Source organism: Nodosilinea sp. FACHB-131 (genome assembly GCF_014695395.1).
Lineage (GTDB): Bacteria > Cyanobacteriota > Cyanobacteriia > Phormidesmidales > Phormidesmidaceae > Nodosilinea.
Window position 1 is genome coordinate 56,542 of the sequence record NZ_JACJOF010000017.1, and the last position, 57,671, is coordinate 114,212.

General features: G+C 56.5%; 51 protein-coding genes and 1 tRNA gene (1 of these 52 running past the window's edge). 22 read left to right on the forward strand and 30 right to left on the reverse strand.

The features are described from left to right. Nucleotides 1–272: the 5' portion of an HNH endonuclease gene (locus H6F75_RS11785; protein ID WP_073606362.1), read on the reverse strand. The gene continues 229 nt to the left of window position 1, outside the view; 272 of the gene's 501 nt are visible here — the first part of the coding sequence; it begins with the start codon at nucleotides 270–272; its stop codon lies beyond the left edge, outside the window. Nucleotides 273–454: 182 nt separating this feature from the next. Here H6F75_RS11785 and alr point away from each other — a divergent pair, with 182 nt between their 5' ends. Beyond that, a complete protein-coding gene (alr, locus tag H6F75_RS11790) occupies nucleotides 455–1,651 on the forward strand; it encodes an alanine racemase (protein WP_190752408.1) in 1,197 nt (398 codons plus the stop codon). Here alr and H6F75_RS11795 read toward each other — a convergent pair whose 3' ends face one another. The 7 genes from H6F75_RS11795 to rnhA all read right to left on the reverse strand — a co-directional run bounded on the left by H6F75_RS11795 (nucleotide 1,652) and on the right by rnhA (nucleotide 8,865). Next, nucleotides 1,652–2,188, reverse strand: coding sequence for a peroxiredoxin family protein (locus tag H6F75_RS11795; protein ID WP_190752410.1), 537 nt, complete (start codon nucleotides 2,186–2,188; stop codon nucleotides 1,652–1,654). A 125-nt stretch (nucleotides 2,189–2,313) separates the two neighbouring features. Continuing rightward, complete coding sequence (locus H6F75_RS11800; RefSeq protein WP_190752580.1) at nucleotides 2,314–2,910, reverse strand: peroxiredoxin; 597 nt, start codon at nucleotides 2,908–2,910, stop codon at nucleotides 2,314–2,316. A 216-nt stretch (nucleotides 2,911–3,126) separates the two neighbouring features. Beyond that, nucleotides 3,127–3,198 (reverse strand) — tRNA-Met (locus tag H6F75_RS11805). Between the two features lie 178 nt (nucleotides 3,199–3,376). After that, complete coding sequence (locus H6F75_RS11810) at nucleotides 3,377–5,548, reverse strand: peptidoglycan DD-metalloendopeptidase family protein (RefSeq protein WP_190752412.1); 2,172 nt, start codon at nucleotides 5,546–5,548, stop codon at nucleotides 3,377–3,379. Between the two features lie 798 nt (nucleotides 5,549–6,346). Then, a complete protein-coding gene (locus tag H6F75_RS11815) occupies nucleotides 6,347–6,850 on the reverse strand; it encodes a tRNA (cytidine(34)-2'-O)-methyltransferase (protein ID WP_190752414.1) in 504 nt (167 codons plus the stop codon). A gap of 239 nt (nucleotides 6,851–7,089) precedes the next feature. After that, nucleotides 7,090–8,241: a glutamate--cysteine ligase gene (gshA, locus tag H6F75_RS11820; RefSeq protein WP_190752416.1), complete on the reverse strand. Its 1,152-nt coding sequence runs from the start codon at nucleotides 8,239–8,241 to the stop codon at nucleotides 7,090–7,092. Nucleotides 8,242–8,370: 129 nt separating this feature from the next. Further along, nucleotides 8,371–8,865 (reverse strand): ribonuclease HI, encoded by a 495-nt coding sequence (gene rnhA, locus H6F75_RS11825; RefSeq protein WP_190752418.1) that lies wholly within the window; start codon nucleotides 8,863–8,865, stop codon nucleotides 8,371–8,373. A 168-nt stretch (nucleotides 8,866–9,033) separates the two neighbouring features. Between rnhA and H6F75_RS11830 the strand changes: the two genes are divergently transcribed. Beyond that, on the forward strand, nucleotides 9,034–9,465 hold the full coding sequence (locus H6F75_RS11830) for a hypothetical protein (protein WP_190752420.1): 432 nt from the start codon (nucleotides 9,034–9,036) through the stop codon (nucleotides 9,463–9,465). Nucleotides 9,466–9,536: 71 nt separating this feature from the next. Continuing rightward, nucleotides 9,537–12,806, forward strand: coding sequence for a DNA polymerase III subunit gamma/tau (dnaX, locus tag H6F75_RS27895; protein WP_206754679.1), 3,270 nt, complete (start codon nucleotides 9,537–9,539; stop codon nucleotides 12,804–12,806). Nucleotides 12,807–12,874: 68 nt separating this feature from the next. On the opposite strand, the gene H6F75_RS11840 is transcribed toward dnaX, so the two are convergent. From H6F75_RS11840 to H6F75_RS11865, 6 genes are all read right to left on the reverse strand, one after another. Next, nucleotides 12,875–13,228 carry a phenylpyruvate tautomerase MIF-related protein gene (locus tag H6F75_RS11840; RefSeq protein ID WP_190752421.1) on the reverse strand — a complete coding sequence of 118 codons (354 nt, stop codon included), beginning with the start codon at nucleotides 13,226–13,228 and terminating at the stop codon, nucleotides 12,875–12,877. Between the two features lie 128 nt (nucleotides 13,229–13,356). Further along, the gene (locus tag H6F75_RS11845; RefSeq protein WP_190752423.1) at nucleotides 13,357–13,839 is read right to left on the reverse strand and encodes a flavin reductase; all 483 of its coding nucleotides are present in this window, start codon (nucleotides 13,837–13,839) and stop codon (nucleotides 13,357–13,359) included. A gap of 122 nt (nucleotides 13,840–13,961) precedes the next feature. Next, entirely contained in the window at nucleotides 13,962–14,597 is a 636-nt protein-coding gene (locus H6F75_RS11850; RefSeq protein WP_190752425.1) for a peroxiredoxin, read from the reverse strand. Between the two features lie 253 nt (nucleotides 14,598–14,850). Next, entirely contained in the window at nucleotides 14,851–15,168 is a 318-nt protein-coding gene (locus H6F75_RS11855) for a DUF6464 family protein (protein ID WP_190752427.1), read from the reverse strand. Nucleotides 15,169–15,831: 663 nt separating this feature from the next. After that, nucleotides 15,832–16,374, reverse strand: coding sequence for a DUF3122 domain-containing protein (locus tag H6F75_RS11860; RefSeq protein WP_190752429.1), 543 nt, complete (start codon nucleotides 16,372–16,374; stop codon nucleotides 15,832–15,834). A 124-nt stretch (nucleotides 16,375–16,498) separates the two neighbouring features. Next, complete coding sequence (locus H6F75_RS11865; protein ID WP_190752431.1) at nucleotides 16,499–17,983, reverse strand: tetratricopeptide repeat protein; 1,485 nt, start codon at nucleotides 17,981–17,983, stop codon at nucleotides 16,499–16,501. Nucleotides 17,984–18,196: 213 nt separating this feature from the next. Between H6F75_RS11865 and H6F75_RS11870 the strand changes: the two genes are divergently transcribed. The 5 genes from H6F75_RS11870 to H6F75_RS11890 all read left to right on the forward strand — a co-directional run bounded on the left by H6F75_RS11870 (nucleotide 18,197) and on the right by H6F75_RS11890 (nucleotide 23,175). After that, nucleotides 18,197–18,535: a hypothetical protein gene (locus tag H6F75_RS11870; protein WP_190752433.1), complete on the forward strand. Its 339-nt coding sequence runs from the start codon at nucleotides 18,197–18,199 to the stop codon at nucleotides 18,533–18,535. A 548-nt stretch (nucleotides 18,536–19,083) separates the two neighbouring features. Next, nucleotides 19,084–19,314: a hypothetical protein gene (locus H6F75_RS11875; RefSeq protein ID WP_190752435.1), complete on the forward strand. Its 231-nt coding sequence runs from the start codon at nucleotides 19,084–19,086 to the stop codon at nucleotides 19,312–19,314. A 710-nt stretch (nucleotides 19,315–20,024) separates the two neighbouring features. Continuing rightward, nucleotides 20,025–20,612: a 3-isopropylmalate dehydratase small subunit gene (leuD, locus tag H6F75_RS11880; protein ID WP_190752437.1), complete on the forward strand. Its 588-nt coding sequence runs from the start codon at nucleotides 20,025–20,027 to the stop codon at nucleotides 20,610–20,612. Nucleotides 20,613–20,721: 109 nt separating this feature from the next. Beyond that, entirely contained in the window at nucleotides 20,722–22,326 is a 1,605-nt protein-coding gene (locus H6F75_RS11885) for a hypothetical protein (RefSeq protein WP_190752439.1), read from the forward strand. A 141-nt stretch (nucleotides 22,327–22,467) separates the two neighbouring features. Next, a complete protein-coding gene (locus H6F75_RS11890; RefSeq protein ID WP_190752441.1) occupies nucleotides 22,468–23,175 on the forward strand; it encodes a GvpL/GvpF family gas vesicle protein in 708 nt (235 codons plus the stop codon). A gap of 39 nt (nucleotides 23,176–23,214) precedes the next feature. Here H6F75_RS11890 and H6F75_RS11895 read toward each other — a convergent pair whose 3' ends face one another. The 3 genes from H6F75_RS11895 to aspS all read right to left on the reverse strand — a co-directional run bounded on the left by H6F75_RS11895 (nucleotide 23,215) and on the right by aspS (nucleotide 27,428). Then, nucleotides 23,215–24,660 (reverse strand): ammonium transporter, encoded by a 1,446-nt coding sequence (locus H6F75_RS11895; protein WP_190752443.1) that lies wholly within the window; start codon nucleotides 24,658–24,660, stop codon nucleotides 23,215–23,217. Nucleotides 24,661–24,992: 332 nt separating this feature from the next. Next, entirely contained in the window at nucleotides 24,993–25,439 is a 447-nt protein-coding gene (locus tag H6F75_RS11900) for a Uma2 family endonuclease (protein WP_347710643.1), read from the reverse strand. A gap of 195 nt (nucleotides 25,440–25,634) precedes the next feature. Then, a complete protein-coding gene (gene aspS / locus H6F75_RS11905) occupies nucleotides 25,635–27,428 on the reverse strand; it encodes an aspartate--tRNA ligase (protein WP_190752446.1) in 1,794 nt (597 codons plus the stop codon). 182 nt (nucleotides 27,429–27,610) lie between these two features. On the opposite strand from aspS, the gene H6F75_RS11910 reads away from it, so the two are divergent. Continuing rightward, nucleotides 27,611–28,369: an HAD family hydrolase gene (locus H6F75_RS11910; RefSeq protein ID WP_190752447.1), complete on the forward strand. Its 759-nt coding sequence runs from the start codon at nucleotides 27,611–27,613 to the stop codon at nucleotides 28,367–28,369. 26 nt (nucleotides 28,370–28,395) lie between these two features. Further along, on the forward strand, nucleotides 28,396–28,968 hold the full coding sequence (locus H6F75_RS11915; RefSeq protein ID WP_190752449.1) for a DUF1802 family protein: 573 nt from the start codon (nucleotides 28,396–28,398) through the stop codon (nucleotides 28,966–28,968). 177 nt (nucleotides 28,969–29,145) lie between these two features. On the opposite strand, the gene H6F75_RS27760 is transcribed toward H6F75_RS11915, so the two are convergent. Genes H6F75_RS27760 through H6F75_RS11930 form a run of 3 tightly spaced genes read right to left on the reverse strand, consistent with a single transcriptional unit; the run spans nucleotide 29,146 to nucleotide 33,442 of the window. Further along, a complete protein-coding gene (locus tag H6F75_RS27760) occupies nucleotides 29,146–30,666 on the reverse strand; it encodes a tetratricopeptide repeat protein (RefSeq protein ID WP_199303895.1) in 1,521 nt (506 codons plus the stop codon). 53 nt (nucleotides 30,667–30,719) lie between these two features. Further along, nucleotides 30,720–32,000, reverse strand: a complete 1,281-nt coding sequence (locus tag H6F75_RS11925; RefSeq protein ID WP_190752451.1) for an AAA family ATPase — start codon at nucleotides 31,998–32,000, stop codon at nucleotides 30,720–30,722. A gap of 29 nt (nucleotides 32,001–32,029) precedes the next feature. Further along, nucleotides 32,030–33,442 carry a 1-acyl-sn-glycerol-3-phosphate acyltransferase gene (locus tag H6F75_RS11930; RefSeq protein WP_347710644.1) on the reverse strand — a complete coding sequence of 471 codons (1,413 nt, stop codon included), beginning with the start codon at nucleotides 33,440–33,442 and terminating at the stop codon, nucleotides 32,030–32,032. A gap of 411 nt (nucleotides 33,443–33,853) precedes the next feature. Here H6F75_RS11930 and H6F75_RS11935 point away from each other — a divergent pair, with 411 nt between their 5' ends. Beyond that, the gene (locus H6F75_RS11935; protein WP_190752455.1) at nucleotides 33,854–34,432 is read left to right on the forward strand and encodes an FHA domain-containing protein; all 579 of its coding nucleotides are present in this window, start codon (nucleotides 33,854–33,856) and stop codon (nucleotides 34,430–34,432) included. Here the strand turns inward: H6F75_RS11935 and dprA are convergent. From dprA to H6F75_RS11960, 5 genes are all read right to left on the reverse strand, one after another. Further along, nucleotides 34,429–35,568, reverse strand: coding sequence for a DNA-processing protein DprA (gene dprA, locus H6F75_RS11940; RefSeq protein ID WP_190752457.1), 1,140 nt, complete (start codon nucleotides 35,566–35,568; stop codon nucleotides 34,429–34,431). The genes H6F75_RS11935 and dprA overlap by 4 nt on opposite strands. A 53-nt stretch (nucleotides 35,569–35,621) precedes the next feature. Further along, nucleotides 35,622–35,900: a hypothetical protein gene (locus H6F75_RS11945; RefSeq protein ID WP_190752459.1), complete on the reverse strand. Its 279-nt coding sequence runs from the start codon at nucleotides 35,898–35,900 to the stop codon at nucleotides 35,622–35,624. Between the two features lie 42 nt (nucleotides 35,901–35,942). After that, entirely contained in the window at nucleotides 35,943–37,478 is a 1,536-nt protein-coding gene (locus H6F75_RS11950) for a bifunctional aminoglycoside phosphotransferase/ATP-binding protein (protein ID WP_190752461.1), read from the reverse strand. Between the two features lie 90 nt (nucleotides 37,479–37,568). After that, a complete protein-coding gene (locus H6F75_RS11955; RefSeq protein WP_190752463.1) occupies nucleotides 37,569–38,165 on the reverse strand; it encodes a 50S ribosomal protein L25/general stress protein Ctc in 597 nt (198 codons plus the stop codon). 48 nt (nucleotides 38,166–38,213) lie between these two features. Beyond that, entirely contained in the window at nucleotides 38,214–39,548 is a 1,335-nt protein-coding gene (locus H6F75_RS11960) for an adenylosuccinate synthase (RefSeq protein ID WP_190752465.1), read from the reverse strand. Between the two features lie 332 nt (nucleotides 39,549–39,880). On the opposite strand from H6F75_RS11960, the gene H6F75_RS11965 reads away from it, so the two are divergent. The 3 genes from H6F75_RS11965 to H6F75_RS11975 all read left to right on the forward strand — a co-directional run bounded on the left by H6F75_RS11965 (nucleotide 39,881) and on the right by H6F75_RS11975 (nucleotide 43,268). Continuing rightward, nucleotides 39,881–40,948, forward strand: a complete 1,068-nt coding sequence (locus tag H6F75_RS11965; protein ID WP_190752467.1) for an adenosine deaminase — start codon at nucleotides 39,881–39,883, stop codon at nucleotides 40,946–40,948. Nucleotides 40,949–41,086: 138 nt separating this feature from the next. Next, complete coding sequence (locus H6F75_RS29015) at nucleotides 41,087–41,950, forward strand: AraC family transcriptional regulator (RefSeq protein ID WP_190752469.1); 864 nt, start codon at nucleotides 41,087–41,089, stop codon at nucleotides 41,948–41,950. A gap of 133 nt (nucleotides 41,951–42,083) precedes the next feature. Then, complete coding sequence (locus H6F75_RS11975; RefSeq protein WP_190752471.1) at nucleotides 42,084–43,268, forward strand: NAD(P)H-quinone oxidoreductase subunit H; 1,185 nt, start codon at nucleotides 42,084–42,086, stop codon at nucleotides 43,266–43,268. 171 nt (nucleotides 43,269–43,439) lie between these two features. Here the strand turns inward: H6F75_RS11975 and H6F75_RS11980 are convergent, their stop codons facing one another. Next, entirely contained in the window at nucleotides 43,440–43,769 is a 330-nt protein-coding gene (locus H6F75_RS11980; protein ID WP_073606395.1) for an RNA-binding protein, read from the reverse strand. A gap of 400 nt (nucleotides 43,770–44,169) precedes the next feature. Here H6F75_RS11980 and trxA point away from each other — a divergent pair, with 400 nt between their 5' ends. Further along, nucleotides 44,170–44,493 (forward strand): thioredoxin, encoded by a 324-nt coding sequence (gene trxA / locus H6F75_RS11985; protein ID WP_190752473.1) that lies wholly within the window; start codon nucleotides 44,170–44,172, stop codon nucleotides 44,491–44,493. 11 nt (nucleotides 44,494–44,504) lie between these two features. Here trxA and H6F75_RS11990 read toward each other — a convergent pair whose 3' ends face one another. Further along, nucleotides 44,505–45,080, reverse strand: coding sequence for a Uma2 family endonuclease (locus tag H6F75_RS11990; RefSeq protein ID WP_190752584.1), 576 nt, complete (start codon nucleotides 45,078–45,080; stop codon nucleotides 44,505–44,507). A gap of 119 nt (nucleotides 45,081–45,199) precedes the next feature. On the opposite strand from H6F75_RS11990, the gene glgA reads away from it, so the two are divergent. The 5 genes from glgA to H6F75_RS12015 all read left to right on the forward strand — a co-directional run bounded on the left by glgA (nucleotide 45,200) and on the right by H6F75_RS12015 (nucleotide 53,680). Continuing rightward, nucleotides 45,200–46,681, forward strand: a complete 1,482-nt coding sequence (gene glgA / locus H6F75_RS11995) for a glycogen synthase GlgA (protein WP_190752475.1) — start codon at nucleotides 45,200–45,202, stop codon at nucleotides 46,679–46,681. A 105-nt stretch (nucleotides 46,682–46,786) separates the two neighbouring features. Continuing rightward, entirely contained in the window at nucleotides 46,787–48,097 is a 1,311-nt protein-coding gene (locus H6F75_RS12000) for a GTP cyclohydrolase II (RefSeq protein WP_206754680.1), read from the forward strand. Nucleotides 48,098–48,099: 2 nt separating this feature from the next. Then, a complete protein-coding gene (locus H6F75_RS12005; RefSeq protein WP_190752477.1) occupies nucleotides 48,100–49,368 on the forward strand; it encodes a URC4/urg3 family protein in 1,269 nt (422 codons plus the stop codon). 118 nt (nucleotides 49,369–49,486) lie between these two features. Next, nucleotides 49,487–50,119, forward strand: coding sequence for a uracil phosphoribosyltransferase (upp, locus tag H6F75_RS12010; protein ID WP_190752479.1), 633 nt, complete (start codon nucleotides 49,487–49,489; stop codon nucleotides 50,117–50,119). Nucleotides 50,120–51,148: 1,029 nt separating this feature from the next. Further along, a complete protein-coding gene (locus tag H6F75_RS12015) occupies nucleotides 51,149–53,680 on the forward strand; it encodes a glycogen/starch/alpha-glucan phosphorylase (protein WP_190752481.1) in 2,532 nt (843 codons plus the stop codon). A gap of 84 nt (nucleotides 53,681–53,764) precedes the next feature. On the opposite strand, the gene lspA is transcribed toward H6F75_RS12015, so the two are convergent. From lspA to arfB, 3 genes are all read right to left on the reverse strand, one after another. After that, on the reverse strand, nucleotides 53,765–54,244 hold the full coding sequence (gene lspA / locus H6F75_RS12020) for a signal peptidase II (RefSeq protein ID WP_190518671.1): 480 nt from the start codon (nucleotides 54,242–54,244) through the stop codon (nucleotides 53,765–53,767). A gap of 4 nt (nucleotides 54,245–54,248) precedes the next feature. Next, nucleotides 54,249–54,848: a biotin transporter BioY gene (locus H6F75_RS12025; RefSeq protein ID WP_190752484.1), complete on the reverse strand. Its 600-nt coding sequence runs from the start codon at nucleotides 54,846–54,848 to the stop codon at nucleotides 54,249–54,251. A gap of 119 nt (nucleotides 54,849–54,967) precedes the next feature. Then, the gene (gene arfB / locus H6F75_RS12030; protein ID WP_190752486.1) at nucleotides 54,968–55,381 is read right to left on the reverse strand and encodes an alternative ribosome rescue aminoacyl-tRNA hydrolase ArfB; all 414 of its coding nucleotides are present in this window, start codon (nucleotides 55,379–55,381) and stop codon (nucleotides 54,968–54,970) included. A 318-nt stretch (nucleotides 55,382–55,699) separates the two neighbouring features. On the opposite strand from arfB, the gene H6F75_RS12035 reads away from it, so the two are divergent. Together H6F75_RS12035 and H6F75_RS12040 are read left to right on the forward strand one after the other, a co-directional pair. Next, on the forward strand, nucleotides 55,700–56,152 hold the full coding sequence (locus tag H6F75_RS12035; protein ID WP_190519001.1) for a DUF4383 domain-containing protein: 453 nt from the start codon (nucleotides 55,700–55,702) through the stop codon (nucleotides 56,150–56,152). A gap of 706 nt (nucleotides 56,153–56,858) precedes the next feature. Then, nucleotides 56,859–57,416, forward strand: coding sequence for a hypothetical protein (locus H6F75_RS12040; RefSeq protein WP_190752488.1), 558 nt, complete (start codon nucleotides 56,859–56,861; stop codon nucleotides 57,414–57,416). Nucleotides 57,417–57,671: the final 255 nt, after the last annotated feature.

A 57,671-nucleotide genomic window follows, 5' to 3' on the forward strand; every position in this document is an offset into this window, starting at 1 on the left:
AGGGTAAGCCCATCGCCGCTGTAGGCGCAGTACTGGCAGGTGTGGTTGTCGCGCTGGAGTAAGTTGCGCCGAGTGAGTGGTATATCTTTATAGGGCACCCGCACGTAATGGCGCAGCCGTATTACCGTCGGCAGCGGAAAATCGGCGTAGACAAACTTGCCGTTATGCTCAACCCGCTCCGCCTTACCTTTGATAATAAGGACGACAGCCCGACGCCAGCTCGTAATGTTGAGCGGTTCATAGGAGGCGTTAAGCACCAGAACCTTACCCATTCGAATGCGTGGATAATTGGCTAAAGAATATTTGGATTGATGTTAGCACAGAAGCTAAATTGAGGTTTTTGACCTTTGATAGACTGGCCTGGAATCAGCGTCTTGGCGTAGCGTTGGCACATCTGGTGGCCAATTCTGGCGCTATGATGAGGCGCTAGCCCCGGTGGTGAAGGAGGAACACAATGCTGAATTGGGATCACACTCCAAGCCTGGAACCCATGCGCTGCTGTCGTGCCTGGGTTGAGATCAACCTGGCGGCGCTGCGCCACAATGTGCGCCAGTTTAAGGGGCTGCTGCCTGCCACCACCCAGCTCATGGCCGTGGTGAAGGCCGATGCCTACGGCCACGGCGCTGTCGCCGTTGCCCAAACGGCACTGCAAGCGGGAGCCGCCTGGCTGGGCGTGGCCACCGTCCCCGAGGGAATTGAGCTGCGGGCCGCAGGCATTCAGGCCCCAGTTTTGGTCATGGGAGCGGTCAACAGCACCGAAGAAATGCAGGCGATCGCCCACTGGCGGCTTCAGCCCACCCTAGTAAACCCCAAGCAAGCCCTTGTCTTCTCCGACACGCTCTCCGGGCAAGCTGCGTCTCGTCCAGTAGGCGTTCACCTCAAGATCGACACTGGCATGACCCGCCTAGGGTTTCCCTGGGCTGAGGCTGTGGACTTTGCCCGGTTTGTGCGGCAGTTGCCCCACCTCAAAATTGACAGCCTCTACTCTCACTTGGCCACCGCCGATAGCCCCGACCCCACCATTATGCAGCAGCAGCAGCAGCGGTTTAGGGCGGCGCTGGGGCACCTTCAACAGCAGCAGTTGCTCCCTCCCCGGCTGCACTTGGCCAACACCGCCGCCACCCTGGCTGACCCCGCCCTACACTACGACCTGGTGCGAGTTGGTCTCGGGCTCTATGGCCTCTACCCAGCTCCTCATTTGCGATCGCGGCTCGACCTACAGCCGGTTATGCAGGTCAAAGCCCGGATCACCCATCTCAAGGACGTGCCCGCCGGCACTGGCGTCAGCTATGGCCATCAATACGTGTGCGATCGCCCCCTCCGCCTAGCGGTGGTCGGCATTGGCTACGCTGACGGGGTGCCGCGGGTGCTCTCCAACCGGCTACAGGTGATGGTCAAAGGCCGCCTCGCTCAACAAATTGGCGCCATCACCATGGATCAGCTCATGCTGGATGTCAGCGACATCCCCAGCCTGCAAGAGGGCGATGTCGTTACCCTCCTCGGCCATGACGGGCACCACATCGTTGGCCCCGACGATTGGGCTGCTATGGCCAACACCATCAGCTGGGAAATTCTCTGTGGCTTTAAGCACCGTCTGCCCCGCATCGCCGTAGAGCAGCCCCTAGCAGCCTCTACAGCTATTCAGAGCTAGCTAAAGCCTACTTAAGGCAGCTAGCAGTGTTTCTGGCGATGTAGTGGGGTGCAGCAGCGAAAATAGGTGGCAGTAACGCAGTCTTCCCTGAGCGTCTAGCACAAACTGCGCCGGCAGGGGTGCTCCCAGCGCTTGCCCAGTGTGGTAAGCGCGAAAGCTTGCTCCCGTAGGGTCACACAGCAGCGGCAATCTTAAGCTCAGATCGTCTACCGCCGCCTGAGCTTGACGCTGGGGCTGATGGCCGATCGCCAACACTTCGGCCCCAGCGTTGCGAAACTGGTCGTAGGCCTGACTGAATGCCACCAGCGAGGCGTACCGCTGAGGGCTGTAGGCTATCTCCGCCAGGAGGCGGGAAAAGAGCAAGACCACTGGCTGTTTACCGCGCCAGTTAGCCAGACGCACGGTGCGCTGGTAGGTGACATCCCACAGGGCAAAGTCGGGGCATATCTGGCCGAGGGGCAGACCTAAGTGAGGGGGCAACGGCAGCCAATAGCGCCAGGGAGTAGCCTGGTCTGGCAGTGGCGCGATCGGAGTCATCAGGCCAAAAAATGACAATACAACAGCGGCATAGCAGGGTCGATTCGCGGAGCGTAAAGCCTATGGCATCCAGAAACGGGAACCGACTTGAAACAAGTATCCGTGCCGGAATCGCTATGGGGTCGCTAGACCCCAGCAAAAAATTCCCGTGCCTTGATGGGGTCAGGGATCATGGTTTTATTCCCAGGTTGCCAGTCAACCGGGCAAACTTCATCGGGGTTAGCCTGCACATGCTGGATAGCCTGTAAGACTCGCAGGGTTTCATCGACTTTACGGCCAAAGGCCAGGTTGTTGATGGTGGCGTGCTGGAGTACCCCATCGCGATCGATGATGAACAATCCCCGCAGCGCTACCCCACTATCGGGGTCCAGCACGTTGTAGGCAGCGCTAATGTCTTTTTTGATGTCGGATACCAGAGGGTAATTGAGGTCCCCTACTCCGCCTAACTTACGCTCAGTCTGGATCCATGCTAAGTGGGCAAATTCGCTGTCTACGGAGATGCCTAAAATCTCGGTGTTAAGAGCCTTAAACTCACCGTAGCGATCGCTAAAGGCAGCAATCTCTGTGGGGCAAACAAAAGTAAAGTCAAGGGGGTAAAAAAATAGGACCACATATCGGCCCCGGTAGTCGGATAGCTTAACAATCTTGAAGTTCTGATCGACTACGGCGGTGGCACTGAAGTCAGGCGCCATTTGGCCAACCCGCAAACAGTCATCTCTCATCTCAGGCATGGACTCATTTCCTCAAGGTCTTACCGCCGTTGCGCAGTACTATCATAGTACTTTGGCCAGAGAAACCCCCCCTAGCGTCCTTGTCCGCTCTCGGCTTTACCTTACCTACAGAGTGCTAGAGCCTTTCGACGCGTCACTCCAAACGAACCTTAACTAGAAAGAGGCTAGACCAAGCGCTTGCCGAACAGATTGTTGAACCGTTAAGAATGGCTCAGGCGGGATTTGAACCTGCGACCAAGGGCTTATGAGTCCCCTGCTCTACCACTGAGCTACTGAGCCGTAGCATCGATTTTCCTTACCTAGGGCATAGCCCTATCAGTCAACCAACAGTTAATGAATCTATCACAGAACTAGTCAACACACCAAGCATATCCAGCATTTTTTTGATAGAAAATATTCTACAAAAAGCGGGCCAGCAGCAATGCCGGCCCGCTTTAATAAACTGTAGCTAAACCGTCTAGCGCTCGGGTAGGTAGGCCATAGGGTTAACGGCACCGTTGCTAGGCAAGTGCACCTCAAAGTGAAGGTGGGGGCCAGTGCTGTAGCCTGTGCTACCCATCTCAGCGATCTGCTGCCCTTGGCTCACTTGCTGACCCTCACGCACCAGCAAACGGCTGTTGTGGGCGTAGCGGGTCAAACTGCCGTCAGAGTGACGGATATCCACCAGATTGCCATAGCCGCCGGAATTCCAACCCGATCGCGCGACAACTCCTGGCGCTGCCGCCACAATCGGAGTCCCGACGGGACCAGCGATGTCGACACCGCGGTGCATGCGGCCCCAACGCCAGCCGTAGCCAGAAGTGAGGGTGCCACGGGTAGGCCAAATGTAGCCGTTGGAAAGACGAGGCGCCTCGGGTAAAAACTCGTTGGCACCTGGCATCATCGGCATGCTGGGAGATACAGTTTGCCCGACTGGCATGCTCGGTGAAACCCGATAAGCATCAGCACTTAGGGGAGCAGCCGCTAGCAACTGACTAGGGGGAGCAGCATCGACCTGCTCAGGCTCATCAACCACAGCCTCATCTGCTGGGCCCAAGGCTGCGATCGGCTGAACCTGATCTTTGGCGGCATCGGTAACTGTCCAATCAGAATCAGCAGCAGGCGATGCAAGGGTTTGGGCACCCTCCCTAGCGGCTAGAGCTGTCGCGTTGGCAGGTTCAGGTCCACCTACTGCGGTGGAAGCCACAGCCGCCGGCTCAGGGCTGTGATACTCCAAAGCCGCAGCTGTAGATGTATTGGTAGCACGGCTGCGCTCAAGCTCTTCGCGAGCCTCGCGAATTCGCGCATTGAGTTCATTGCGATCAACTTGACTGCTATTGGACTCACGGATGCGGGCTAAGTGATCGCGAATAGCCTGCTCACGGGTTCTAGGAGCAGCTGCTAAATCGCTGGAAGGTGAGCTAACCGCTGCTTCCGTCGCGGAGGCTAGGGGAATGCTCAGGCTATCGCCGACTGATAGCGCTTCAGGCTGGTTAACAACGTTGTTGTGGCTGAGCAGCTCGTCTAGGGTGATGCCGTTGCGAGAGGCAATTGACCACAGAGTGTCGCCCGGCTTAACCTGGTAGGACCGTACGGTACCAACCTCAGCGGTTGAAGTGGTCGGCGCTGTTCTTGGGGGCAGTGCCGCTACGGTGAGATCTTTCTTGACCTCTCGGGCCGAAGTGCTGGCAATTTCTGCAGGAGCTGGCGTGCTGGTAGCTGCAGCAGGCTGTAGCGATTGGGCGGCAGCAACAGGACGCTCGCCTTCTCCCTGGTGGAGCGGCAAGCTAGCAAAGGACTCAACTGGCTCAGCCGTTGCACTGGCTTCTTGCCTGGTTGCCTCGTCCACCTTAGCTATTGGCTCGATGGCGACTGGCTGAACGTCAGCGATTGGCTCTGCTGCGGATTCCTGGATCGCCTCTTGCTCGAGAGTGGGAAGCGCAGCTAGGGGAAGCGAGTTAGACGTGCTGTCTTCAGCGCTAGTTTCGAGCTCTTCTTCAGACAGCTTGTCTAAGTTAGCCGCAGCGAGCTCTTCTTCGGACAGCTCATCTTCAGTCTTGAGAGCCAGAGCATCCTCTAGCTGCCAAGCTTTCTCCAGCTCACCTACTGTGGGTATATCGCTGGCAGGTAATAGGCTGCTAGCAGTCGCTAAATCACCACCCACGCCTCCAGTAGCACTGGCTTTGAGCGCCAAACGAGAGACGTCAGCGCTAGCCGTCAAACTGGCCATTCCTACGGCAGGAACGCGAATGACCTGCCCAACCCGTAGTACATCGTTACCAGCAATGCCGTTGGCCACCTTGATGGCCTTAACATCGGCCTCATGCTGGGCAGCAATTTGCCAAAGGCTTTCCCCTGCTTCAACGGTGTGGTAAGACGAGGCCGAGATTGTCTCGGCAGGCACCAACTTGAGCGTCTCGGGTTGACCCCGATTGGCCGCAGGTAAAACCGTCAGGTTTGTGCCGTCGGCAGCTAGAGCCAATTCTGGCTCAGTGAAGAACGGAGCAGAAGCTCCGAAAGATAGGGCTATGCCCAGCATGGCTGCCGAGGTTTGCACTCGACGATAACCTCCTGAAGACTCAGATTGAGCGCTGCTCAAACTAGAGGGCAGGCAATCAGCTTCAGACTCTTGGGGAACTACGCGTTTCAAGGAACGACCTCCTGTAAACCAGCGCTTAACAACCTATGAAAGCCTCACTATCCATCTGATGGAGGCACTGCCAGTCGGCAGAAACTCTATCGTTAGGGGAGCAACAAGGCAAGGTGTTAGCAGAAGAACAACAACGGATCGACAGATTAACGCCTCGGCTAGGTAACATTACCCTGCTTTCGGCAACCTAGGCAAGTTTACATGACTTAACACGAAAATCAATACCCAGGGGTTCTCTGTCATTTCCCTGAACACTAGGCTCGTGACCGGGAACTTGATGAGCACAACATAAACGTTTAACCCCAAAAAAAAGTATTTGGCAAGCGTATTGTTTGGGCTTGACCGAGCCGACTAACTGTAGCGTCTGCCTGGTTTCTAGGGGCATAAACTACTGTGGCTAAAACCTCAAACCTTTACCCACTGGGCTGATCACCTACAGAGCAAAACATACAATTAGACCTCTATAACCAATGGCAGATGTCGAGCCAGAAACCATCAAAGTAGGTTATATGAATTTCTTATCTCGACTACCTCAATTTTGTATCCTCGGAAACCGCTTATTTTTATGGCTGGCTTTTTAACGCAATTTTGCTCTGAAAAACGCCTGCATCAGGGGTTTCACCCCTTTATGCCTACGGAGTGGAGGCACTAAAGACTCGATAACTCAGCTCAGTGATGCTATAGACATGACATTACTCGATAGCTATCAACCATTGACCATTCCTGCCCTCGGCCCTCGATGTGTCCTTTAGCGAATATCAAATTCTGGTTAGCTAGGGCAGACCCTAGCGCTCGAGACTAAGCTAGGTCTTCGTTACTGGCAATGGCTGGTGTGTGGCGTGGGTGAAAGAGGTGAAGCTGGCGCAGGGTCTCATAAAGGGCTATGGCGGCGCTTACGGAGAGGTTGAGACTGCGCACAACGGTACGATCCATAGGAATGTAGGCAGTTTCGTCACAGGTAGCCAGGACTGTCTTCGGAAGTCCTTCGGTTTCGCTACCAAATAGGAGCCAGTCATCGGGGCGATAGGTCAACTCCGTATAACTACATCGCCCAGAGGTACTAAAGCCAATGGTTCGCCCTCCCTGCTGGCGCTGCTGAACAGAGAAAGCATCCCAGTCGGTGTGCAGGGTGAGGTTGACTTGGGGCCAGTAGTCGAGCCCGGCTCGTTTGAGGGCGCGATCGCTGAGGTCAAACCCGAGGGGGCCAACGAGGTGTAGGGGAGTGGTCGTAGCGGCGCAGGTGCGGGCGATATTCCCTGTGTTTGGAGGAATCTGGGGCGTGACTAAAACAATGGTTGGCATAGATAGGAGAACCAAAATACGGGAGAGAGCCGCGAGTAAGAGATGAATTTAGGACAGCGGTGGAAATGTCCAGGGGATATAGATTTTATTAATACTTCCCTCAGTAGTTTTACTCTGTTCGCAAACTGAGCGAAAAAGCGGGGATCGGGTTCCACTGAAGAAAGTTTTCCTTATTGTGCCTATAAGTAAATTTTTACTTAGGCGGCCGCGATCGCGGCCCTAACCCTAAGAAACTTCCCCTAGGCGGCACAGGGTTCGCACAGATCGCGAGCCAACATCCCCTCACTGGCTGCTACCTCAGCGATCGCATTTTGTATCACCTGCTGCACTGACTGCCCTGCTTCGTGCTGCTGCAGCCACCGCTGGGCCTCGTTACCTTCCCGCAGAATTTTCTTCACCGGGCTGAGGAAGCAGCTAAGCCCGTTGGTCTTGGCAATCGGCCACACCTCATCATAGAGTTGCTGGATCCAGTCACGGGCCAAAATTGGGCGGCCGTCTTGCCAGTGGCGCAGTTCGGCCTCCAGGCTCTGGCTGGCGGCGGCCATCTCGTTGGCATCGGTGAGGGCAACCAGGTCATCGTTGCGGCTGGCGACCGGCAGCTCACTCAGGATCAGCGGGTCTAACTCTGGATCTTGGATTAGCTGAATTAGGCGCGCTTCGAGCAGGGCTGCCACCGCCAGTAGCGCCACGGGGTCACTGATCAGGTCACAAATGCGCAGCTCTAAGCGGTTGAGGTTGTAGGGGCGGCGATCGCCATTGGGCCGCACCGAGGACCACAGGTGACGCACGTTTTGCATGGTGCCTGCCGCTAGCTCGGCTTCCATCCACTGAATATGGTGAGCGTGGCTAGTAAATAGAGGGACCTGGGCCGGAGTTTTGGGAAACACCTGCCAGCGGCTGGAGTGGGATCCGGTTGCCCGCCCGCCCAAGAATGGCGATGAGGCGGTGAGGGCTAGGTACAGGGGGGCTTCGACCCGCACCAGGCGACAGGCCCGCATCAAAATTTCTGGATCCGAGATGCCGATGTTGATATGAACGCTGGCGGTGACCACGGTGGTGCCGTAGGTTTGCTCAATGTAGGCGTGATAGGGGTTGCTGGGGTCAGAGCGGTAGAAGCGATCGGTATCTCCTAAGGCAAGGGTGCTGCCAGGCACGAGGGTGTAGTTGCCCAACCCCCTGAGGTAATGGCGCAGCTCGTGGCGAGGGCGCACTAGCTCACACAGTAGTTTTTCGTACTGGCACAGCGGTGGGGTGGTGTACTCAACGTTGCGGCTGTCGGGCTCACGCACGAAACCATTGAGATCCGCCACAATCCGATCGGAGAGACCGACCACATCCCCGGTGGGGGTGCCGGTATACATCTCAATTTCAAACCCTTTAGACAGCAGCACGGCATTCCTCGCTGAAGACGGCACTCTATATATATTCAGTCAGTTGATCGTTGTTCTCATCCTATCGGCAACCCGGTTCCCCGTTCAGGTGCCGGGGAGGGAGGGTCGCAGACCCCTAAAGGAGGGTCGCTAGGAGAATGCTGCCGTTGTCAGGGCGATCGCGCGTTTAGCAGCATAGGCGCGAGCGATGGTGTCGCAGCGCTCGTTGCCGGGGTCCCCGGAGTGGCCGCGCACGTAGATCCACTGCAAGGGGCGATCGAGGGTCTGGTTCACCTCGGTGGTGACGCTGTCCAAGGCCTCCCACAGATCGCGGTTAAGCACGGGCTTTTTGGCTGAGTTAACCCAGCCGCGCCGCTTCCAGCCGGCGATCCACTGGGTGATGCCCTTGAGAACGTATTCGCTGTCGGTGTGAATGGTGACGGTCTCGGTTTGGCCGCTGTCGCGCAGCAGGGTCAAACCGGCGATCGCCGCCTGCATCTCCATGCGGTTATTGGTGGTTTGGGCTTCGCCTCCCCCCAACTCATGGATGCCGCCGTCGGCTAGGTAGAGCACCGTGCCCCAGCCGCCGGGGCCAGGATTGCCAGAACAGGCACCGTCGGTATAGATTCGCTGAATGATGGCCATTGGTTCGATAGAATCCTCAAAAGTCGTTGGTTCAGCCGTGAAAGTTTAGGTTCCCAGGGGGCATGTTAAAGGTAAGACCGGATGTCCTCCCCGGACACCATACATTCAGGTCATGGGCAGGGTGCACCTACTATCGTCACGGTTTATCCCAACGGTGAAGTTAACCCCATGATGCTACGAGAACTAAAAGCTTTTGAGGCTTGCTGGCTAGATCTTAAGGATGTTTATCCGACCAGCGGCCAAGACAACATGTTGATTGCCCACGCTATGGGTCAGATGGTGGATTGCCTAGCTAAGCCCAATCAGATCGAGCAAGACCTGCCCAACCATTTACAGGGGCTCTTTCGGCGGCTGGCGCTGGCCTACTTTCAGGGATACTCCCCCGCTGAAGGGCCGTTTGAGGCAGCTGTAGTTGCTTTGCCCATTCCCCAGCCCTGTCCCCACAGCGATCGCCAGCGGCGGCAAGATATCTCAGCGGCGGTCGAACGCGTCAAAGCCCTGGCCCAACAGACCCAGTCCCGCATGTGTACCTCTCGGGGACAGGCGGCCCAGTGCGCCACCTCAGAGATGGAGACCCTGATTATTGAATTTTCAGATTGACTGGCCCCAAACTGCTCAGGAGAGTTAGGTTAACCCCCCAGAGATAGGGGCCGGCACGGTATCTTAGTGCTATGGCCTACGAACCGCTGCACCACAAGTATCGCCCCCAGACCTTTGGCGCTCTGGTGGGGCAAGATGCGATCGCGACTACCCTCACCAGCGCTCTCAACCAGCAGCGCATTGCCCCTGCCTACCTATTTTGCGGCCCCCGGGGCACGGGCAAAACTTCCAGTGCCCGCATCTTGGCCAAATCACTCAACTGCATTGCCCAAAATCACCCTACCCCAAACCCCTGCGGCATCTGCGAAACCTGTCGCTCGATCGCCAACGGCTCGGCCCTCGACTTCATTGAAATCGACGCCGCCAGCAACACCGGGGTCGACAACATTCGTGAACTGATCGAGCGCGCTCAATTCGCCCCAGTGCAGTGTCGCTACAAGGTCTATGTGATTGACGAGTGCCTGACAGGCGACTCCTTAGTCCTCACCCAAGACGGCCTAGTCAGGATTGACGATCCTTCAATCGAAGGCAAGCAGGTGCTTAGCTACAACGACCAAACAGCCTCTTGGGAGTTTAAGCGAGCTTTACGTTGGTTAGACCAAGGCACCCGAGACATTTTGGAAATTCAGACGACTCATCGTAAGATCAGATGTACTGGAAATCATTTAATTAGAACTGATCAGGGATGGGTAGCCGCAAGGGACATCAAATCGGGGAGCAAGATCTTGTCCCCTGCGCCTGTGGCTGCGGCACCCTCATCAACAGAGTTGGCTCTGACCGACGACTTCGCCGTTTCGTTGGAGGGCACCAGTTTAAGGGCAACACCTACGGCCAAAAGCCCTACAGCCTGGAGCTTATCCTTAAGCAAGCTAAGTTCCTGCGGCCAAGTTGCAAATGCGGCTGTGGCGAAAAGCTGGGTATCCCAAAATTTCTACAGCAAAAAGGAAAAGGACTCAAAAGCATCCAAAGTTACTGGGAGAAACACCCTTATAGAAAGGGGCATGGGCTTTGGGATCTCAGAACCGAGCACCTCAACGAACAGCTCGAACCACTCTCTGCCGAAACCCTTGGGCTTATCTACGGCACGTTGCTGGGGGATGGATCTATCATTTATCCCAATAAATACAGCAGATTTCCCCGCCTGGCCTGGACTCATGGAGAACAGCAACGGGCATGGATGGAATACAAAGCATCCCGTCTTTCTAAGTTGCAGCCGAGCCTATACAGCACAGCCAATGCCGGCTACGGTGCAACCTCTATCTGTTGTCGAACCGTTTGCCACCCTGAACTTGTCCAGGTCCTCGACCTCGTTAGAAGCGGCGGTGGACGGAAAGTCGTTTCCTGTGACTGGTTATCCCAGATTTCTCCAGAAGGACTTGCCTGGTGGTACATGGATGATGGCTCCCTCAGCCTCAGCCCCCAAGGCAGCCCCCAACTTCAGTTCCATACCGAAGGCTATTCCAACGCAGAAAATCAGCTCATTGCTGAATGGCTCACCGACTTGGGTTACTCAGCAAAAGTCAGATCCTACACAAAAGCCTTCAGCGGCAAGCGATACGACTACATCGCAATGGGGGCAAAGGCGGCTCGAAGCTGGCTGGTCGATCTGCAAAAGTTTTCCATTCCTGAAATGGACTACAAATTTGGAGACGGTCGTATCTGTCTGCCCCGCTGGAGTTGAACCGGTCTATGACATCGAGGTTGAAGACAACCACAACTTCGTTGCCAATGGGCTGTTGGTTCACAACTGTCACATGTTGAGTACAGCGGCGTTCAATGCCTTGCTCAAAACCCTGGAAGAACCGCCTAGCAATGTAGTGTTTATCCTCGCAACCACTGACCCCCAGCGGGTACTGCCGACGATTATCTCTCGCTGCCAGCGGTTCGACTACCGGCGCATTCCCCTAGAGCCGATGATCGCTCACCTGCGAAAAATTGCTGACCAGGAGGCGATCGCTATTAGTGACGAAGCCCTGCGGCTGGTGGCCCAGGTTTCCCAGGGGGGCCTGCGCGATGCCCAGAGTCTGCTCGATCAGCTCAGTCTGCTAGCGCCTCCTGTAGAAGCCGATGCGGTGTGGGACCTGGTAGGAGCCGTACCCGAGCGCGATCTGCTGGCCCTGGTGCAGGCCATCCTCAGTGACGACGGCACCACCGTGCTCGACGGTGCCCGCAAGCTCATGGATCGCGGCCGGGAGCCGCTGATTGTGCTGCAAAACCTGGCCGGGTTCTACCGCGACCTGCTGATTGCTAAGACGGCAGGCGATCGCCACGACCTAGTCGCCATAACTCCTCCCACCTGGGCTGACATGCAAAGCCTGGTGCAACCTCTCGACCCAACGGTGCTGCTGCTGGGGCAACAGCACCTGCGCAGCGCTGAGGGGCAGGTCAAAAATACCACCCAACCTCGGCTGTGGCTGGAAGTGACGCTGCTAGGACTGTTGCCCTCAACACTGGCAGGGCAAGCCGGTGGAACTATGAGTGCAGGGCGGCCGTTGGGTGCGATCGCCCCTCCAGACCGTCCGATCGCATCAAGCCCCCCGACTCAGGTAGCACCGCCAAGCGTCAGTCCACCGTCATCAGTGCCACCGCCTACCTCGCCAGACCTGGCGGTACCGCCGGGAACTGCCAATGGGACAGCACCAACGCCGGCCCCCGTGCCTGCCGCCGCATCAAATTCTCCCCCCAACAATGGCCAGAACGCCCCGCCCGCCGCTGAAGCCATCCCATCTCCTAACCTGGGGCAGCTGTGGCTTCAGGTGATAGCCGTGCTAGAGCCCCTGGGCACCCGCGCCCTAATGCAGCAGCAGGGCAGCTTGCTCTTTTTCGACGGTGTGGTGGCCCGAGTAGGCATTAGCTCTCGGCCATTGTTTAAGATGGCGCAGGGTCGAGTCGAGAATGTGGAAGCAGCCTTTCAGCAGGTGCTCAACCACAAAGTGCAGGTTTCCCTAGAGGTGCTGCCTGACCCAAAGCCTGAGGCCCCAGCCCCCAATATTTCTCAGGCGCCGGGGCAGAAAAACATCACCCCGCCCGCCCCAGTTGTTCTCAGTCCTCCTCCCCCGCCGGTCGTTTCAGCATCCCCCGCAGAATCGCTAGCAGAACCGGCTGCAACTCCTGAACCTGCTCCTGCGGCAGACCCCAGCCCCGCTGCTCCTGCGCCAACATCCCTACCTGCCATCGCCAGCGACTTTGACCGAGCCGTAAAAAACTTTGCCCATTTCTTTAATGGGCAAGTGGTCGACTTAGACGAAGATCTGAGCCCAGGGCTCGACCCAACCCTGCTGAAGCCCTCAGAGGCGGCAGCTAAGCAACCTTCCCACGCCGACAAAGACGTGCCGTTTTAGGGCGATCGAGTGCTACGTCTGAAATCTCAACTCGAAGTTAAACAGGATCCGGTATCAGCTGGTCTCGTTTACCCGAAGGTGCCGCCATTCCAACCCCACATAGCACCGGGGGCATCGGCGAACTCGATATAGGTACGATTTTTGGGCACTCCCAGGGCGGTCTCTAGCTGGGTGCAAAACTCCTGGCTCATAGCGTGGGTTTTGGCACCGCCCATGGTGCCCACGCTCTTGATCTCGACGTAGCACACGGGCTCCGTCGTGCCGCCAAACGTCATGGGTATGTTGGCCTCAAAAGCTGTCATCACGTAGGATTCTGGCTTGCCCAGGTGGCTGGCTAAACTGGCGGAAAGCTCCTTCAGCAGCCCTTCAACCTTGGCCTGCTCGGGGGAGGAGACAGATGTTTGAACTTTGATCAGAGGCATGGGCGGGGATTAGGGGTGAGGAAGACGGGGAGGGCGGGGGAAATGGGGAGTTTTGAATTTTGAGTGTTGAGTTTGAACCTCAGTGGTACAACTTAAAACTCAAAACTGAGAACTTAAAACTCATCCATCTACCCGCCGTAGTTCCAGCCGGTGCTTTCGAGCAGCAGGGGGTCGCCTTCGCGGTGAATAGCGGCACTGACCACTTCGCCCACAAACACCGTGTGGTCGCCGTGCTCTACAGCGCCCACTACCCGGCATTCCACATAGCCCAGGGTGTCTTTAATGATGGGACAGCCAGTCTCAGGGCCAGGATAAAACTCGATGTCTTCAAACTTGTTGCCCACCCGGCGCAGAGGTTTGAAGAAGTTTTGGGCCAGATCTTTCTGGCCGGCTTCTAAAAAGCTGAGGGCAAACACGCCGCTGGATTTCACCATGGCGTGAGAGGTAGAGTCGTTTTTGACGCAGTTGACTACCAGGGGGGGCTGAAAGGAGGCCTGCATCACCCAGCTTGCCGTGAAGCCGTTGAGGTCATCTCCATCTTTGACGCCACAGATGTATAGCCCGTGGGGAATCTTGCGCAAAAGGGTTTTCTTGGCTTGCTCGTCTAGCACAGGACACCTACAGAATGCAGCTTTAGGGGCAGTGTAATACAGCTGTTGCCTCCGACTCTACCCAATTGGTCATAAAAAAGGCGCACCGCAGTGCGCCTAGTGTGGTGTGTGATGCCCTGACCCTACTTGTTGGGTTGGGGAGTCATGCGCAGGTAGGGCTTGATTTCAGTTACGCCCTTGGGGAAGCGCTGCTTAGCTTCTTCGGTGGGGATGGTGGGGGACACTACAACGTCCTCACCATCTTTCCAGTCGACGGGGGTAGCCACGCTGTAGTTATCGGTCAGCTGTAGCGAGTCAATTACCCGCAAAATTTCAGCAAAGTTGCGTCCGGTGCTCGGCGGATAGGTAATGGTCAGCCGCAGCTTTTTGCTGGGGTCGATGACGAACACGCTGCGCACGGTCACCTTAGCGTTGGCGTTGGGGTGAATCATGCCGTAGAGGTCAGCGACCTTTTTGTCGTCGTCGGCAATAATGGGGTAGTTGACGGTTACGCCCTGGGTTTCGTTGATGTCACCAATCCAGCCCTGGTGGGAGTCAGCGTTGTCTACGCTGAGGGCAATGACTTTGGCGTTGCGCTTGTCAAACTCGGGCTTGAGCCTGGCCACGCTGCCCAACTCAGTGGTGCACACGGGGGTGTAGTCAGCGGGGTGCGAAAACAGCACTACCCAGCTATCACCAGCCCAGCTATAAAAGTCAATCTCACCCTCGCTGGTTTGCTGGGTGAAGTTAGGTACCTGATCGCCAAGTTGAAGCGCCATCTCAAATCTCCGTTTAATCTCGACAGGGTGCAAATAAAGTTGCTCAGCGTTCACGTTCGCTATTCTCCCACAAACCCCGGTATTCCGGTCGGGGTTTAGAGGATTATCTTAAGGATTGTATCGCAGGCGTTGGGTCTAGGTGCGATCGCCCAATTGCCCATAACGGAAACACCTAGGGACATGCCCTAGGTGCCTTAGAAATCGTTGCTCAACTCATAGCTGAGAAATACTGTAGGGAACTCCCATTGTGCGCCTAAAACTGGCGGTCAAAGACCTTGGGTGCATAGGCACTACACCCATCGCAAGGACCCATAGGATTCATAGCGCAGCGCAGGTAGGGCGATCGCGCGTTCAAGTCACAGGTGATGTCGCCGATCATATAGCCCATGCCGTCGACATAGTGCATATCGGTATTGCCATCGAGCAGCTTGAGCATGCTCTGGCCCAGGGCCGTCGGCATAGCTGAAGTGTCGCTGCCGCACTTTTCATTTCGGTCAGCCCGCACGCTTAGGTATGCCGACACCAGGGCTGGAGTAAGACCGACAACGAAAATTAAAACAATGACGAGCATGAACCTGTAGGACGAAACTTGCAAAGTCATCCTAACCCAATGAATTGGCAGACCAGCCCAATGCCGCCAGGGATTGGTACGTACCGTTGCGTTACTTAGCCTTTCGCAACATAAACCAACAAAGGCCGCTCCTCTCTCTTACGCTAAATCAAGGGCAAAATCAGCACCAGTCGCGGCTCCATATGTCTGTAGCCAGAGGCGACGCCTCTACGCCCAGAAAGTTCCCAACTATAGATATGATTCGATGAATTTATAGTTAGACTTTGAGAAAGAACGATTTTTGGCCCAGTTCTCCCTCAAAATCACCTTGTTTTCCTATCACCTGAACAAGATCCTGAACTTTTCAGAACTTTCATGTATTGGCGGATCTTGGCTTATAGCCGACTATAAAAACATCCTGTAGACTCGCGTGTGCTCCAAAGCTAAGACCGGGTAGGGCCACAGGACATTGTGGAGGTTCGCTCCTCAGTGATAGCGCCTTACCCGGCTTTTTACTTTTAAAGCCTGAATATGAAATCCCAGCTCTGCCGGGCTAACTGCCCTTAAGGAGTGTTGTCTTCGCCTGTCCTGACCGAAGGGGCAATGGCGATGGTTGGCTGATGGGCTCGGCGATCGCAGTGGTTTTGCTCAACCCTTTCGCCAAGCTGTCAATTACACAGCACTTTACTTTTGGCTAACTGCCGTACTGGCAGCTTCAACCATGGCGTAGAGTTGCAGCCATTCTTCCACCACATAGGGAGCCGCAACCAGTCGAGCGGTGCCTCCACCCCGCAGCGGCACTTTCAGCGTCAACGGAATCGGGCGCTGAAGCTCGGCCAGCACGGCATCCACACCGTATTGGGCAACGCCATCGGGCAGCGATTGGGTTTGAGGATCAAGCTGGCACGGCGCTTGCCACTGGGCGCTAGTGCCGGTTTCAATAGCCAGGTCACGGTTGGGATCTGTGACTCCCTGCCCCGGAAACCCTACCAAACGCAGGTAGGTACCTTGAAAAACACCCTCGGTGTAACGTTTGAACACTGTAGCTTGCCAAGCTAGATCGCTCTGGTCACGCAGGCTCTGGCGGGAACGGTAGGTCGTTTGCCCAGGCTGCTCATGGTAGGTGTGAATAGAGGCTAGGGCCGGCTCGGCCAGCAGCAGCAGCAGCAAACAGCCTAGCAGGAGGGCCAGAATTGTCAGCCGCAGGGCATGCCAGAGGTGATGCATGGAGAGATGAGGGAGATAGGGAAGGTGAGGAGATGGAAAAGGGCAGCCACGCTTCAGCGACTGTGTCCATTATCTCCCCATCATCCTCACCTTCCTCATCTCCTCACCATCGTCTCCTGACCTTTTACAACTGGCTCATCTGGGTTAGCGTTTGTCGGTAACCCGCAGCTTCCCCCTGCTGTAAAAAGAGCTGGGCGGCTTGCTCAAAGTCGCGGCGCGCCCCGGCATCATCCCCCAAACGGGCGCGCACCACCCCTCGGTTGTAAAACAGCCTTGGGTCGGCGCTATTGGAGGCGCTGACGATGGCCTGGGTGAGATCTTGGTAGGCATCTTGGGGCTGGTTCACCTGAAGGTAAGCCGAGCCGCGAGCCGAGTAGGCCTCTAGATAGCTGGGTTGCGCTGCAAGGGCCTGGCTGTAGTCGTCGATCGCACCAAACACATCCCCTGTAGACAGGCGGGCGTCGCCCCGGGCCTTGAAAGCTTCTGCATAGGCAGGATCGAGGAACAGCGCTTCGGTGTAGTCTGCGATCGCGGCGGTGGCATCCCCCGCTTGCAGTAGCGCATCGCCCTTTTGTTTATAGGCCATAGCCGAGTCGGGGTTAAGCTGTAGCACCTGGGCAAAGTCTTGCTGGGCTCCGCCTAGGTTGCCCTGGCTGGCCCGCACAGTGCCTCGGCTCATGTAGGCTTCAGCTAGCTCGGGGTTGAGCGCAAGGGCGCGGTCTAAATCTTCTAAAGCCCGGCTGGGTCTTCCCTGGCGGAAGTAGACGTGGCTGCGGTTGAGGTAAGCCCGAGCCAGTTCAGGGTCGCGGTTGACGGCCTCGTTGAGGTCGCTTAGGGCCGCGTCAAACAACCCTAGGTGGTAATAGGACACCCCGCGCCCCATGTAGGCTCGTGGCAGGTCGCCATTCAGCTCAATGGCTTTGCTAAAGTCAGCAACGGCTGCGGTGTAGTTGTTCTCTCGCTCTAGGGCAAAACCTCGCAGCACATAGGCTGTCGGATTGTCGGGAGTTAGCTCAATGGCGGTGGAAAAATCTTCGATGGCGAGATCGTTGCGGCCCTGCTCGCTATCGATCAGGCCGCGGTAGAGATAAGCTTCTACAGCATCTGGATTGAGCTCTAGAGCGGCGTTGAAATCGGTCTGGGCCTGGCTAGACTCCCCTTGGCGATAGTAAACGCTGCCTCGGGCGAAGAGGGCGTTGGCGTTGCCAGGGTCGAGGCTGAGGGCCTGGTTGAGGTCGATGAGGGCGCGATCGTAGTCGCCCTGCTCAGAGTAGATTAGGCCTCGGTAGAGGTAGGCGTTGGCCAGGCTAGAATCCTTTTCGATCGCCAGGTCGAAGGCTTCGAGGGCGGCGGTATAATCACCGCTGTTGTAGCGTTCAACTCCCAAGTTGTAGGCACCAATAGCCGATAGGCCGGGCTCAGCCGCTTCTGGTTCGGACGTTTCAGGCTCAGCTGGGGCAGGCTCAAGGCCTTCAAGATCCGTCTCCTCGGGGCCAGCCGCCTCGGGTTCCATGACCTCAGCAGCGGGAGTTTGGGCATAGCCTCTCCCAGGAGTGGCCCCAATCATTAGGCCCAAACCCAATAGCAAAATGGCGTAACGCAGTTTCATGGCTTCCCCTCCACCGACGGTGTTTGCAGATTCAGTAGGCTGGTGCTGCCCCTGAGCAGATGATTTTTTCAGCATACCCACCCACGCCCCTGGCGCTAATGATAGGTCAGCTTATTTAGGTTGAGAGACGGGTTTAAAGAGTTTTTTCTAGAATTGTAAGGACCCGCTGTCAGCCCGATCTATTCATAGCAGCGGCGGTGGCAAGGAGATGGTATGGCGATCGCACGTTGGTTCATTGGTCTGCTGCTGGGGGTCTTGCTGTGGCTGGAGCTAGGGCACTATGCCCAAGCCCAGAGCGAAGCCCGCATAGACTTGCGGTTAAGCAGTTTGGAGTCTGAACTCGGTCGACTGAGATCCCAGGTCAGACAGATAGAATCTCGGCTTTCTATTCCCAACCGTCCGGCCCCTAGCCTGCCCACAATTACCTCACCTGGGGTCGAGCCTTCCCTTGACGAGCAGTTCGACAACCTGGCCACGTTAGCGATCGAACTTAAACAGCAGCTCAGGCAGCTCGAAACCCGAGTCACACAGCTTGAAAGAGCCGGCTCTTAGGCACAAATCCTACTCTGTTAAGTGCTTGCGCCATCTAATTTAGGAGTTCGAAGCATTTTGAGTATGGTTTATCTGCGATATGGCCGCATCAATACATAGCTCAAAGACTTTCCAGGGTTGTGGGCCTAAATCTTCTCAGTATCGGCCTATGCCCGCTCACCAGATCGAAGCGCTGCCGACTGAGGAAACCTTGCTAAAACTAGCTATCTGGCCAGGTGATGTTGCCAGACAGCCCTGGCGTTGGTATTCGCTGTGATTTGAATTTATTGAGCTGTTATGGCAGCCTACTTAGTTCTTTAGTCTGTCTTAGTGCCTTTGCTGCTCTCGTCAGACCTCAGGTGGGCTAGAGAAGTTTTTGGTGTTGGAGGATGCGCTCTACTGTACCTTGCGAGCCTCTATGACCTGCAATGGTGAACCTCACTGACGGTTAAATTCCTGCTTCTCATCCCTTCGGTCGTCCTCATTTCCTCCATTTTCCTCATTCCCTCTCCCCCGCCATCCGTGTAAGATGAGAATATGATTTACATCCCTTCACACGCGTTGGCCCTATGTCGTTTTTTCGGTCTTACATTGCGCCCCTGCTGATTGTGCTGATTTTTGCGGTGGCGATGCTGGCAGTGAGCGCCCGCATCTTTTTGCCCAGCGATATGATGGCTCCTGCCCCGATTGAAGAGCCGATCTCGGCAATGGGGATGATGCCCACGGCACAGGCCGATCTAATGATGCCTGAACTGTCGGAACTGATTCACGGGCCTCAGAGCATGCGGGTTGAGGGATAGGCTCGGCTTTAAACTATTTACTTAAAGCAAATTACTAATAATGGGAAACCCCCGACAGATCGTCTGCCGGGGGTTTCTAAACTTAAACCTTATAGCCTGTAACTAGACACAATGGACTGGATTATTTTCCTCCAGACAGGATGTCGTTTAACAATTCGGAGACAGCAGCACTTTGACTGATTAACTTGAGAGTTTTCCTCAAGAAGTTCCGATTAAATAGAGATGTTTAAATGCCGTCGTGAAGAAACCATCGCGTGGGGTTTATAGCGTCTCTAGGCATTTCTTGCAGAGCTCTCTATCAGTTACAGAGAGGAAATATCAACAACCGAGTAAAGTGCTGCTGGTATTTGACGAGATAGATTCAGACGTTAAATCGATAACGTACCTCCTATTTAACAGGACTGAACTATTCGATCTATCGGGGAAGAAATCGTTTTTTGTGTCAGGTGATTTGCTTCCTTATTCACTAAGATACTCTCCTGATTTGCCGATGGCTAGGGATGATACCAAAGTTTATGGTTGGGTTAACGGCTGCTATCATTCTGTTGAAAAGTTAGGGTTTTAGCCTAAGTTAGGGCGGCGGAAGCGCCTTTGGGCCAGGATGCTGAGGCTGTGGCGGGGGTTCCCAAGCGCTATTATTAGTAGGCGGTTGCCTGATGCAGGTAGCTCGCTGATTTAAGCCAGAGGCGAAAGGGTAAGGAGCGATCGCAGTGACGCAGATAGAACAAATTACCGGTACCGGCATTCCCCTCACGGGCAACGACATCGACACCGATCGCATCATTCCGGCTCGGTTTCTCAAGTGCATAACCTTTGACGGGCTGGGTGAGCAGGTGTTTGCCGACGATCGCGCCGCTCTAGAGGGTCGCCATCCCTTTGACCAGCCCCAGTACCGGGGGGCCACAATTTTGGTGGTCAACCGCAACTTTGGCTGCGGCTCATCGCGGGAGCACGCTCCCCAGGCAATCGCCCGCTGGGGGATTAAAGCTGTGCTGGGTGAGAGCTTTGCAGAAATTTTCTTTGGTAACTGTGTTGCGATCGGCATCCCTTGCCTAACGGCCAGCGCTGAGGTGGTAGGCCAAGTGCAAGCCGCGCTAGACACTGATCCGACAACTGTGGTAACGCTCGATTTGGCGACTCAAACCGTGACCTTTGGGGCCGGGGCTGGAGCTGTGTCTATGCCTGAGGGCGGGCGCCAAGCGTTCCTGGCGGGCACCTGGGATGCTTGCGGTCAGCTAGTCGCCAATGCCGACGCCATCCGCGCCACGGCGGCAACGCTGCCCTACGTCGCTTGGTAGGCTCACAGCCTCCGTGTCTCCACCCATAGATTTGCAACGCCCTGTGGATTTTGCCGCAGAAATAGGCACTCTCTAGAGAGATTCCTCAACCCCCCATGTGGGCTTTGCTATGGTTTCCTCCGCTGTGCGTTCGCTGACCCCTTGGCTACAGGCCGACCCGGCCCTGCTGCCGGGTTCTACCGCCGCAACCCTGGGCAACACGGTTTGCCGTATGGCCCCCTTGGCTATCGAGCGCCCCACCCTGGGTCGTGAGCCAGCGATCGCGGCGGCAGTGAAGCAGTTGGTAGCCCAAAGCCTGAGACTGCGATCGCCCCTGGGCGGCTGGCCCGCCGACCTGCCCCAAACCCCCGATAACCTGGCCCCCTACCTGAGTGAAGAAACTGGGGAGTTGCTGGACTTGTTAACGGCGTCGACCGCATCGGTGCCTCCCGTCAGCACCCTGATACCGGTGCCCCACCTGGTGCCCCACTTGCTGTGGATGCTCGCCAGCAGTGGCTACGAGGTGATGCGCCTCATCGAGGGTGTGCAGGCCCGTATCTTTAGCCCCCAAGCTCAGGGGGCAATCCGCATCGTGCGCCTGGTGCCGGTGCTCACCCTCACCTTAGAAAACACCGGCTACGCCCTCGATCTGGTCACTCAAACAGACCCAGTGCCAGCGCTGTATCTAGCTGAAGATATCGAAATTCAACTGTTAGAAAATGACCTGGACGGCCAGCCCTTGCCCTGTGGTGACCTGTTGACTCAGGTGGCTAAGCAAGTGGGCTACACCCAGCCTGGCTTGGGTGCTCTACTCGTTGACGGCTGCGAAGTTGATGCCCTCCGCCCCTTTCAACCTTGGCAGAACGGCGTGTTGCACCTACGCCTGCACCTAGCCGAAATGGAGGCCCTTGTGCCATCTCAGCCCTATAGTAGCCATAGCGAGGCGATGCCCGATGCGCTGTATTTGCCCCCAGGGGGTAAGCAAAGCGCTGGGACAACTGTGTCAGGCTTTACCCTAGATGACTTTGCCAGCACTTTGGTCGATGGCCCGGACGATGCTACCGCTGGTGTGCTGGGCGACTGGCTCACCTTTACCGATGAGCGCTGGATTCAAACTTTTCTGAGTGCCTACGCTGAGCAGATCGTGGCACAGCATCTACCTCAAATGCTGCCGAGCCCAGAAGGCGACCGGGAAGAACTTTGTAGCCACGTCACCTACGCCGCTACCGATTTGGTGCAGGGAGCCAGCGGCCTATTCAAGCACACCTTTGTCCATGAGCCGGTGTTGGTGGCGGACCTGTGGCCTCGGCTGCGCTGGCACCTAGCCCAAAGTTCAGAACGGGTGATGCAGCTGATGGGGGGCGTATCGGCCCAGGTGCTGCCCCCAGGGTTAAGCTGGCAGCAGGGCAGCCTCTATTTGCGCCCGCTGATGCAGCTCACCACCCATAACCGTAGCTGGATTGTGGACTTAGGGCGGGGCCGGCTCTTGCCTACTGCGCCCCAGGCGCTACCCGCTGAGGCTGCCGTCGATGTGGCCGATGCCCCCTGGGGGCCGCCGCTCACGGTGGTCGATCTAACCGCGCTTGTGGATCGCGATCTGAGCGCCCATACGCCTGCGATCGCAGCTCTCCGTCAGGGCACCCCAATCCACCTGCACCGGCTCGATGCCGAAGCCGGCTGCCAGGCGGGGCAGCTCATCCTCACCTGGTGTTTTACCCTACAAACCACGCTATAGCAGCCAGCCCTCAGGGCGGTTTGTTCTCCGTCTCAACGGTGGCAAAAGCCGTAAATGTTTGTGCCAGAGACGCCCCGAGCCGGGGGGCAAATCGCCTAGAGTGAGATCAAACTGTGGCGCATCCCAAAGGCTTTAGATATTGTGTCTCCAGAGCTAACCCCAGGGCTGATTCAAGAGCCCATCTACCTCTACAGCATTTGCCCCCGTCCCCTGCAACCTCTGCCCCTACCTCTGGGGCTGGCCGTACCCACTCGGTTGATTGCCGTAGACAACGTTGCCGCCATAGTTGAAACCGGCGTCGATCTAGAGACCCTGCAAACCGACGAACCGCGGCTGCTAAACGCGGTGCTCAGCCACGATCGCGTCATTTGCGAGCTGTTTCAGCACACGCCCCTGCTGCCCCTGCGGTTTGGCACTCAGATTGCTTCCATTGAGCATCTCAAAGCTCACCTGGTTAGCCAGGGAGCTAACTATGCCGCCAAGCTCGCTGTTCTAGGCCACCAAGTTGAATACCAGCTCAAGCTGATTGCCCAACCCGTTGAGCTGCCGCCTCTAGCTGAAGGACTCACCGGGCGCGACTACTTTTTGGCGAAAAAGCAGCGCCTCCAGGAGCAAACCGCTGCCCAAGAGCAGCAGCACCAGGAGCTTGACCAAGTGCTCAATGACCTTCATGCCACCTACGAGAACTACATCGAGGCCGAAAGCCCCGCCGGAGAAGCGCGAGCGTATCTGCTGATCGATCGCACCGCTGCCGAGAGCCTAGAGCAGCGGGTAGAGGAGTGGCGATCGCAGACCAACCACTGGACTCTCATGCTCAGCGATCCCCTACCCCCCTACCACTTCGTCTAGGAAATCTCCTTAACTCGTCCTACCCATTCACCTGATCCCTTACGGCCCGACCTGAAACTCTGGATAGGCCTCCATCGCGTGCTCGCCCAGATCAAGGCCTTGAATTTCTTCGGCCTCAGATACGCGAATGCCCACAGTAGCCCGCAACGTCAACCAACACAGGAGGCTAAACGTGACGGTAAACGCCCCCACCGCCGCAATCCCCAATAGCTGCACCAGCAATTGCTGAATGCCACCTCCCATAAACAAGCCGGCTAAGGGCCCATCACCTTCGCCATACCAAGAGTAGCTACCAGGGCCAACGCTAAACAGCCCCAGCGCAACGGTACCCCACGTGCCACAGACTAGATGCACCGACACAGCGCCTACTGGGTCATCAATTTTCAAGCTGTCCAGCAATGTCACTGAAAAGACAACAATCACCCCTCCTACCAGACCAATGAGTGCTGCACTGCCCAGGTTAACGTAGGCGCAGGAGGCGGTAACAGACACTAGACCCGCCAGCACCCCATTGATGATCATCGATAGGTCGGGCTTGCTGAGGTAAATCCACGAGGTGACGGTAGCGGCTAAGCCCCCCAGGGCACCAGCGATGTTGGTGGTCACGACAATATGGCTGATGGGTAAGGGGTCGGCAGCCATGGTGGAGCCGGGGTTGAAGCCAAACCAACCCAGCCACAAAATCAGGCAACCCAGAGCAGAAATGCTCAGATTGTGCCCCGGCATGGCGACCGGACGAGCCTGAAAGCGCCCCAGCCGTGGCCCCAGCAAGATAGCTCCAATCAGCGCGGCCCAGCCACCTACTGTGTGCACCACGGTAGAGCCGGCAAAATCGTAAAAGCCCAAATTAGCGAGCATGCCGTCGCCCCACACCCAGTGACCGGTGATTGGGTACAACAACCCCACCAGCAGCAGGCTAAAGATAAAAAAGGCTAAGAACTTAATGCGCTCCGCCACGGCCCCAGACACGATAGTGGCCGCCGTACCCGCAAAGGCTAGCTGAAAGAAAAATTTGGCATTTAGCGGTACCCCAGCCCAGGCCAATGCACTATAGGTGCCTCGGTAGGCATCGCCAACAGCGGGGCTGTTGTCGGCTCCTTGCAGCAAAAAACCAGACGTGCCAAATAGAGGGTTGCCGTCACCAAACATGAGGCCAAAGCCGACCACCCAAAAGGCCAGGGTCGAAAGACCGAACACAATCAGATTTTTGGCCAACAGGTTGACGGCGTTTTTGCTGCGACAAAAGCCGGTTTCGAGCATGCAAAACCCGGCGTTCATAAAGAAGATCAAAAAGCTGGTCAACAGCACCCAGGCTGTGTCTAACGCCACCTTGAGGTCGGCCGTAGTGGCGCTTTGGGCAAAAGCAGCCGGACAGAAAATCAGCAAACTCCCTAGAGCAACCCAGGGTATATAGCGCCACCGTCCCCCTGGCCTGCCCAGCGGGTGCAAAGGTTGCTTCAAGGCTCGTTGTGGTTGTTGCAACATAACGATCACGTGTCTCCCAATCGGCTCTCTGCTAATAAGCCCATAGGTTGCCACGAATTACAGTTCATGGTGCAAGTTTTTATACTTCCTGAAGGCAAGCCGTGGGGCGATCGCCTTTGTCTGCGGCGAGTCTCAATCGATATGTAGTGTTACATACCCTCTCTGCATAGTTTAAGTGAAATCCCGTAGAAGCCTTGATTTTTTGGTGGAGTTACGCAAGCGCAAAAGAGAGGATCTAGGCGAGGCTTCTGAAAAAGCCTAATTGGTAGAACGCATTGCAGTAAGTCTAGAAACCGGGCTGCTGCTTGGTTGGCCCACAGGCAGGTGATATATCAGTCTGTGGGCGACAGCACCTTAGCCAGGGCTAAACTCAGCTCTGGAAACTGGGGTGACTGTAAAATGACCTCTCCCTGCAACACCTGAGCTTCATACAGCCCGTCTACCAGGGTGAGTACAGTCACCTTTGCCTTCGCTGGGTCTACAATCCAATATTCTGGGATGCCTCGGGCCGCATACTCCGATCGCTTGTAGCGGTAGTCGCGGTCTTCATTGGCTTTGCCCGGCGAAACCACCTCTACCACCAGCAAAGGGACAGGCATGTCTTCGGTGATGGTGCTGCGGTCCGTGTCTTCTAAAAGTGCCGCCAAGTTTTCGCCCAACACCAGCAAATCCGGAATCCGCACTCGTCCAGATACCACGACTTCGGTATCCATGCGGCGCAACCAGTGGAAGGGCACGATTTGCAAAAACCGTTGCAATAAAAACAACGAGATCAGCACATTTCGCGGACTCTCTGGTGGATCTCAATCACTTCCCCATCCACAAACTCACAGAGGGAATCTGAGTCTGTTTCCAGACTTAAGAAATCGGCCAGAGAGAGCTTAGTGGCAACCATCAATAACTCCGGGCAACTGTAGGGTGAGCACTGCCCACCAATAGAGGATTAGTGTGTGCCCCATCCCCTACCTCCAATTTTACTCGTCTGCCTCTGGCTCGTAGGTGGAGGCGATCGCGAGTTCCTTGAGCTGCGATTCGTCTACACCAGAGGGAGCCTGGGTGAGCAGACAGCGCGCCTGCTGAGTTTTAGGAAAGGCGATCGCATCCCTGATTGACTCCTCGCCCGCCATTAGCATGACGATGCGATCGAGCCCATAGGCAATGCCGCCGTGGGGCGGGGTGCCATACTCAAAGGCTTCGAGCAAAAAGCCAAACTTGTCGTGGGCTTCTTCGGTGGTCAGGCCAATGGTTTCAAACACTTGGCTCTGCACCTCGGGCTGGTAGATGCGCAGGCTGCCACCGCCAATTTCATAGCCGTTGAGCACCATGTCGTAGGCCACGGCGCGAGCAGATTTGAGGTCGTCCACGTCGTCGGGGTGGGGGGCGGTGAAGGGGTGGTGCAGGGCTTCGAGCCGCTGCTGGTCAGCGTTCCACTCAAACATAGGAAAGTCGGTGACCCACAGCAGATTGAGGCTGTTGGTGGGAATTAGATCCATCTCGCGGGCGATCGCCTGGCGCAATCGATCCAGAGTGGCATTCACCATCGTGGTTGGTCCAGCCCCGAACAGAAGCAGCGTGCCTTCAGTGGCTCCGGTGCGGCTGAGGAGTTCTGCCATTTGCTCAGGGCCGAGATTGTCTTTAATCGCCCCAATGGTATCCACCGCACCGTCGGCCCGCACCCGCACGTAGGCTAGGCCCTTGGCCCCGGCATCGGCAGCGATCTTAAACAGGTCGCCACCGGGCTTAATGCGCACGTTGGAGATCTGATCGTTGCCGTTGGGGATGGGCAGCACTTTGACGATGCCGCCATCGGCTACCGCGCCAGAGAACACCTTAAAGCCGCAGTCTTTCACCAGGTCAGACACATCGACCAGTTCTAGGCCGTAGCGGGTGTCGGGCTTGTCGCTGCCGTAGCGATCCATCGCCTCGGCATAAGTTAGCCGGGGAAAGGGGCGGGGAATTTCAACGCCTTTTACAGCCTTAAAAATATGGGCCACCAAAGCTTCATTCAGCGCCAGGATCTCGTCCTGGGTCATGAAGCTCATTTCCATATCGAGCTGGGTGAACTCGGGCTGGCGATCGGCGCGCAGGTCTTCGTCGCGGAAGCAGCGGGCGATTTGGTAGTAGCGATCGACCCCCGACACCATCAGCAGCTGCTTGAAAAGCTGAGGCGACTGGGGCAGGGCGTAAAACTCGCCGGGGTTGACTCGCGAGGGCACCAGGTAATCCCGTGCCCCTTCTGGGGTGGAGCGGGTGAGAATGGGGGTTTCGACTTCGTAGAAGCCCTCTTGGTCTTCGAGGAAGCGGCGAATGGCTTTGGTGACTTCGTGGCGAATGCGCAGGTTCTGGGCCATGCGATCACGCCGCAAATCCAAATACCGATAGCGCAGCCGCAGGTCTTCGCGCACGGTTTCCGAATCGGCGGTGGAGACCTGAAACGGCAGCGGCTTGCGCACCGCGTTTAGCAGCTCAATGGTGTCGGCGTAGATCTCGATCTCACCCGTGGGCAGCTTGGGGTTCACAGAGCCCTCCTGGCGCTGGCTGACCCGACCCTGAATTTTGACCACATACTCGTTGCGCAGCGGGTCAGCTTGGGGATAGGAGGCCGGGGTGCGTTCTGGATCGCTGACAATTTGCACGACGCCAGTGCGATCGCGCAGATCAATAAAAATAACGCCCCCATGGTCGCGGCGGCGATCGACCCAGCCGAACAGGGTAACGGTGCTGCCAATGTCGCTGGCCCGCAGGGTGCCGCAGTAGTGGGTGCGCATAGTGAACTGCTTATATTTCAAATTTCAAAACCTTCCCATTATCTAGGATAGTGGGTGAGCTTGAAAGCTATTTTTTTCAACCAATTCCTGACAAAATTCTCATCTGCACCCCTAGCCCTATTGAGGCCGCTGCACCGACAATTTGGAGCCGGGGTCGCTGTTGTTATCAGGAGCGTAAAGCTATGGTCTGGGTGCGATGCGGGCAGCAAAGCATTGCCGATGTGGAGGCGATCGTATTTGATAAAGACGGCACCCTGGCCGACTCCCTGAAGCTGTTGCACCACACTGCCCTGGCGCGGGCAGAGACCTGTGCTAGGGCCGCAGGATTTGGAGATGCGTTAATTCCGGCTCTTTTAGACTGTTTTGGCGTGTCTGCCAGCGGCATCGACCCCGATGGGCTAATGGCGGCGGGCACCCGCGAGGCCAACAAGCAGGGGGCCGTAGCTGTGTTAGCGCAGGCTGGCTATCCTCCACAGAAGGCGACGGAGCTAGTGGCAGAATGCTTCGCGGCGGTTAACGCCAAGCGCAACGGCAAGGCCGCCTACACCCCACCCTTTGAAGGCACCGCCGCAATGCTAGAGCGAATGCACCACAGTCCCTTAAAAATCGGGGTGTTGTCATCCGATAGCCCAGCCTTTGTCGAAGAATTTTTGACCCATTATGAGCTGCTGCCCTGGGTAGATGCGTGGCAGGGTACGAGGCCAGAGGATCCGCCTAAGCCCGATCCGACGCTGTTGGGGGTGTTGTGCGATCGCCTTCAGGTCTCGGTAGCGCATACCTTAGTGGTCGGCGATAGCTGGGCCGATCTAGCCTTAGCAGAGCAGGCTAAAGCAGCAGGGTTTGTGTCAGTATCTGAGCCTTGGGGGCGATCGCCAGTGGCTGGTGCAACCCTAGTTTTAGACCAGTGGGACGATTTAGCTGTCGAGACTGAGTTCGGCTAACCCGTCAACGAAGGAGAGCAAACGCTATGGTGTCGTGGGTTTTGAAGGAATGGCAGGCTGCGGTTACGGCTCTATTGCAGGGCGAAACCATTCTGCTGCTGCGCAAGGGCGGCATTCGCGAGGCCAAGGGGCAGTTTTCACTGGCGGCGCGGCAGGCGCTGCTGCTGCCCACCGTCGAGCATCAAAAAGCGGCTTTGCTGAAGGAAGCCTTTAGGCCCCTGATGACAGGGGAAGTCGCTCACGACGACCAAGTGCGGTTTGATGGGTGGGCCGCTATTACCCACGCCCTGCCCCTCACGGCTGAAGCAGAGGTAGCTGCACTGCTGCCCTACCTGGTGTGGAATGAGCAATTTGTGGCCGAACGGCTCAACTGGCAACCCGATCGCCCGATCTATGGGCTGCTGTTAAGGGCCTACCGTTTTCAGCAACCTCTAATGCTGCCTCGGCATAGGGGCTACAGCGGCTGCCGATCGTGGGTGGAAACTGGCCAAGAGGTGGGAGTAGAGCACAGCACCCCAGCCCTGGCGAAGGCCGATTACACCGACCAGGTCAACGCCATTTTGGCCGCGCTGCCTGCGGTGATGCCAGTTGTCCCGTAGGGTGCATTCGCGGCGTTGCGACAAGCCCTTCCCCCCCTCCGCCGCAATGCACCAATAGCGGGGAGTCGGGGAAGCGGTGCATTGCGGAGCGAGGATTGGTGGGCTGGAGGCGTAGCTTTGGGGCCGCGAATGCACCCTACCTCAGGAGCCACTACAGAAATTGGGTTTCTCTGGCACTTACGTTTCTGGATCGCGAAGGGCTGCATCACATTTTTCGAGGTTGTGCTGCTGACCAATGGCGTTAAATAAAGTCTTCGCTGCTTGGTAATTAGAGTGGGCTTGTTGCTTCTGACCAAGTTTTACTAATGCATCACCAAGGTTAAACAACGAAACTGCTTCACCCTGGCGATCGCCAATCTCCCGCGCGATCACTAACTGTTGCTGGTGGTACTCCATGGCTTGTTGGTATTGGCCCAGCGAATAGTACGCACAGCCCAAATTGCCGAGAGAAGCTGCCTCGCCATGGCGATCGCCGATCTCCCGTGCGATTGCTAACCACTGCTGGTAGTACTCCATGGCCTGTTGGTATTGGCCCAGCGAATAGTACGCATTGCCCAAACCGCCCAAAGAATTGGCCTCACCTTGGCGATCGCCGATCTCCCGTGCGATTGCTAACCACTGCTGGTAGTACTCCATGGCCTGTTGGTATTGGCCCAGCGAATAGTACGCATTGCCTAAACCGCCCAAAGAATTGGTCTCACCTTGGCGGTCGCCGATTTCCTGTGCGATCGCTAATTGTTGCTGGTAGTACTTCATGGCCTGTTGGTATTGGCCCAGCGAATAGTACGCATTGCCCAAATTGCCGAGGGAATAGGCTTCACCCTGGCGATCGCCCAGCTCTTGGTACTTACTCAACGCCTGCTGGTAATAGCTCAGCGCCTGAAACGGTCGCCCACAAAACCTCAGCGAATTCCCTAGGTTAAAAAGGGATCTAGCCTGTCCGGCAGGATCGGTCTTGGCCTCGGCTAGGGTCAGGGCTTTTTCGTACAGCTCTAGCGCCTGCTTGTAGTCATATTTACCCGCATAGGCTTCGCCCAGGTTGTTGTAGAGCGTAATCAGCAGCGGCGACTCTGGGGCGGTTTGCTCTAGTTGAGCAACCTGTTGTTGCAGATCTTCAATGGCAACTTTGCTACTGGGTTCTTCCATTGCTCTATCGCGGCTGGGCACCAGCAACGCTGCGCCCCGTTCTGGCACCTGCTCCTCGGCGACAAACTCAAACACGCCGCCCCGCCAGCTCCAAAAGTCGGGGGCCTGCTGGGCTAGCCGAGTCGCCACCGCATCCGGCAGCCACAACACAATCGGGAACCCAAAATTCCGCAGCGCCTCCCGCGTCCACTGCAACGAAAAGAAAAACTTCTCCTGCTCAGATTTTTCGTCGCTCAGGCGCACCCCCAGCAGCTCGCCCGCATTCAGTACTGTCACCACAGCAGGTTCCCCATTTTGCAAGGTGGGGGTCTGGGCCACCAGTTTCTCTAGGGTGGCACGCAGGCTGGGGCGCTTGGGGTCAAGGCGGGCGCGCAGGGGGGCAATGCCCTGGTCTCTCAGGTCGGCTTCGTAGGCGGTGATTAGCTGATCTTGCAGGTTGCGATCATCTGTGATGGCCACCAGCAAGTCGAGCTGCTGGCTGTTGAGGGTCAGCGTCAGCAGCAGCTTTCGGTACTCGCGACTGTTCAGCGGGGTGAGGTCGGCTGGGGACATAGGAGGTGCCGGGGCAGCTGACAGGGTTCTCAAAAAACCTTGGTAGCTTAGGATTAGATCAGATTTTTGCGCTTCAGCAGGTCGGTCACCAGGGGGTGCAGGTCGTACCAGAGATCGTCATTCTCATATTCCAACACATACAGCCCGTGGAGGAGTTCTAAAAACTTAGGGTCGCCTGTATCGGGCGGAGTAAACGACTCGTAGGTTTGCCGCAGCAGGTCGTAGAGGTTGTTGCCTAGGGGACGAGCGTATTGCTTGCGAAGTTCTCTCACAGCTGCGGCCAAAATCTCGCTGTCAATTTTCACATCGCGGATCTCAGGCTCCAGCTCAAACCGCAGCATGCATTCGCGGCAGCATTCTTGCCCTAGCCGTACTAGCTCGCGCAGCACGCCGCCGCTGAGCAACACCATTTGCCGCATCACCTCGGGTTCGATCAGGTCAGCATCAATGCGCTTTTCTAGCATGCTTTGCAGTCGGGCCACGTTGGCTTCTATAGGCTGGGCATTGGGCTGGTGAGAGGCATCGCGGGTAAAAAACTTGGTCACTGAGAGCAGTAGAATCGAGCTTTGGGTCTCTAGAATTTCGACCAATTCTGGCTCGCGCACCACCGCAATGGGAATGGTAAACAGAATGCGAATTTGAGGAGAAAAGAGGGCGTTGATGTTATCGCGAAAAATGGGCTCTACTACGCCCAGATCGAGCTTGTCCAGGTCATCGATGATCACCAAGACTTCTTTACCCGTAGCGGTTTGAATGGCAGCGGCAATCAGATCGATGTGCTGAGCTAGCTCAGACACCCGCCGCTCGTAGGTCTCTTTGATCTCCTGGCGAAAAGAGTCTTCTTTTTGCAGTTTGGCGGTAAACACTTTGAAAAAGTCGCCCCCTAAGGCAGTCTCTTTCTTGAGCTGATCGGTGTAAGTGATCGATTTCGTTTGGGTAAACCAGCTCTTCAGACTTTCGCGGGTGCTCTCAGGAATCGGCACATCGTTGCGGATAGCTCGCCGCAGAAGCCGCAGGGCTATGGCATAGAGAATGTTGATATGGTTCACGTCCGACATCTCCACCATATTGGCGATGGAGAAAAACTCGACAAATAGCCCTCGCTTACGCACCTCTAGGGACAGTTCGTTAAGTAGGGTAGTTTTGCCGCAGCCTCGGTGACCCGTAAAGATCAGCTTGCCGTTGGCCTCGCTGGCGACAATAGCGCTACGCAGCCGGGCCAGGGTCTCAGCGCTATGGGTAATGCGAAACCGCTCAATGTCGTCTGATTTGAGCAGCGGAAACAGATTGAGTTTGCGGTAGGTGTCGATATACCGCTGATAGAGGTCGTTCACCGCGCCAGCCTCGTAGAGAACCTAGCTCATCATACCGGAGGCAGCGGTGGAATCATGGCTTCTAGCGCGCTTTGCAGGTCGGCAGTGAGCTGGGCGACGGCCTGTTTGCGATTGGCTTTGTAGTCAGGCCAGCGATCGCTCACCGAGATTGGCTCCCCCACCGTGAGCACCGCCCGCTGGGGACCCAGCTTGGGCCGGGGAAATGGGTTTTTACCCTGAATGAGGCACACCGTATCGCGCAAGATCATCACCGTTTCGGCAAAGCGCTCGGCGGAGGGTCGCTGGCGCACGTAGTGGCCCGTGACGGCGATAAAGCTTTCTACCAAGCGCATGTGCCACATGCGGAGGGAGGCTTCTTCGGCTTCGCGATTGGCCAGCCCCAGCTCCACCGCTGACAGCCGCGGGTTGCCCACAACTTCTTGGCGAAAGATATGCTCCCACCCGGCTTGCTCAATGCGACGGCAGCGGTCAACGGGGCTGCCTTTGGGTAGGATCTGAAAATAGCTTTCGGCCACCTGTAGGGCCGCATTCATCAGGGCTTGGAGGCGGTTACTCAGGGCGTCAGTCGGGGGCGCAGCATCGAGGCGATCGCTAGAATCGATTACAGGCAGCGCCACCCGATACACCCGGCGGTAATAATTTTCTATCAGGGTGAGCAGATGCTCCCCCAGGTCAGAGAGCCGGCGATAGCGCTGCTCAATGGCGGTTTTAGAGGTGTCGCCGGGTGGGTAGAGACGCTTTTGGGGAGCCAAACTGGTCTCCTGCTCTAGGCGGTCGAGCCAGCGATCGAGTTCGCGCCAGGGCGGCGTGATGTAGCGATAACAGATGCCCAGGGGAGCGATCGCCACCTGCTCTGCGCGTTCCTGGCTATGCAAATCGTCTACACACCAAAAGGCTATCTGGCTCACGCCTGGTTCCAAAGGGCTGACAATTTCGGTGTGGCCATTGTTGCCGCCCTCGGGGGCAGCGGCGAGGGGAAAGTTACCATTGGCCAGCAGATCGCGGGCCGATCGCAGCCCCTGGCGATCGACCTTGCCCCGCTGGATCGGGGTGCCACCCAGCTTGGCGTAGAGCTGACCTACCCAACTACCGGCCCAAAGGGGAATGCCGCGATCGTAGATAAAGTGGACGTGAACCGGATGCTTGAGTTTCACACCCATTTCCCTGGCTCGCTGGGGTACGGCATACCACAGCAAATGCCCCAAACAAAACGAGTCGAGCGGGCTGGGATGGCGAAAGGCCAGCAAAAACCGGGTTTCTCCGGCGTCAAACGCCTTAAATAGCTGCACCAGCCCCTCGGCATTGACCACTTCTATATGCTGAATCTGCTCCCGCCAGCGCATCCAATAGGGCAGCCCCAGGCGCACCAGGGCCAGCACCCGAGTATCCAACGCAGGGGGAATAAAGCTCAATGGCGGCTGAGCACGGGTGGAGGGGTTCACGGGTTTAACCCTCGGCCAGGGCATTGATGAACACCCCGATGATATAGCAGAGCAGCGGCAAACTCCGTTGGTGCCGATAGCGGATTAAAGCTCATCAGTGAATTTGCGGAGAAACTATAAAGCTTTTATAAGCAACCCTAGCCCCGGCATTGTGCCTACTGTAGAAACCCAGTTTAATGGCAGGAGCCAAGCCCGACCGGGCGAGGCACTTGAGGAAAATCGTCACGTGTGATTGTCACAGTCCCTAAGGAGTTTCTCCACAACGCCCAACGTTACCTGTTGAACTTTGGGCAGGTGCATAAGCCAGGTACACCACAACCATGCCCCTACCAGACAAGGTTACAGCTCCAAGCTGTGGTTGATGGACGACCTGTTCTAGAGACGTAGTTAGCGGTAAAACGACGGTTTGTTATGGTTTCCTCCCCCTTCTTTTCTGCCCACTCAGATCAGCAATCTAGCACTGCCCCCCAAACAAGTGATGGTGCGATTCGCGAAGCGATCCCAACGGGAATCGCCTCACCACCCTGGCTGCTAGACGCGCTCTTTCGCAACTTGAGCTATGACCTAGAGCAAGTGGCCGATATTATCGACCCCATTCTGACGGCCCAAAACCATTGCTACCGCACCGACTGGTATGTACAGGGTATTGTGGCCGACGATCGCGCCTTTCTCAGCACCAATATCAACGCCGATCGCGCCATTCAGGTCACACTGTGCGGTACCCGATGGCTGCTGGGGCAGAGTCGCCGCTGCGCCGTGGCCATGCCCCAGTCGGGGATTGCCGATTGCCATGCGGCGCTCAACTTTGACCCGCTGCGGGGCTTCTTTCTCACCGACCTGAGCAGCAATGGGGGCACCTGGGTGAATGGCCGCCGCCTGGCCCCAGCCCAGCGCCACTACCTGCAAGACGGCGATTTGGTGAAGCTGGGCAGCCTGCGATTTGAGTTTTTGCAGCAGCGCTGTGACCGATCGGCGTGGGACGACGTCTAACAGCGCTGGTAGCGCATGCCCGGCAGCTGAGTGACCAAACCTATCAGCTCTAGCTGCACGAGGGCGGCCAGCATCTCTCCGGTGGGCTGGGCCAACTGCTGCACCAGCCCGTCGAGGGAAATGGGTTCGTCGGTAATGGCGGCCAATATTTGGGCCATAGTTGGCGACAAGGGCGGTGGCACCGGAGAACTTACCGGTGCGCGATCGCCCTTTTTAGTTAAGGCGTCGCCCGCCGCACCATTACTAATCTGGGGCATCTGTCCGAGCGCGGCGATCAGCGTCATGTCGTCCAAAATCATCTGGGCGCCCTGGTTGATTAACCCCAGACAGCCTTCGCTATTGAGGTTATCTAGCGACCCCGGCACCGCAAATACATCGCGGCCATAGTCGTTGGCTAACTGCGCCGTAATCAGCGCTCCCGATCGCGCCGGAGCCTCGGTTACCACCACCGCTCGGCTGAGCCCGGCAATGATGCGGTTGCGGCGGGGAAAGTGCCCCCGGTCAGGGGGCGTGCCGTTGGGGTGCTCACTGAGCAGCAGACCGTGGCGGGCGATGCGATCGTGCAGATCGCGGTTGCCCAAGGGATAAACCTGGTCAACCCCTGTCCCCAGCACCGCAATGGTGAGGCCATGGCTGTCTAGGGTTTGCTGGTGGGCGTAGCGATCGACCCCCTTAGCCAACCCCGAGATCACGATCACATCGTGGGCCACTAGCTTTTGGGTCAAGCGGCGGGTCCAGCGCTGACCGTAGTCTGACGGGTTGCGAGTGCCCACCACCCCAACCGATGGCACCAGGTGCAGAGCCCCGGCCAACTCCGGCTGTCCCCGATAAAACAGCAGCGGCGGCGGATCAGTAATTTCGTAGAGCAGGGCCGGGTACTCCGCATCCGCCGGAGTCCAAAAATTGGGATGCTGCTGTTCGTAGCTAGCCAGCAGTTCTAGCGGAGAAACCGTCTGCCGATACTCCACCAGTTTGGACCCTGTTCCCAGGCCAATGCCTTCTACCTCCAGCAGAGCTGCTCCGTCGGCATGCCAGGCGGCGGATAGGGTACCAAAGTGGCTGCACAGTCGCTTCAACAAAATTGGGCCGAGGCCGTGAGCCTGGGCCCAGGCTAGCCAGTACGCTCGTTCTGTCATGCCGGACGGGGGTAAAATCTCCCGCTCAGTATGCCCGTATTGCCTTGCCCGCCCTACCGGCGCGCCCGAGGCAACCGCTGGGTGCCGCCACGCCTAAAGAAGTTGCCCAGGGGCAGCCGTCTCGGGTTGAGCTGGCGCAGCGGGGCCGGCAGTTCTAGGGTAGTAGTGGGTTCGCCGCCAGGGGTCATCCACCAAGCATTGATGGTGCCGCCGGCAAACCCGGCCACCGCCCCCAGCAAAATGCTGGGTATTACTCCATAGCCCAGCAGCAAGAATATAAATAGAAAGGCCAGCCAAATTTTTAGCGCTGGTGGAATAATTTTGTCGGCCACCGGTACATCCTCTCTGGGGCGCTAGTGAGGCTAGGAAAGCGCCTATGCCCCTACTATAGCGGCTAATTGCTGGGGCACCGCTTGGGTGGTGTCGATCGCCCGCACCAGCGGCTGCTCAACTGTGGTAAAGGGCTCCATGTGCTGGCGCTGAAGCACCGCTACGGTGGCGTCAGCAATGTCCCCCGTGCGATCGCGCACCCGCTGCGCCAAGACCTCAGGGGGAGCCGTGCAGTGCAGAATGCTCACCGGCAGCTCCGCCCGCTGAATGGTCTCAATCGCAGTCTGGCGCAGGGCCTGGCGATCGTACTTGGCATCGAGAATTACTGGGTAGCCTGCCTGGGCTAGGGCAATGCCTAAGGTGAGGAGGCGATCGTAGGTTTTCTCCGTCATGGCTGGGGTGTAGAGGCTGTCGTCGCCCCGCTGGTCTAAGGGCACCCCGGCCAGGTGCTTGCGCACCGCGTCGCTGCGCAAGTGAATGGCATTGATGTGATTGGCCAACTGCCGAGCGGTGGTGGACTTACCTGAGCCGGACAGCCCGGCCATTAGGTAGACTGCCCCGCTGCGGGGCTGACACACCGACCAAGCCAACCGGTAGTACCCAGCTGCCGTCTCAGCCGCCTGCCGCTTAGTCGCTTCATCCACGGACGGATCGCCGAGCAAAAATGAGGTCACCTTGGCCCGCACGTAAGCCTGGCGGCTGATGTACAGGGGCAGCAGCTGCACCCCTTCCCAATCGCCGGTGCGCTCCACGTAGTGATTCAAAAACACCGTAGCTAGATCGGCGCAGTTCTTAGACAGCAGATCCATCACCACAAAGCCGACGTCATACATCACATCGACGTAGCGAAAGGGCTCGTTAAACTCGATGCAGTCAAAGAGATAGAGTTGCTCTTGCCAGCGACACAGATTGTTAAGGTGCAGGTCACCGTGGCAGGCGCGAATCCAGTTTTGTTCAACCCGCCGTTTAAACAAATCGCCGTGGGCCGCGAAGAAAGAGTCGGTGTAGGCCTTGGTCTCATCAAACTGAGCCTGGGTTTGGGGGCCGCCGACAAAGCCAGTGGTCTGCTCGTAGTTTTCGTCAAAGGCCTGGCGAATCTGTTCCACCGCGCCAAAGGTGCGAATGTGGTCATTGGTTTCGGCTCCCAGGTGAAAGTCGGCCACCGCCGCCGCTAGCTCTACCATCAGGGATGGGGTGAGTTCGCCGCGCTCATAAAGGGCACTAAGCAGCGTATCCTGCGGAAACTGCACCATTTTGACGGCATACTCTACGGTCGTGCCGTTGCCCAGGTGATAGGCATCTCCGGTCTGGCCCAGAGCGACCACCTCTAGGTACAGCGCCCCGGCTCCCCGCTGGTTAAGCCGCAGTTCCTCTGCACAAAAGTGCTGCCGCTTCTCTAGGGTGGAATAGTCTAAGAAGCCAAAGTTCACCGGCTTTTTCACTTTGTAGGCATAGTCGCCAGTCAGCAGCACATAGGACACGTGGGTTTGCAGCAGCCGAATGGGCTCAACTACCGGGTGGGGATAAAACTCCGGTTGACACATCTGCTGAATCAACTCGGGAAGTGCAAAATCGGCCATACTCTACCTGCAAAAACTGCCTAACGCTACAAAGGGGCCAGGAATCTGTTTCCTAGCCCCTAGGGATTAAAACCTGCCGTATTAGCAAGCCTATTCTGCCGCCGCTTCGTCCTCAGTTTCGCCGTCAGCCATGCGGCCCTGGAGCACTGTAGCAATGGTTTGAGTTTGGTCGCCAGCGACCACAGCGCCCTCGGGGAGCACTAGGTCAGCTACGGTGAGTGAGTCACCCACAGCTAGCCCAGATACATCCACCTCAATTACCTCGGGGATGTCGATCGCCTTGCACTTGACCGTAACTTCGTTGATCTCAGTGTTGAGCACACCGCCCTCGTCTTTCACACCTGTGGGCTCTCCCACAAAGTTAAGCGCTACGCCCACTTCCACAAAATCCTGGGCCTTAACGGCAAAGAAGCTGAGGTGATACACGACTTTCTTCCAGGGATGAGCCTGAACTTCCCGCAGCAGAGCCTTGCCATTCCAGGGCATATCTGGAATTTTGAGGTCAATCATGGTGTTGTTGACGGCAGCCTTGCGCAGCAGCAGGTCAGCATCTTTTTGGTTGACGGTCAGCGACACCGACTCGGTGCCCTGATGACCGTAAAGAACCACCGGCAGCAGCCCTTCGCGGCGCAGGGCGTTAGGCTTAGCCTTGGCATCGCGCGATTTGCACTCAATAGTCAGTTCCATGGAAAATCCCCCCGTTAGAAATAGATTAAAAAAACAAACTGCCAAGCCCTAGGCTACCTGGGACTCACCATTCTCATAGAGCAGCGCCCGCTTCGGCCCGTGGATGGGGTCCTCTACGATGATAGTCTGGTCGCGGCTGGCCCCCAGCGACACGATCGCAATCGGCACCTCCATCAACTCCGCCAAAAACTTGAGATAGTCTAGGGCAGCTTTGGGCAGGTCACTCAGCGATCGGCAGTGATCGGTGGGCTGTTTCCAGCCGGGCATGGTTTTGTAGATGGGCTTGCAGCGGCCAAAGGCCTCAGCACTGGCCGGCAGCTCTTCGCAGCGCTCACCGTCTAGTTCGTAGGCCACGCACACCTCAATCTCATCCACATCGTCGAGCACATCGAGCTTGGTGACAGCGAGGCAGTCGAGGCCGTTGATGCGCACTGCGTAACGACCAATCACGGCATCAAACCAGCCGCAGCGGCGGCGACGACCGGTGGTGGTGCCAAACTCGGCACCGCGATCGCAGAGCAGCTCACCCATGTCACCGGTCAGCTCGGTGGGGAAGGGGCCTTCCCCAACGCGAGTGGTGTAGGCCTTAGCTACCCCAATCACCCGGTCGATCACCGTAGGGCCAATGCCGGTACCAATGCAAGCCCCCCCGGCTACAGGGTTAGAGGAGGTAACGTAGGGATAGGTGCCGTGGTCGAGGTCGAGTAGAGTGCCTTGAGCCCCTTCAAACAGCACGTTCTTGCGCTGCCGAATGGCCTGGTAGACATGTAAGGAACTATCAATGATGTGGGGCCGCAGCCGTTCGGCATACTCAGTGTATTCGTCAATCACCGCCGCCGGATCGAGGGGGGCAAGATCGTACAACTTTTCGAGAATGCCGTTTTTGTACTGAATCGTCCACTCCAGCTGCTTGCGGAGGCGGGCGTAGTCCATCAGGTCAATGATGCGGATGCCAATGCGCTCAGACTTATCAGCATAGGTAGGGCCAATGCCGCGCTTGGTGGTGCCGATCTTATGGTTGCCCCGGCGCTCCTCCGACGCCTGATCGATCAGGCGGTGATAGGGCATGGTGACGTGGGCCGCGTTGGAAATGAAGAGGTTTTTAGTGGAAATTCCTAGCTCGACGAGTTTGTCGAGTTCGCCGATGAGAGCCTTGGGGTCGATAACGGTGCCGCTGCCAATGACGCACTCAGTATCGGGGTAGAGAATGCCGGAGGGGATCAGGTGCAGCTTAAAGGTTTGATCTTTAACAACGACGGTGTGACCGGCGTTGACTCCACCCTGGTAGCGCACAACTACGTCTGCCGAACGACTCAGCAAATCGGTAATTTTGCCCTTACCTTCGTCGCCCCACTGGGCCCCAATTACTACAACGTTTGCCAAGGGAATTCAGGCTCTAAAGTTCACACAAATTCCCATTATCACTAGGTAAATGTAATTGTGTCAATCAAATTTCGCTGGCTCTGCCGAGGGGCAATTCTACCTAGAGCCCAAACCCCTAGCAAATTAAATGTGTTTAACCTTATACCCAATGAGTGAAATATGCGATAGAACAAGAGGATATTCAGTTTACATTTCTTTAGATTTCCTAAAGACTCGCGATGGTAATTGGCTTAGCCCCTCTTCAGGGGTTAAGTCGGCTCGGAAGGGCCATTGCGGGCCTAGCCCATCGATAAAAGCTTCACCACAAAAGCTTCATTAAGGCGGAGGATGCCGTGAGTCTATATGCTGAACTACACCGCCATTTGGGCGGTTCTGTCGTACCCCGAGTGCTGTGGCGCTATTTTGAGCGCAATCGCCCCGATCTGTCGGGCCAGTTTGCTGATTACCCAGCGTTTGAGCAGTTTTACACCCGGCCCCGTAATACTCTGGCGGAGTATCTAGAGCTGCATACCCTCGTCGAGAGTGTGCAAACCTACGAGGCCTTGCCCTACTTCATCTATCGCTTGATTCGGGGTGCCTACATTTTCGAAAATCTGGCTTACTTAGAGCTGCGCTATACCCCTTACCTGCGCACCCCTGAGCATTTGTCCCAGAACCAGCGCATTGACGCGATGGCCGAGATTGTGGAAATTGTCGGGCGAGCCAGCCAGCAGCCTGAGTATCCCATTGTGACGAAGCAGATTCTCTGCATGCACTCGCGGCTGCCCCATGAGGTGAACCAGGCGATTGTGGAACTGGCGGGTCAATATCCCGAGTATGTGTGTGCGGTGGATGTGGCGGGCGGTGATGCCAAGTACGGCGATCGCCTTGACGAGTTTACCCAGCTCTACCAGCGCGCCCAGGATCTAGGCCTCAAAACCACTGGCCACCTCTACGAAACCGTCGACGGTGACCACCCCAAGCTGCTGCCCTACTTGATGCGCATTGGCCACGGCATTCAAATCCCGCTGCGGCACCCTGAGCTGCTGCCGGAGGTGGCAGCGCGGGGGCAGTGCCTGGAGGTGTGCCCCACCACTTACCTCAAGACCGGCACCCTAAGCGAGATTAGCCAGCTCAAAACCGTGTTCGATCGCTGCTTTGAGGCCGGAGTCGATATCGCTATCTGCACCGACAACGCTGGGCTGCACAACGTGCGCCTGCCCTTTGAGTACGAGAACCTGCTCACCCACGACGTGATTGGCTTTGAGGAGCTGCAAGCCTGTCAGGAAGCGGCCTTTCGCCACGCCTTTGCCTGGCCCCACAGCCAGCCCCCCTCCACGCTGCTAACCGACATGCTGCAAGTACCACCCGCGAGCCCCCTACCCACTAGGGAGTTGGCCGAGAGGGCTTCGCTGTCTTAACGGGCCTGTTCTAAACTAAGGTTGCATCGGTTTTGGTCGCATCTTTGGCAATGCTGGAGCTGGGGCAACAGATTCGCAACACCGTTTAAGCAGCGGGGCTAGGGTATGCCACCTCGACTTTTATCTACGGCTAGCCAGGTGGATAACCTTTTTACGGCCCCGCCGCTGTTATCTACCCAAGGCTTTTGCTGGCATGGTGCTCACGTAGACTGTCGCTGGGAACCTCCTGGAGCGATCGAGGAGGAGGTGTCTACACCCTGGCACGGCGTTGTGCTATTTACTCAGTTTCCTGGATCAGAACCGGCCTTGGCGGAGCGCTCGATCGATGGCCGGTTTCAGGTAGAGCGGGTGCATCCCGGTGACATTTTGGTTCTGCCTGCCGGGGTGGGGCAGCGATCGCGCTGGAATGCCCCCGGCGAATTTATGAACCTAGTCTTTGAGCCTGCTGCCCTAGGGCGATCGCTCGACGAAGCAGCCGACGACACCACCTTTGAGCTTATGCCTCACTTTGCTACCCAAGACCTCTTGGTATTGCAGTTAGGGCTAGCCCTCAGACGGGTGCTCCAGGGTGGTGGTGAGCGTCTCTATGCCGAAACGCTCACCACCACTCTGGCCGTGCATCTGCTGCAAACCTATGCCACCCGCAGGCCACAGCTCAAAACCTATGGCGATGGCCTGGCTAGGCCACAGCTCCAGCGGGTAGTGGACTACATTCACAGTCACTTAGAGGCCGACTTGAGTCTAGAGACCCTGTCTACCCTAGTGAGTATGAGCGCTCACTACTTTGCTCAGCTATTTAAGCTATCCACTGGAGTCGCGCCCCACCAGTATGTCATTCGCTGTCGGGTTGAGCGGGCCAAGACGCTGCTAGCTCAGCCCGACCTTGCCATTGCCGATATTGCCTATCGAGTGGGCTTTGCCCACCAGAGCCACCTCAACCGTCACTTTAAGCGGCTGGTGGGGACGACCCCCGGCCAGTGGCGACAGGCAACCCGTTCCTAGGGCTGCTCTGTTGCGAGTTCCAGCCTAGAATCAGGCGATCGGAGGTTTGTGCAAAGGACCGGAAGAACTTGCAAGACAGAGCGCGATCGCCTTCGCGATACTAAAACCATGCGCTCTGACTGGAGAAACGCCCATGGTGCTGCTTGAAACCCGAACCGAGCCGATGGTGGTCAATTTCGGCCCTCACCATCCCTCCATGCACGGCTGCTTTCGAATTATGGTCACCCTCGATGGCGAAGATGTGATCGACTGTGAACCCGTGATTGGCTACCTGCACCGAGGCATGGAGAAAATTGCCGAGAGCCGTACCTCCACCATGTTCATCCCCTACACGAGCCGATGGGACTACTACGGTGGCTTATTCAACGAGGCCGTCACCGTCAATGCGGTAGAAAGGCTAGCGGATATTGAGGTGCCCAAGCGGGCTAGCTACATTCGCGTGATTTTGCTGGAGCTGACCCGCCTGGTCAATCACCTGCTGTGGATCGGCCCCTTTGTGATGGATATGGGGGCGCAGACGCTGTTTTTCTATGCGCTGCGCGATCGAGAACCCATTCTCGATTTGTTTGAGGCGGTAAGCGGCTACCGCATGGTCAACCACAACTACTTTCGCGTGGGGGGCGTGGCTGCCGACCTGCCCTACGGCTGGACAGAGAAATGCCGGGACTTTGTAGACTACCTAGCCCCTAAGCTCGATGAGTATGAGCGCTTGGTCACCGACAATCCAGTGTTTCGCCGCCGCTGCGAAGGGCTAGGCGTCGTCACCCGCGATGAGGCTATAGGCTGGGGCTGCTCTGGCCCCATGCTGCGAGCCTCCGGCGTTCAGTGGGATCTGCGCAAGGTCGATCATTACGAGTGCTATGACGACTTTAACTGGCAGGTAGCCTGGCAGACCGAGGGCGACTGCCTGGCCCGCTACCGGGTGCGTCTAGATGAAATGCGCCAGTCGCTCAAGATTATTCAGCAGGCTCTCGATGGGCTACCAGGCGGCCCCTGGGAAACCCTTGAGACCAAGCGCCTAGCCGAAGGGCCAAAGTCGCCGTGGGATGGCTTCGATTACCAGTTCATCGCCAAAAAAATTGCCCCCACCTTCAAAATTCCGGCTGGGGAGCACTATGTGCGGGTCGAGTCAGGGCGAGGTGAACTGGGCATTTTTCTGATCGGTAACGAGACTCCCATGCCGTGGCGGTGGAAGATTCGCCCTGCCGACTTCAACAATTTGCAGCTGCTGCCCTACCTGCTCAAGGGCCAAAAGGTGGCCGATATTTTCGTTATTCTCGGCAGCATTGACGTGGTCATGGGGTCAGTGGATCGGTAGAGCGCTAGTGCTTGGCGTGGCGATATACAACAACCCTGCCAATTTGGCTCAGCACCATCCCCAAACAGTTGATGGTTTGCAGATAGCAAACAGGGTTCAGACATCTCTGCCTGAACCCTGTTTACTGTTTAGCTAGGTTTGGTCTTTACGATCAAATCTAGGCGTAGAGGTTTAGTAACCGCCGCGGGAGAAGCTGTCGCCACCGCCACGACGACCACCGCCGCCGCCACCAAAGTTACCACCGCCGCCACCGCGATCTTCACGGGGCTTGGCTTTGTTGACTTTGAGGTCACGGCCCATCCACTCAGCACCGTCTAGGGCTTCAATGGCGGCGTTCTCTTCAGAATCAGCAGACATCTCAACGAAGGCGAAGCCGCGCATACGCCCGGTTTCACGATCGGTGGGAAGTTGTACCCGCTTCACAGACCCATACTCTGCAAATACAGAGGTAAGGTCTTCGCTGGTAGCGTCATAGGACAGGTTGCCTACGTAGATTGACATATCTTGTCTCCAAAAATTAAAGGATGTGCAGAGCAAAATTTCGGAGAGAAGTCTGTCAATGGAAAAACGGAAAAACTCGTTAGTACTAGAAACAAATGCTGCTAACCGATCTCTATATCTCTGGAGACACCCTAGCACGTTTGAAAAGCTGGTGGAACCCTAGAAGGTCAAATCGCTAGATAAAAACTAGTTATGGAGCGACAAACACCGCGCAACCGTATATCTAGCGTTTTGCTTGTAAAGTTTTGTATGCCTCGACGGCCCTGACGCTAAACAAATTCTTGCTCCAGATCGGTTTTTAACCGCATTGCTAACCCCTTCAAAGGGAAAGGGCAGTGGGTGACGACCGGTTTCCTGAACCATCCCCGTGGGAGAATGGGCCTTTAACTGGATTTTACTTATGCCTGCTGCATACATTGAAAACGAAACCGAGTTTAATGCGCTTTTAAGTGCAGAGTCGTTATTTGTAGTTGATTGCACCGCGGCCTGGTGTGGCCCCTGCAAGCTAGTGGCCCCGCTGATGGATCAGCTGGCTGATGAATACGGCGATCGCGTCAAAGTCCTCAAGCTCGATCTGGATGCCAATCAGGCAGTGGCTAAGCGCTACGGCATTCGCAGCATTCCTGCCGTGATGTTCTTTCAGCAGGGAGACGTAGCAGAGACCCTGGTGGGGGCAAAAAAGTATGACGAATATAGTGAAACCCTGAGTAAGTACCTGAGCTAGGGCGTTTGCCCCTACCAAAGCTCTGAGATCGCCACTGTTAGTTCTGGCAGCACCATTTCCCCAGAGAGGGTCTGAGGCGCATTGAGAATTTCTCGATCCATGCCAGGGCGATAAATTTCAACCTGACGATCCTGAATGTTGATTAGCCAGCCCAGACGGCAGCCGTTGGTCAAGTATTCTGCCAGCTTGTCCTGAAGCGGCTGGAGGCGATCGCTCTTAGAGCGCAGCTCAATTACAAAGTCAGGACACAAGGGCGGAAACGAGTCTTGCTCTGCTGGGGTGAGCGCATTCCAGCGGGCTAAGCTGACCCAAGCCACATCAGGGGAACGCTCTGCCCCGTTGGGCAGGCGAAAGGTAGTGGATGAATCAAAGACTACCCCCAACCTGCTGCGACGGTTCCAGAGGGTAACGTCTGTAGTCAGGTCGCTGTTGCGGCGGCCTGTGTTTCCTCCTGTGGGGGGCATGAGCACCAGTTCTCCGGCAGCAGTCAATTCTAGGCGCAGTTCGCGGTTGGCCAGAGCCAGTTGCTCAAACTGCTCGTGGGTAAGACGAATCACCGAGCTGAGATCGAGGGTGAGGGCAGTCATCGGCAGGGCTGAGCGCATATCTCATTATGGAGGATTGCCAGGGGCCAAAGATCTAGGCATAACGCCCACACCCCCGTAGACTAGGGACAACCGATTGATCCAACAGCAGGGCGGGCGATATGGAAATTCTTTTTGTAGCAGCGGAAGCGGCACCCCTGGCTAAGGTCGGCGGTATGGGTGATGTCGTGGGTTCCCTGCCCAAAGTGCTGCGCAAGATGGGGCACGACGTGCGCATCTTCATGCCCTACTACGGCTTTTTGCCCGACAAGGTCGATATCCCCGAAGAGCCGGTGTGGAAAGGCACCGCCATGTTTAACGACTTCGCAGTGTACGAGACCACCCTGCCTGAGTCTGACGTGCCGGTGTATCTGTTTGGTCATCCCGCCTTTGATCCCCGCAAGGTCTATGGGGGCGACGATGAGGCCTGGCGGTTTACCTTCTTTGCCAACGGTGCGGCTGAGTTTGCCTGGAACTACTGGAAGCCCCAGATTATTCACTGCCACGACTGGCACACGGGCATGATTCCAGTGTGGATGCAGCAGTCGCCCGACATTGGCACGGTGTTTACCATCCACAATTTGGCTTACCAGGGGCCGTGGCGGTGGGAGCTAGAGCGCATTACCTGGTGCCCGTGGTATATGCAGGGGCACAACACCATGGCAGCGGCGGTGCAGGCGGCCGATCGCGTCAACACGGTGTCGCCCACCTACGCCCAGCAGATTAAAACCCCTGATTATGGCGAAGAGCTGGAGGGGCTGCTGTCGTTCATCAGCGGCAAGCTGAGCGGCATTCTCAATGGCATTGACGATGAGTCCTACGACCCCGCCACCGATCGATATATCGTTAAAAACTTTACTCCCGACAGCTTGGAGAATCGTCGTGCCAATAAGGTGGCGATTCAAGAAGAGTTGGGTCTAGAGGTGAACTCCAAGGCCTTTTTGGTGGGCCTAGTGGGCCGTCTGGTGGAGCAGAAGGGGCTGGACCTGATTCTGCAAATTTTGGATCGATTCCTCTCTTACACCGACGCGCAGTTTATTTTGCTGGGTACGGGCGATCGCTACTACGAAACTCAGCTTTGGCAGATGGCCAGTCGCTACCGGGGTCGCATGGCCACCTACCTGCTCTACAGCGAAGGTCTGGGTCGCCGCATCTATGCTGGAGCCGACGCGTTTCTGATGCCGTCGCGGTTTGAGCCCTGCGGCATTAGCCAAATGATTGCCATGCGCTACGGCTGCATCCCGGTGGTACGGCGCACAGGTGGCCTGGTGGACACGGTACAGCACCACGACCCCGAACACCACGCGGGCACTGGCTACACCTTTGACCGCTACGAGCCGCTTGACCTGTTTACCTGCCTGATTCGCGCCTGGGAAGGCTACCGCTTTAAGGATGCCTGGCGAGCGCTACAGCGGCGGGCCATGGAGCAAGACTTCAGCTGGGACAAATCGGCGATCGACTATGTCAGACTCTATAGCGACATGCTGGGGCTCGACTTTAAAGACCAGCTGTCTAAGCCTGAGTTAGCTCCGGCTACGCCCTCTCTCCAAGAGCAGCCAGCGGTGGTGGACGCGCCTCTACCCAAATCTCCGCTGCCAAAATAGAGCGGGGAGCCCTACGGGACAGACGGCCCTGTTGTCTGTCACTTGTGAGCGGTTTATAGAGGGGAAAGTGTGGCAGATTAGTGGTTTCTGTTCCACGAGGCACCTATGAGCGACGGTAACGGTTCGGTGGCGGGAAATCTGGCTCAGCCCGATCTGTCCGAGGCGGGAACCTTGCCCAAGCGCCGTCATATAGTGCTCACCTCTCATTCCAATCGGTCGGGACTTAAGGGTATCCCGGTGCAGTGGGGGCACGGTGATCCCTTCCAGCGCGGGGCGATTGTGGCGACGGTTACCGATCCCAACCACCGCAACGCCATTGGTACTCACTCCGGCTCCTATGCCGTGTACCGTGCTCTGGCGGTGGCCAGCGGGGTATTGGATCCGGATCATAGGCCTGACTTTACCAATACCTCCCCTGCGATCGCCATTGGCCCCCATCCCAGCTGGGCTGACCCTGAAAAAATCGTCTCCCTTGACCCCTTTGGGGCATTAGTAGGCAACCTATATGAGTCCCAGATTGCTGAAGGCATCGATATTCGCCCTACGATCGCCGTCACCCGGGCCCACATTCAAATGCCGGAGCTGCTAGAGGCAGTGCGCCAGGGGCGAATCAAAGAAGACGGCGAAATCGTTAAGCCCGGTGGTGACCTGGTGGTGACCAAGGCGGCGGTGGAGCCAGTGTGGTATCTGCCGGGAGTGGCCCAACGCCTAGGGGTGAGCGAAGAGGATCTGCGCTATGCCCTGTTTGAGCAGACTGGCGGCATGTTTCCTGAGCTGGTGACGCGGTTTGATGTGAAGGTGTTTTTGCCCCCCATCGGCGGCATCACGGTGTATATCGTGGGTGACCCCGACGCGATTACGGACCCGGCTCGCCCTCTAGCAGTGCGCGTCCACGACGAGTGCAACGGCTCCGACGTGTTTGGCTCTGACATTTGCACCTGTCGCCCCTACCTGGTGCACGGCCTGGAAGAATGTATTGCTACGGCCCAACAGGGGGGCGCGGGGTTGATCATCTACTTCCGTAAGGAAGGGCGCGCCCTGGGGGAAGTCACCAAATTTTTGGTGTATAACGCCCGCAAGCGGCAGGAAGGGGGCGATCGCGCCGATGCCTACTTTGCCCGCACCGAGTGCGTGGCCGGAGTGCAGGATGTGCGCTTTCAAGAGCTGATGCCCGATGTGCTGCACTGGCTGGGGGTGACCCGCATCGATCGCTTCGTGTCGATGAGCGACATGAAGTACAACGCCCTGGTGCGATCGGGCATTGAGATTGTCGAGCGGGTGCCGATCCCCGACGATCTGGTGCCCCCCGATGCGCGGGTAGAGATTGAGGCGAAGAAGGCAGCAGGCTATTACACCGATAAGGTCACTCCTACTGAGGAAGATCTGGCCCGAGTGAAGGGACGGGGTTTGGAGTAGGGATGGTAGTAGGCAGCGATGGAATGGTAGGCGGTGCCCACCCTACGGCAGAAACAGCGATCGCTTATCTGCAAAGTCCGCAGGCAATTCGCGATCGCGCTCGTGCCCTCTTCCAGCTAGCTGAGAGCGATCAGCTCCAGCACCTTCGCTATCATCCTGAAGCCATGCCCGCTACTGCCGCCTACGTGCTCGACGTAATGGGGCAGCAGTATCCCGGCGGCGACATTCCGTTCCACTCCCGCTGGCGACACTTTGAGGTGGAGGGGCGATCGCGCTTAGACCTTCTAGAGCCTAATCTATCGGCGTTGGATCCCTTAGAGCAGGCAAGGCTGAAGGTAGATTTGGTAATTACCAGTGTGCTGCTGGATGCCGGGGCAGGGAGTCGATGGCGGTACGTGGAGCCGGGAACGGGGCTGGGGTTTACCAGGTCAGAGGGATTGGCGATCGCCAGTTTCCACAGCTTCACTTCGGGTCTTTTCTCCAGCCAACCGAATCATCCCTGGCAAGCAGATGGCCATGGGCTCACGCAACTCACTGCCGATCGCTTGGCTCAAGCCCTCCAGGTCAACGACAACAATTTCCTGCTAGGACTCGAAGGACGAGTGGCACTGCTGCAAAAACTCGGCCATACTCTGCACCAACAGCCTCAATTGTTTGGGGCCATCCTTCCCCGACCTGGCAACCTGGTGGATTACTGGCTACAAACCGCCTCCCAGGGTCAGCTATCTGCAACGACCATCCTGCAAACCATCCTCCTGGGCCTGGGACCAATCTGGCCGGGACGCATAGAGCTTGCCGGTACTAATCTGGGCGACGTGTGGTCTCATCCCCAACTGCCTAACACAGGCCCCGGCAGCAACCTTGTCCCCTTCCACAAGCTCTCCCAGTGGCTTACCTATTCGCTGCTGGAACCGCTGCAAGACCTGGGCCTCACCATCACCGATCTCGATCAGCTCACCGGCTTAGCTGAATACCGCAACGGTGGTCTGTTCATAGACTGCGGCGTGCTAAGCCTGAAGGATCCCACTGCGGCTGAAACCGCCCATGCCCCCGATTCGCCCCTGATTGTTGAATGGCGCGCCCTCACCCTCTGTCTGCTCGACGACCTCGCTGCCTACCTCCGCCAAACCTTAGGGGTGGATGCCACAGCCCTGCCCCTGGCCAAAATTCTCCAAGGCGGCACCTGGACAGCTGGCCGCCAAATCGCTGCTGAGAAGCGCCCCGACGGTGCCCCACCGATCCATCTCGCCAGCGACGGCACTGTTTTTTAAAAAAGATAAGAACGATGGGGAGATGAGGAGTAAAGGATGAAAAGTCCACGATTCCATTCCCCTCGCCCCCTCATCTCCCTCACCCTCCCCATCTCCCCATCTCCCCTACTTCTCAAAAATGCCCGACCTCCACCTCATCGACCATCCCCTGGTTCAGCACAAGCTCACCCTGATGCGGCGCGCCGAGACCAGCACGGCAAAGTTTCGCACGCTGCTCAAGGAAATCAGTCTGCTGATGGCCTATGAAGTGACGCGCGACCTGCCCCTCAAGTTAGAAACCATTCAAACGCCAATGGCCACGATGGAGGCCCCTGTGTTGGCTCCAGAGAAAAAGCTGGTTGTGGTTTCGATCATGCGAGCTGGGCAGGGCATTCTCGACGGCATTTTGGAACTCATGCCCTCGGCGCGGGTGGGACACATTGGCCTTTACCGCGATCCGCAAACCCTACGGGTGATCGAATACTTCTTTAAGGTGCCGGAGGATTTAAGCGATCGCGACGTTCTCGTCGTCGACCCCATGATCGCCACGGGCAATACGGCGGTGGCAGCCCTGTACCCGCTCAAACAGGCTCAGCCGCGATCGCTCCGCTTCCTCTGCTTGCTCGCTGCACCAGAAGGCATTGCCCACTTTCACCGTGAGCACCCCGATGTGCCCCTCTATGCCGCCGCCGTAGATGAAAAACTGGACGAGCGCGGCTACATTTTGCCAGGCTTGGGGGATGCGGGCGATCGCCTATTTGGCACCAAGTAGCAGCCAGCCAAACACCGAAATTTACGTTTGATCAGCTTTGTTCCTAACGTTTAAATGTTTAACTAAGCGATCGCCCTAGAGCGGTTGACGTCCTTATCAGAACCATAGCTTAAGCACCTGGTAAAAGTTGAGCTGGGCTAAACTTTCTCATTCGACTGGCCTAGCTACAGCATTCAATCCAAATAGCGGCTCACACTAGCTTCATAAAGCAAGGCGATTGTCAGTCGGTTTCTAAATAGCTATCGTCTTAAGGAAATCAGCATTTATTATCTATAGATCGCGATGCAACTTGGTGGACTTTTTTAATCTAGACTTTACTCAGTCAATAAATTGATTAAGATAATTGAGAGTAGATTGCTTCATCACCTGAGCACTTTACTTAGGAGCGGCAAGGTGCCACGTAAAGCTATGTAAAGCAGCTTTTGGCACTATTTAGAATTGTTCATGATGATTTTGTTACACGCCAAAGGCTTTCAGCGCAAGGGTTTCAGGCTTTAGCGGCGATAAAATCTGTTCTTCGACGCACTAATTCACTTAACTTAATACTTCTAAACTACTGGCTCATAATATTGCCCTTAATATTTTTTTAAGGACTCTACAACTGCTCTGGTTATTGGCATTTGAGCGCTTGTCAGGATTTCTTGAAGTGGGTTTGGTGGCCAACTAGGGATTCCCCTAAGGGGTTAAATAGGCTTTTTTCTTTCGTTCAGTGGTTTTCCCGGTTGGCGAGACCACAGAGTTTTATTCGCAGCCAGTTAAAATGAGGTCAATCTCGCTAGAGGATCGGGCTAAAGACAGGCCTTGGACTCACGGTTGGCGAGGGAATCGATCCATAGCTGAGTTTGTTGGTATAAACGTCTCAAGTCATTGAGACCTAAGTTGTCAACGTGAATGGTGAGTTGCCCTAGATAATTTGTCTTGGGTAATGCGATCGCCTCAAAAGGCAATCTGTGACCATTGCGGCATCTGCTTCGAGCCTCCGGGCTGCCAGCGAATTCTTGTGTGATTACTACAGTATTAAGGGTTCTTATGGCTAAGCAATCTATTCGTCTGCCCGAATCAAGCACAACGACAGAGGTGCCACTGTCGGTAGACTCGGCAGATGTTGCGCTCGATGCTGAAGCGCAGGTGAGCCAAATTCAGCAGGCGTTGGTCAACAACTTGCACTGGGTACAGGGCAAAGATGAACAGTTTGCTAATGCCCACGACTACTACACAGCACTGGCCCACAGCGTGCGCAATCAGCTGCTGAAAAAACGCATTCGCACGGCCAAGACCTACGCCGAAGCGAAGACCAAAAACGTATACTATCTGTCGGCAGAATTCCTCATGGGCCGCCAGCTCGGCAACGGTCTGATCAACCTGGGCATGTACGACACTATGCGTCACGCCCTAGCCGACTGTGGGCTAGACCTAGACGAACTGCTCGAGCGTGAGGCCGAGCCGGGCCTGGGCAACGGCGGGTTGGGTCGTTTGGCCGCCTGCTTCATGGACTCGCTCACCACCCTCAACCTGCCTGCGATCGGCTACGGCATTCGCTACGAGTTTGGCATCTTTACCCAACTAATTCGCCAGGGCCACCAGGTTGAAGCGCCCGACAAGTGGCTCAGCTACGGCAACCCTTGGGAAATTGCCCGCCCCGACTACCGGGTTGAGATCAAATTTGGCGGTCACACCGAGGTCTATAAGAAAGACGGTGACGACGACTACCAGGTGCGGTGGATCCAGGCTCAAACCGTGATTGGCATCCCCCACGATGTGCCAGTGCCGGGCTATGGCACCGAGAACGTCAACCTGTTGCGCCTCTGGAAGGCCGAGGCCGGCGAAGCCTTTGACCTAGATGCCTTCAACGCTGGCGACTATTTTGGGGCGGTGGCCAACAAGATGATCTCCGAGAACATCACCAAGGTGCTCTACCCCAATGACGAGACCCGCCAGGGCAAAGAGCTGCGTCTGCAACAGCAGTACTTCTTCGTCGCCTGCTCGCTGCAAGACATTATTCGTCTGCACCTGCGCGATCACAGCAGCTTAGAGAATTTGGCCGAGTTTGCCGCCATTCAGCTCAACGATACCCACCCGGCCATTGGCGTCGCCGAGCTCATGCGTCTGCTGATCGACGAATACAGCTTTGAGTGGGCCGCCGCTTGGAAAATCACCCAGCGCACCTTTGGCTACACCAACCACACCCTCATGCCCGAAGCGCTGGAGAAGTGGTCGGTAGACTTGTTTGGCAAGCTACTGCCCCGTCACCTCGAAATCATCTACGAAATCAACCACCGCTTCTTGGCTCAGGTCAAGCTGCGCTACCCCAACGATCCCGAGCGCCTCGAGCGCCTCTCGCTGATCGAAGAAGGCCCCGAGCGCCGGGTGCGGATGGCCAACCTAGCCTGTGTTGGCAGCCACGCCATCAATGGAGTAGCCGCCCTGCACACCGAGCTGCTCAAGCAAGAAGTGCTGCAAGATTTCTATGAGCTGTGGCCCGACAAGTTTAGCAACAAGACCAATGGCATTACCCCCCGCCGCTGGCTGTTGCAGTGCAACCCCCGCCTGGCCCAGCTAATTTCTGAGACTATTGGCGACAGCTGGATCACCAACCTCGACGATCTCAAGCAGCTTGAGGCCTATGTCGACAACGATGTGTTCCGCCATGCCTGGCAGGCCATTAAGCAGGAAAATAAGTGGGCTCTATCCCGCTACATCCACGACGCTGTAGGTATAGAGGTCAACCCCGACTCCATGTTTGATGTGCAAATCAAACGCATCCACGAGTACAAGCGGCAGCTGATGAACGTGCTGCATGTGATCACCCTCTACAACCGTATGGTGCAAAACCCTGGGGATCACGTCGTGCCGCGCACGGTGATCTTTGGCGGCAAGGCAGCCCCCGGCTACGCCATGGCCAAGCTGGTAGTCAAGCTGATCAACGCTGTCGCCGATGTGGTCAACAACGACCCCATTGTGGCTGGGCGGCTGAAGGTGGTGTTTTTGCCCAACTACAACGTCTCCCAGGCCCAGCGACTGTTCCCAGCCTCTGACCTGTCAGAGCAGATCTCGACTGCTGGCATGGAGGCCTCGGGCACCGGCAACATGAAGTTTGCCCTCAACGGCGCGCTTACCATTGGCACCCTCGATGGCGCTAACGTGGAAATCCGCGAAGAGGTGGGAGCTGACAACTTCTTCCTGTTTGGTCTGACCACTGAGCAGGTCGCGGCCTGTAAGGCCGTGGGTCACAACCCCTGGTACTACTACGACACCAACCCCGAGCTGAAGCGCACCCTGGATGTGATCGCCTCAGGGCTATTTTCGCCCGGTGAGCCCGATCTATTCTTGCCCATTCTCGACTCGCTGCTGGTCGAGGATCCCTATATGGTGATGGCTGACTTTGCCGCCTACGTGCAGTGTCAAGAGCATGTCAGCCGCACCTATGAAGATCGCGATCGCTGGGTGCGTATGGCCATTCTCAACACCGCTCGCATCGGCAAGTTTTCGGCAGACCGCACGATCGCCGACTACGCCCGCGAGATCTGGAAGGTGAAGGCGGTGCCGGTGGCTGGGGAGTAGGCGGGTGGATGAGTGGGCGGGTGGATGGGTGGGGAGTGAATGCATCGGCGGAAGCACTCATCCACCCATCCACCCCCTACCCATTTACCCCTCTCCTCGCTTCGGCGGTTCCTTCAGGGCCGCCACTAGCAGACAGACGATGCCGATGTTGATGCACACGTCGGCTACGTTAAAAATTGGGAAACGAATTAGCCGAAAGTCTAAGAAGTCAATGACTTCGCCAGACAGGAGGCGATCGATGCCATTGCCCAACGCTCCACTGAGAATTAGCCCGTAGCCCACCTGCTCCCAGCGGTTGGGCAATCGTGCTTTTAAACCCAAGGCGATGAGGCCCAAGCTTACCGCCAGCGACAGCCACTTCAGCCACTCACCGTTGTTGCTAAACAGGCTGAAGGCGGCCCCGCTGTTGGTTACATAGGTAAAGTAGAATACTCCCGGCCAAATCGGCAATGAGTCGGGTGGAGTAGTGAGTTCAAAGGTTTGAGCTACCCAAAACTTAGTCAGCTGATCGAGGGCTAGCCCAACCCCAGCGGCGATCCAAAACCAACGATTGCGCACTCTCATGGGCCTAGTAAAACAACAGCTGTCGCAGCACCAGCGACAGCACTGCCACCGCACACACTATCACCAGATGGCCCGGCATTGGCAAAATAGAATATCCCAGCAGCAGCTCCCAGTAGGAGGCCGATACGGTCTGCAACCAGCCTAGCAGGGAGGCGAGAGTCAGGTAAATAATGCCCAGTCCGTGGATGATGCCCAACCCGCTGAGGCAGCTCAGTGCCAAGGTCTCTAGCTTGGGCGGGTTTTGAAAGGCCAGGTAGCCGCACACCCATCCAGCGGGCACAAAGCCAATTAGATAGCCAAAGCCCGGCTCACGCACGTAGCTCAGCCCGCCCCCTTGGGTAAATACCGGAAACTCAAACACCCGAAACAGCGCTAGCCCCAGCACTAGGTAAGCAACCTGCGACAGCGCCGCCGCGTTTTTGCCTCCCACGCAGCCGGTCAGCAGCACGGCCCCCACCTGAAAGCTCACCCCCAGCGACAGCAGCGCCATACCAGACTGACCCCAAGTCCAGGGAGCGTTGAGGGTAAAAGCTTCCATCCAGGTGGCCACAATGGTGAGAACCAACCCAATCAGAGCCCACAGTAGTTCGAATGGTGCTAGCACTGGCGATGTCTTCACCCGTTGGCGGCAGAATTTAGACATTCACATTAGCAGGGTTTGTCAGACTGGGCACGGGTTCACAGAAAGATTTTTGCCCGCTATTAGGCAGCGACAAAGGCATCTCAGTCGCGCACATTACCCCGCAGAGATTTGATCTGACCGCGCTTGGCTTTGCTGTCGAGGCGCTTTCTCTTGGCAGTTTTTGAGGGTTTGGTGTGTTTGCGCTTTTTAGGCGTAACAGTAACGCTTTGAACTAAACCCTTGAGGCGATCGAGGGCATCTTCTCTGTTTTGCTCTTGGGTGCGATGCTGCTGGGCTTTAATGATGACAATTCCCTCTTTGGTGATGCGGCTGTCGTTGAGGTTGAGCAGACGTTCTTTGTAGAGGGGCGATAGAGAAGATGCATTGATGTCAAACCGCAGGTGAATGGCAGTGGCAACTTTGTTGACGTTTTGGCCCCCCGCCCCCTGAGAGCGGACGGCGCTCAGCTCAATCTCGCTCAGCGGAATGGCAGTGCGGTTGGTAATTTGCAGCATGAAAAATTGAGGACGCTATCTACACCATAGCCAGATTGAGCCAGGATGCAGCATAAAGCCTTGTCAGGTAACGACTTCATGCCGTGTGGCATCTCTACATTCTGGTTGATTACCTGCTCGACGGGTTTATTTACTTTGAAGTCAGAACGTTGCTCGCGGGTGCTTTCTTCTTGTAGGGCGGGCGTTTTGGAGTGTTCCACCCAAAACTATTCTGATCAAGCATAGGGCTCGGCCCTTAGTCTGGCCCAGCAGAATCTTGAATAAGTATTTGGCGGAACACTCTTGGTTAAGAGCGACAAAGTCAACCAAAGGAGCTTAATGATGAGAGAACGCAACTGTGCACTAGTTTTAGGCATTTTATTTACGGTTTTGGGTTTGGCTGGGTTTGTTCCAGCGCTTGTAACGCTTCCCTCACCGGACATGGCCAGCGCTGCCCCTCTTCCAATTGATATGGGAGATACCTATGTACAGGGTTTTGGCTATCTTTTTGGCCTTTTCCCGATCAACTTAATGCATAACCTAGTTCACCTAGCGGTGGGCATCTTTGGGATCTCAGCTTCTACCACGGTAGGTGGTGCCCGTTTGTTTAATCGGTTCTTTGCAATTTCTTATCTGTTGATTGCCATTATGGGTTTGGTACCCGTGGCTCATACCACGTTTGGCTTGATGCCGATTTTTGGCAACAACGTTTGGTTCAACGCCGTTACAGCGTTGATAGCGGGCTATTTTGGGTTTGTTGCACCCGACAAAGAAACCAGCCTCAGCGTTTAATGATCTAGGAGTGGTAGGCTTGGCCTTCTAAGCCCACCGCTCTTAGGTTCTGTTTGGTTAAGCAAGGTTAGCTTGCTCAAGCATTTTTAGAAGATGGACGTAATTGAACTCGAACCGACGATCCCCACGATATTTAGGTAGGGTTTCAGCATTGCGAGAAATTCTGGCTAGCTTTATGACCTCATTGCTAACAACATGAGCCTGCCGCTGCCAACACGCCGGTGCAGCTTAGCCCTAATCTCTACACAGGGCTGATAGCATTGTCATGAACAAGACGGCGATCTCTGTCTAAGCTTCGTAGCCAAGATAGAACGTCTCTGTAAACGGTGTAGAAGACTAGTTGGCCAACCTAGTGCGTTGGAAAGACAAACCCATTGCCATGTCGATTGTCCAGGGTTAGTTAGTCGGTGTAGCCCACTTTACTCTAGGTTATACCCTCACCTACGCAGCCTTTTTGATTGCCACTACAGCTGGGCGATTTGGCTGACAAGGGGCTCAAAAAATCTAAGTCTTTCTCACGTGAAGTTGTCATGAATCATAAAGCTTAGTCGTGAGAAGCCGCGCAGTTAGAAGGGATTAACTGCGCTTTTTTATGGCGTCAAAAATTAGGTTACGACCTTTGACCGTTGAGGATTGCTCTGGAAAGGTAAAGCATGGATAAAAGCATTACTGTAACAGCCTTAAACGGGGCTGACTAGGAGACACCATGACAGAGCAATATACCCACAGAGGCATCGGTTTTTTTCCTAAGGAGGAGCAGGCCGAGCAAGCTATTCGAGCCTTACAATCATCCGACTTTCCGATGGGCCAGATCTCAATTTTGGCCAAGCAATTGGCAGACGATGTAGTGGCGGGGGGCGCTAAGACAGGCTCTGAGGTTGAAGGGCAAGACATCAACGATTCTAAACGACTGCCGCAAAATGCTCTAGCAGGAGGATTTTGGGGTGGTTTGCTAGGCGGCCTGACCGGTTTGGCAATGATTCCTGGGGCGGGCGCGGTGATAGCGGCAGGCTCCGTTGGTGCGGCTTTGGCTACGTTAGCTGCTGGACAAGGGGCAGGGGCCTTGGCGACGTCAAACCTCAAAGATGGGTTGCGTTCCCTGGGCGTTCCAGACGACCAGGCGGGGGCCTTTAGCGATCGCTTAATTGGCGGCGATTTTTTGGTGATTGTCGATGGCAGTCAGGAGGAAGTGAACCAGGCGGAGTCGGTTTTAGCTGGCCACAGCGTTCAAACCTGGGATGTCCATCCTATGCCGCAGTCTTAGGTCAGTTCTAAGTAGCTGATTCTAAGGAGAAAGAACGATTGCGTCGGGGCTAATCAGAGGCTTTTTGATGAGTCGAGCGATCGCCTAAATGTCGATCTATTCCTTTTTAATGAGGATGTCCTAGATCCCCATTTCTAGACTGAGAGCAGCGACCTAAACAAAGCCTTTTTATGCGGTTTTAGCCTTCCTCGACAAGTCGTGACTGAGGCTAAAGCCGCGATCGCAGCAGGCGCGTGTTTGGGTATCAACAGGACT

What these genes read in the sequence shown, in the direction of transcription:
- alr (WP_190752408.1), top strand. Translation starts at nt 455, where the DNA reads ATGCTGAATTGGGATCACACTCCAAGCCTGGAACCCATGCGCTGCTGT.
- H6F75_RS11795 (WP_190752410.1), bottom strand. Translation starts at nt 2,188, where the DNA reads ATGACTCCGATCGCGCCACTGCCAGACCAGGCTACTCCCTGGCGCTAT.
- H6F75_RS11800 (WP_190752580.1), bottom strand. Translation starts at nt 2,910, where the DNA reads ATGAGAGATGACTGTTTGCGGGTTGGCCAAATGGCGCCTGACTTCAGT.
- H6F75_RS11815 (WP_190752414.1), bottom strand. Translation starts at nt 6,850, where the DNA reads ATGCCAACCATTGTTTTAGTCACGCCCCAGATTCCTCCAAACACAGGG.
- rnhA (WP_190752418.1), bottom strand. Translation starts at nt 8,865, where the DNA reads ATGGCCATCATTCAGCGAATCTATACCGACGGTGCCTGTTCTGGCAAT.
- H6F75_RS11830 (WP_190752420.1), top strand. Translation starts at nt 9,034, where the DNA reads ATGATGCTACGAGAACTAAAAGCTTTTGAGGCTTGCTGGCTAGATCTT.
- dnaX (WP_206754679.1), top strand. Translation starts at nt 9,537, where the DNA reads ATGGCCTACGAACCGCTGCACCACAAGTATCGCCCCCAGACCTTTGGC.
- H6F75_RS11840 (WP_190752421.1), bottom strand. Translation starts at nt 13,228, where the DNA reads ATGCCTCTGATCAAAGTTCAAACATCTGTCTCCTCCCCCGAGCAGGCC.
- H6F75_RS11850 (WP_190752425.1), bottom strand. Translation starts at nt 14,597, where the DNA reads ATGGCGCTTCAACTTGGCGATCAGGTACCTAACTTCACCCAGCAAACC.
- H6F75_RS11855 (WP_190752427.1), bottom strand. Translation starts at nt 15,168, where the DNA reads ATGCTCGTCATTGTTTTAATTTTCGTTGTCGGTCTTACTCCAGCCCTG.
- H6F75_RS11860 (WP_190752429.1), bottom strand. Translation starts at nt 16,374, where the DNA reads ATGCATCACCTCTGGCATGCCCTGCGGCTGACAATTCTGGCCCTCCTG.
- H6F75_RS11865 (WP_190752431.1), bottom strand. Translation starts at nt 17,983, where the DNA reads ATGAAACTGCGTTACGCCATTTTGCTATTGGGTTTGGGCCTAATGATT.
- H6F75_RS11870 (WP_190752433.1), top strand. Translation starts at nt 18,197, where the DNA reads ATGGCGATCGCACGTTGGTTCATTGGTCTGCTGCTGGGGGTCTTGCTG.
- H6F75_RS11875 (WP_190752435.1), top strand. Translation starts at nt 19,084, where the DNA reads ATGTCGTTTTTTCGGTCTTACATTGCGCCCCTGCTGATTGTGCTGATT.
- H6F75_RS11885 (WP_190752439.1), top strand. Translation starts at nt 20,722, where the DNA reads ATGGTTTCCTCCGCTGTGCGTTCGCTGACCCCTTGGCTACAGGCCGAC.
- H6F75_RS11895 (WP_190752443.1), bottom strand. Translation starts at nt 24,660, where the DNA reads ATGTTGCAACAACCACAACGAGCCTTGAAGCAACCTTTGCACCCGCTG.
- aspS (WP_190752446.1), bottom strand. Translation starts at nt 27,428, where the DNA reads ATGCGCACCCACTACTGCGGCACCCTGCGGGCCAGCGACATTGGCAGC.
- H6F75_RS11910 (WP_190752447.1), top strand. Translation starts at nt 27,611, where the DNA reads ATGGTCTGGGTGCGATGCGGGCAGCAAAGCATTGCCGATGTGGAGGCG.
- H6F75_RS11915 (WP_190752449.1), top strand. Translation starts at nt 28,396, where the DNA reads ATGGTGTCGTGGGTTTTGAAGGAATGGCAGGCTGCGGTTACGGCTCTA.
- H6F75_RS27760 (WP_199303895.1), bottom strand. Translation starts at nt 30,666, where the DNA reads ATGTCCCCAGCCGACCTCACCCCGCTGAACAGTCGCGAGTACCGAAAG.
- H6F75_RS11935 (WP_190752455.1), top strand. Translation starts at nt 33,854, where the DNA reads ATGGTTTCCTCCCCCTTCTTTTCTGCCCACTCAGATCAGCAATCTAGC.
- dprA (WP_190752457.1), bottom strand. Translation starts at nt 35,568, where the DNA reads ATGACAGAACGAGCGTACTGGCTAGCCTGGGCCCAGGCTCACGGCCTC.
- H6F75_RS11950 (WP_190752461.1), bottom strand. Translation starts at nt 37,478, where the DNA reads ATGGCCGATTTTGCACTTCCCGAGTTGATTCAGCAGATGTGTCAACCG.
- H6F75_RS11955 (WP_190752463.1), bottom strand. Translation starts at nt 38,165, where the DNA reads ATGGAACTGACTATTGAGTGCAAATCGCGCGATGCCAAGGCTAAGCCT.
- H6F75_RS11975 (WP_190752471.1), top strand. Translation starts at nt 42,084, where the DNA reads ATGGTGCTGCTTGAAACCCGAACCGAGCCGATGGTGGTCAATTTCGGC.
- H6F75_RS11980 (WP_073606395.1), bottom strand. Translation starts at nt 43,769, where the DNA reads ATGTCAATCTACGTAGGCAACCTGTCCTATGACGCTACCAGCGAAGAC.
- trxA (WP_190752473.1), top strand. Translation starts at nt 44,170, where the DNA reads ATGCCTGCTGCATACATTGAAAACGAAACCGAGTTTAATGCGCTTTTA.
- H6F75_RS11990 (WP_190752584.1), bottom strand. Translation starts at nt 45,080, where the DNA reads ATGACTGCCCTCACCCTCGATCTCAGCTCGGTGATTCGTCTTACCCAC.
- glgA (WP_190752475.1), top strand. Translation starts at nt 45,200, where the DNA reads ATGGAAATTCTTTTTGTAGCAGCGGAAGCGGCACCCCTGGCTAAGGTC.
- H6F75_RS12000 (WP_206754680.1), top strand. Translation starts at nt 46,787, where the DNA reads ATGAGCGACGGTAACGGTTCGGTGGCGGGAAATCTGGCTCAGCCCGAT.
- H6F75_RS12005 (WP_190752477.1), top strand. Translation starts at nt 48,100, where the DNA reads ATGGTAGTAGGCAGCGATGGAATGGTAGGCGGTGCCCACCCTACGGCA.
- upp (WP_190752479.1), top strand. Translation starts at nt 49,487, where the DNA reads ATGCCCGACCTCCACCTCATCGACCATCCCCTGGTTCAGCACAAGCTC.
- H6F75_RS12015 (WP_190752481.1), top strand. Translation starts at nt 51,149, where the DNA reads ATGGCTAAGCAATCTATTCGTCTGCCCGAATCAAGCACAACGACAGAG.
- lspA (WP_190518671.1), bottom strand. Translation starts at nt 54,244, where the DNA reads ATGAGAGTGCGCAATCGTTGGTTTTGGATCGCCGCTGGGGTTGGGCTA.
- arfB (WP_190752486.1), bottom strand. Translation starts at nt 55,381, where the DNA reads ATGCTGCAAATTACCAACCGCACTGCCATTCCGCTGAGCGAGATTGAG.
- H6F75_RS12035 (WP_190519001.1), top strand. Translation starts at nt 55,700, where the DNA reads ATGATGAGAGAACGCAACTGTGCACTAGTTTTAGGCATTTTATTTACG.
- H6F75_RS12040 (WP_190752488.1), top strand. Translation starts at nt 56,859, where the DNA reads ATGACAGAGCAATATACCCACAGAGGCATCGGTTTTTTTCCTAAGGAG.